Consider the following 56,569-nt stretch of genomic DNA (forward strand, 5'->3'; position numbering starts at 1 on the left):
GGTCCCTCGATGCCACCAAACCCGGTGACACCACCCCCCGGATCATGGGTTCGACTGGGGGACTAAGTCATGCCGGGCCTGGCGACCGCAGCTCCTTGATCAAGAGCCACGAAGAAGGTAACGGGGGGGGTCGGTCAGGAACGAAGGCTCGCCCAGAAGCCGCACCGATGATCGGCGTTGTGGTCGACGGGCCGGATCGCGTCCGACGCCTGGCTCAGCCGAGCGAATCCGTCGGCCGGACACCGCTCACCGACCGCTCGCCGACCGGCCTCGCCCGTTCGAACAAAAGTTCTAAAAATTGTCGGTACCAGGGTGTTCAATGGTCAGGTGAGCACTTCAACGACCGCTGTCTTCGACGTCATCGACGAGGTCATCGCCCCGCTGGCCGCCGAGGTTCCGGAGCGTCCCTCGGTGATGGAGTTCTACGATCCGGAACTCGCCGTGCCACCCGTGCTGGCCGACGAGGAGCCGACTCCAGGGCTCACCCTTGCCGAGGAGGTGGAGCAGTACACCCGGTTCGTCAGCGGAATGGCGGCGATCGGACTCGCCCCCGGCGGTGAGGTCACGCCCGAGGCCGTCGGGCTTTATCGCGCGCTGCGCGGCGGGTTCATCCGCGGCGTGGTGACCGGGGTCTTCCCGGCGCGCCCGGAGCCGTGGGAGGTCCGGTTCTTCGGCGACGAGGACTACACCACGGTGCTGAACAAGCTCGGCAGGCGAGCGCGGCTGCGGTCCGGTTTCCTCAGCGCGCTGCCGGGCTGGGTGTTCGACGGGCTGCCCGACCACCCGACTGGCCCCGGCGAGACCGTGCGCATCCGGACGGACGCGGGCGGGCTGATCCCGCTGGGGGCCCGTGAGGCCGTCGAGGTGATCCGTGAGGGTGCTTCGCGGCCGCGTCACGGCACCGTCCTGGTCGATCTCGCGGTGCGGAACTCGATTCTCGCCGAGTACCCGCACGGCGCGTTCGGCCTGGTGGACAACGACCTCGGCCGGTACCAGTTCAGCGCGGCGATGGACGCCGACGGCAGCTGGACGCTCACCTGGGGTCCGGCCAGCCGGTCGATGGCCGAACAGTGGATCGTGAAGGCGGTGCAGAACCATGCGTGAGGCGACGACGGTGAAGGAACTGATGAAGCGCGCCGCCGAGCCGGTGCTGCGCGCGGTGCCCGAGCGCCGGAGTGTGTACCTGGGGTACGACCCGGAGATCACCGACGACGAGATCCGCCGCCTGTGCCCGTCCTACGACGGGCCGGCGGATCTCGTCACCCAGGCCGAGCGGTACGCAGCCAAGGCGGCGATGCTCGAAGAGGCCGGGCTGATGGAGAACGGCGAGATCCATCCCGCCGCGATCCAGATGCACGGCGTGATGCTGCGGGGTTCGGTGCGAGGCGTCCTCACCGGCGTCTTCGCGTCCGCGCCCCGCGCGGTACGGGTCGATTGCTACGGCGACGGGCACCAGGCGGTCGTCTGGCGGATGCGGTCGGGACGGCGGACCACGTTCAGCCTGAGCGACTTCGGCGAACTGGGCTCCCGCGTGTTCGGCGGGCTCCCGCACGTCCCGGCAGGTGAAGTGGCCCCGATGCGCATCCGGATCGACGAGCACGGTGTGCCGCTGCCCGGCCAGGACGAAGAAGTCGGCCTGGTCGGCGACACACTGATTAGGCCGCGAACCGGGACGGCGATCCTCGATCTGGTCGCCTTCGGCGGGCTGAACGCCGAGTACCCGGACTACGGATTCGTGATCGTCGACAACGATCTGGGGAGGTTCGTGTTGTACGCCGCCCCTTCCGAAGGGTGGCTGATGTTCGGTGGAATGGACCGCCCGGCACTGGCGGGCTGGCTGCACGAGGCGGTGGACTTGAGCCGGACGTAGCCGCAATTCATGCGATGACTCGGGGGAGGGCGGGCGATGGACCTGGACCGGCGCGCGGCGGACGCGTGGTTCCGGCGGCGAGGGCTGCCGATGGTCATCCACCGGCGAAGGCGCGGCGCGGGCATGTTGCGCCGGTCGACGCCGGGACTGGTCTTCCTGTGCCTGCTCGACCTGCTGCTGGCCGGGTTGCTGAAGCTCCTCGACGTGCCCCAGGACGTGCTCGAAGCCAGGATGCGTGACAGCGGCCTCGCCTACGTCCTCGGCGTACTGGCGTTGACGTTCGCCGTGGTCGTGGTGCCGGTGGTCGGCGGGCGCCTGATGGCGAAGCTGCTCCGGGCGCTGCACCGCACCCGGGTTCGGCTGGCCGTCATGGTCGCGACGATCGGGTTCTGGGTGTCAATGCTGCCGCTCGGCGAGCGGCTCACCGGACTGGTGCCGTGGAGCGACCCGCTGTGGCGCGCCGTGCTCACCAACCTGGCCGCGCTGGCCGTGCTGATGCTGCTGGTGCGGATCGGGGTCGGCTCGATCCTGACCTGGGCGGCGCGGAGCGCGGTCGCGCAGGTCAGGGCCATCGGCACGCTCGCGTCGCGGGCGTTGCCGCTGCTCCTGCTGGTGGTGATGTTCAGCTTCTTCACCGCCGAGCTGTGGCAGGCCGTGGAACGCCTGAGCCCGGGACGGTTGTGGCTGGTGGTCGGCTTCCTCGTCGTGATCGGAGCGGTGTTCCTGGCGTCGATGCTGTCCGACGAGATGAAGGAGCTGATGTCCTGGACCCTGGAACCCGGGGCGGCCGTCCTGCGCGGCACGCCGTTCGACGACGACTCTCCGCCGCCCGGCCGTCGTGTGCCGGCGAAAGCCACTCTTACGAAGACAGAGCGGCTGAACATCGGCCTGGTGCTGTTCTTCGCCCAGGCGGTGCAGATCGTGGCGTTCGGGGTACTGGTGTTCGCCTTCTTCATCGTGTTCGGGGTGCTGATCCTCCGGCCGGAGGTCGTGACGGAGTTCGCAGGCCGTGAATCGGCGCCCGGAACACTGCTGGGTGTCCCCCTCCCGGTGAGTTCCGCCCTCATCAATGTCTCCCTTTTCCTTGCGGTTTTCTCCGGTTTGTACTTTGCCGCTTCAACCGCGACAGATGCCCGGTACCGGCGTTCTTTCTTCGAACCTTTGCTGGAGGATGTGAAGATCAGCCTTGCCGCGCGTGACATTTATCTGGCCCATTGGGCGGATGTGCGCCGAACCGAGGTGGTTACCCTGGAAGCAGAGGACATTCCCTAGTGAGGTGGTCACCATGAGCGGGAAGGGCGAAGCCCCCTTCTTCGATGCCCCCGAGTTCGTGAAAGGCGACGGCACTCAGGCAGATCCTCCAGGCGACACCTTCACCGACCCGATGTCCGGGCTGGTCACGACCAATACAGTGCCGCCATCGGACCCCTCGGCCGAGGCCGGGGACGATCGCCTGCCCATCCCCGGACCGGTCCAGCACGACCCCGAAGTCGTGAGCCGGATGGTCAACGCGGCGATGCTGGCGGACGAACAACCCGCCAGGACACCCGGCGGTGAGCAGTCCGCCCTCCTTCCGCCCGTGGGGATCGTCAGCACGGTCGGTGAGCAAGGCGTTACGCCGATCGGGATCCTGCCCCAGCAGCGCACGTGGCCGTCGAGGCCGCCGCAGCTGCTTCGTCAGCCTCGCCGGATAAGGCAGGAAGAGCCGGTCGAGGTCGATGAAGAGGCCGAGGTCGAAATCCGGCGAGCCAAGCGTTCGATGCAGCTTCCGAGGCTCGGCAAGCCGTCGTCGAACACCACCGGTGTGATGATCGCGATCGCGCTCATGATTGTCTTCGCGGTCCTCGCTATTCAGCTGCTGGCCAGCCTGTTCAACAGCATCGCGGGGATCTTCGGGTAACCCGTCCGGCGGTAGCGCCGGACGGGGCCGTCCATCTCGACGTCACCCATCGGGATACCCTGGCCATACGGTCGGGGGACTCGGCGTACACCCGGGTTGTTCGGCGCCGCGTGACTAGTGGGGTGGGCGTATCAGCGAGGGCGTGCAGTCAGTGCCCGAAGCGGGCACGGGTGGATCTTCGAGCCGTGACGCCTCCACCATCCACCGCGCGCGGCGGGTGCTGGCGATCAAGCCGTTCCGCCGGCTTTGGGGTGTCAGCTATCTGTGCAGTGTCGCGGACTGGCTGAACCTGCTCACGCTGACCGGTCTGGTCACCAAGCTGACCGACAGCTATGCCGCGCAGAACTTCGCGTTCGTCGGTGTCGTGCTGACGTCGCTGCTGCCGGGCCTGCTGTTCGCCCCGCTGGGGGGGCTGCTCGCCGACCGGTTCGACCGGCGCAAGGTGATGGTGCTCTGCGACCTCGGCCGGTGCGGATTCCTGCTGTCGATCGCGTTCGTCGGCACGCCGTGGTGGGTGTTCGCCGGGAACTTCCTGGTCGGCTGCTGCGCGATGATGTGGATCCCGTCGAAGGACGCGGCGGTGCCGAACCTGCTGCGCCGCCCGGACCAGGTCGAGACGGCCAACCAGCTCGGCATGGTGATGACCTACGGCCTCGCGGTGATCACCGCGGCCGGGGCGAACGCCCTGCTCACCGGTAGCAACACCACGTTCCACTTCTTCCAGGGCGATGCCCAGCTCGGCATCGCGAAGGTCGCCGTCGTCATCACCGGCCTGCTGTACCTGACCAGCGCGATCGTGATCGCCACCCGGATTCCCGAGCTCTCGCTGCGCAACGTCCACACGGTCGAGAAACCCAAGGTCAAGGCGGCGGACGAGGAGAAGTTCGGCTTCCGCCAGATGATCTCCGACGGCGCCCGCTTCGTGCGGACGACGCCGTTGGTGCGCGGGCTGATGATCGGCGCGTTCGGCGCGTTCGCCGCCGGTGGCGCGGTGATCGGTTCGGCCAAGCCGTACTCGTCCAGCCTGCTCGGCGGTGACGCGGCGTTCAACCTCCTCGTCCTCGCCGTCTTCCTCGGGCTCGCCACCGGGATGGCCGTTGCTCCGAAGCTCGCCCGGCGGCTCGCGCACGACCGGTTGTTCGGGATCTCGATCGTCGCCGCGGGCCTGTGTCTCATCGTCGTCGCGCTGTCGCCGCACCTCGCCGTTTCGCTGGTCGCGGTCGCCGCCGTCGGGGTGTGGGCTGGGACGGCGTTCCTGACCGGTGTCACGATCATCGGTTCGCGGATCGAGGACGACATCCGCGGCCGGATCAACGCGATCTACCAGTCGTTGATGAAGATCGTGCTGTTCGGCTCGACGGTGCTGGTGCCGGTGCTGATCAGCGCGGTCCAGCAGACCGAGCTCACCTTGTGGGGCGGCACGATCACGATCGACGGCACCCGGCCGGTGATGATCGGCGGTGGTGTCCTGGCGTTGATCGCGGGCCTCGTCGCCTACCGGCAGATGGACGACAGGCGTGCCGAGCCGATCCTCGCCGATCTCCGCAACGCCTTGCGGCGCAGCCCGCGCCGCGTCAACGGGCTGCTGATCGCGCTCGAGGGCACCCGGGCCATCAACACCGAGACCCAGGCCGCGCGGCTGGCCGAATGGCTGCGCACGGGGACGCGTCCCGTTGTGCTGGCCGCCGACCCGGCCCTGGACGACCAGCGGCTCGCGAAGCTGCTCTCCGGCGCTTCGCTGACCGGTGCGCGGGCGCAGGCGCTCGCCGCCGCCGCGGTGCGGGCGGACATCGTGGAACGGGACATCCAGCCCGCGCTCGACGCCGGTTCCGTCGTGGTGATGGAACGGTTCGTGGACTCGCCGCTGGCGCATCTGTCCGCGGTCGCCGGGTTGGACAGCCAGGAACTCGAAGGGCTCGCCGACTGGGCGACCAACCGGCTGCGGCCGGACATCACCGTCCTGCTCGACGCCGATCCCGGCACGGTGATGCGGAAGTCGGAGTCGCTGGACGCGCAGTGGCGGGTGCAGCATCTGCTCACGGAAATGGCCGCCGCGGACCCGGACCGGTATGTGGTGGTCGACGCGGACGGTACCGAGGACGAAGTGAGCGACCGGGTGCGGACCGCGGTTCGCGCGGTGCTCGTCGGCAGGCTCGCCGGGCTCGCTCCGGTGGAGGAAAAGGTCGAGGCGAGATGACGGAAACCCCTGTGCTGATCGGTGTCTGGAAGCAACTCGTCGGCCAGGAACCCGCCGCGCGCATCCTTTCTTCGGCGTCGACGGCGGCCGCGCGGATCATCGAGAACCAGCCTGTCGCGCCAGGGGCGATGACCCACGCGTGGCTGGTGACCGGTCCGCCGGGTTCGGGTCGCTCAACCGCCGCGAGAGTGTTCGCGGCGGCGTTGCAGTGCAGCACCGGCCTCGGTTGCGGCGAATGCCCCGGTTGTCGCACCGTGCTCGCCGGCACGCACGCCGACGTCAAGCTCGTCGCGCCGGAAGGCCTTTCGATCTCCGTCGCCGAAATGCGTTCGCTGGTGCAGTCCGCCGCTCGCCTCCCGACCACCGGGCGGTGGCAAGTGGTGGTCATCGAGGACGCCGACAGGTTGACCGAAGGCGCGTCGAACGCGTTGCTGAAGGCCGTCGAGGAGCCGCCGGAACGCACGGTGTTCCTGCTGTGCGCGCCGTCCGATCACCCGGACGACGTCTCGGTGACGATCCGCTCGCGGTGCCGCCTGGTCACCCTGCGGACTCCGCCCGCCGAGGCGATCGCGCGGGTGCTCGTGGAACGGGACGGCATCGATCCCGAACGCGCGCGGTGGGCCGCGTCCGTCTCGAGTGGACATGTCGGCCGTGCGCGGCGGCTCGCCACCGATGAGGCGGCCCGGCAGCGGCGGGCGACGGTGCTGCGGATCCCGCTCGGCCTGCGTCGTCCGTCCGATGTGTTCACTTGTGCCGATCAGCTGATCAGCGCGGCCGAGGCCGACGCGGGTGAGGAGAGCAAGGTCCGCGACGAGGCCGAACGGTCCGAACTCCGCACCGCGATGGGCGGTGACGGCATCGGAAAGGGTGTCTCGGGCGCGAAACGTGCCGCCGAAGCCGCGGTGAAGCAGCTCGAGAAGCGCCAGAAGTCACGCGCGACCCGAACCCAGCGGGACACCCTCGACCTCGCGCTGGTGGACCTCGCCGCGTTCTATCGGGACGTGCTGGTGACCGCGAGCGGCGCGGGCGCGACGCTGAACCACCCCGACCACTCGTCGGAAATCGCGCAGGCCGCCTCCGCCTGGGCGCCGGACTCGATCCTGCGCCGACTCGAAGCCGTGCTGGAATGCCGCGACGCCATCGACCTGAACGTGAAACCGCGGATCGCCGTCGAAGCCATGGTTACCACCCTGCGCCAAGGCTGATGCGCCTACCCCACCCCCCGCCCGTCCCAAGGGGGGCGACCCCGAGTCCAGTCTACCGGGGTGGAGGGCGGAAAAGTGCTGGTGGCGGGAGTTGTCCACAGGTTGGGGTGGTTGTGGACAAGCGCTGTGGGTAAGTGAAGGAGATTCGGGTGGGGCGTGATGGGAGCCTTCGCCGCATAGGACGCGGTGAAGGGAGCTTTCGCCGCGTCGCATGCGGGGAAAGTCCCCTTCAGCCAGCATCGTGACCGCGCGCGAATGCCGAGTTTGGGACGCTCAGCGTCTCCAATGAGGCATTGGGGACATGGCCGACCTGGTCGAAGCGAAGGGGACCTTCACCGCAGCAAAGCGGCGAAGGTCCCCGTCAGCTACAGGCGCGACTGAAGGCGGTACGAACGGGCCTCCCACGCGGGGGCAAGGCGCGAAAGGACCGTTCATCGCGTTTAGTCCTCCGAGCGCGGCCGCGGCGAAGGCTTGAAGCCCGGCGAGCCCTTCGGAGAGACAGGAACCACCGAAAGCCGCCGCCGTCCCGGCATGGCCGCCACGAGGACGACACCGATCAGCAGCATCGCGGTACCCGCCCAGAACATCGGCACCGTGTCGTACGCGCCGTTGGTGTAGGCCAGGTTCTTGACCGGGCCCTTCGGCGCCGCGCCACCGTTGTTGCCCGCGGGCGGCGGGGTCACGGTGCCGCATTCGACGCCGCCGGCCGGTGCGTGCGCACGGGCGATCTGCTCGCCGAGCGAGATCTGTGCCAGCGACGACGGCAGGTTCTTCGCGGCCTCCGGCGGCAGCGCCTTCTGCAGCGCGGTGGTCGGCAGGATCTGCAGATCCAGCAGCCGCGCCGAGGCGCCCAGCTGGTAACCCTTGAACGGCGAGGTCGTGTCGCTCGACTTCTGGTTCAGCCCGGCGATCGACAGCTTCAGCACCCCGAGGTCGAGGGTGAGCCCGTTCCCGGCCTCGCCGCCCGGAAGCTGCTTCGTGGCACCGTTCAGCATCTCGGCGAGACCGCCGATGACCGGCACGTTCTTCAGCTGTTCGAAGCCCGGCACCTGCTTGAGCGACGGCAGCGGGATCCCGACCGGGATGTCCTTGGTCGGGTTGTTCGCGTCGAGGGTGAACAGCACCTTGTCGCCGCGCACGATCTGCAGCACCGGCGCGGTGTACTCGACCTTCGACGTCTTCTTGTCGCCGGTCGAGGTGACCCGCAGCGTCGGCTGGCTGGCGACCTTGATCGTCAGGCCGAGCGGTGTGCCCTTCAACAGTTCGATACTGGCCGCCTGCAGGGTCGACGTCGATTCGACGGCCTTGTTCTTCGTACCGGGAATGTCGACCAGCCGCACGGTCGACCGCGACGACAGCGTGTTCGGCAGGCTCAGCACGGCGCCCTTGCCGTCGCTGCTGGCGCTGGTTCCCGAAAGGAGCCCGCCCAGATTCGCAAGCGGGCCCGGAAGCCCCTTGAGACCGGCTTGGAGCTGCTCGCTCGCCTGGGTCAGCTGCTCGGCGCCCGGGATGTTCGGGATGGTCGGCAGCAGCGCGAGGTTCGCGATCGACGTGCTCGAGTCGGCGATCGTGCCGACGCACGGCCCGAGCGTCGGGCTCCAGCGCGCGTGCGCCTCGCCGTTCAGCAGGCCGAGGTTGAACAGGGGGTTCTTCGGCGCGTTGAGGCCGCCGCTGATCGGTTTCGGGTTGTCCGGCAGCGCCGTCTGCACGAGGCTGCCCGGCGTCTGCGGCGCGTTGCCCGCGGCCGACAGGCCGAACGGCGACGACTGCGCGATCGACTTCTCGTAGCTCAGGTAGGCCTCGGAGTTGGCCTGCGCGCTGGAAAGCCCCATCCCGGCTTCGAGCGCGGACTGCTTCGGCAGCAGCTTGTCCGCTCCGGGCAGGATGGCGCTCGTCGGCACCGCGTTGGGTAGCAGCCGGAGCACACCGAGCGCCGCACCCGCGTCACCCACCGCCTTCCCGAGCGGCTGCGGGCCGATCGGCGCCGACATCGGCGGCTGCCCTGGATGGGCCGGATCGGGGATCGGCGTGGTCGGGATGTCCTGGGCGATCGCCGGAGCCGCGGTCAGCAGAAGCAGAGCCGCGGCGGCCGGGAGCGCCAGCACACGGGGCAGTCGTCGCCGCATGAACAGGTCCTCCAGTGGGGAAGGCCGATCTTGGGGACTGAGACCGGCGTCATAGGACCTAACGACGGTGGCCCCGGAAGGTGACGTTCAACCCCTCCGCTACACTGGTCATCGTCATCGGGTGCGAGCCCGATGTCTGCCGCCTTAGCTCAGTCGGCCAGAGCGATTCACTCGTAATGAATAGGTCAGGGGTTCGATTCCCCTAGGCGGCTCCGCAGGTCAGGGCCCCATTCGGACACTCCGGATGGGGCCCTGACCCGTTTCCGGGACAAGCCTCGAACCCGAAACGAAAATTCACCCGTTGGTGTCGTCCGCGAGGAACATCCGTGACAGCGAAGTGCCCACTCCGGTGAGGTGCTCGACGAGCGTGTCCGCGTCGGCGTCGAGAGCGCCGGAGCGCCACGCGAGCATGATCTCGACGAAGCCCCCGATGCCCAGCAGGACGTTGACCCGGAACTCCAGCCCGTTCACGTCGGGCTTCAGATGCGGCCGGGCGAGTTCGATCAGCAGATCGGTGGTCTCCTGGACGGTTTGCCGCCGTAGTTGCTCCAGCACCGCGCTGCCCGCGTGGTCGCCGAACAGGATCTGCGCTCGGGCCGGTTCCTCCTGCACGTGATGGACGACAACGTCCAGCGCGGCGCGAAGCTGTTCCAAGGCGGGTTGCTCGATCCGGGAGGCGACAGCGTCGAGGATCATGCGAAGGGTCTCGTCGCGGACCTGTTCCCAGGCGGTGGCGAGCAACGCGTCGCGGTTGGCGAAGCTCTCGTAGAAGTACCGATCGGTCAGGTTCGCCCGCGCGCAGACGCCTCGCATGGTGACCGCCGCCCAGCCCTGTTCCTGCCAGATGTCCAGTGCGGCGCCGAGCAGGGCGAGCCGTCGTTCGGCTCGGCGCTCGTCGGCGGTTTTGCCGCTGTAGCGGCGGGACGCGGTCACTTCTCCATCTTGACAGCAGGTGCCCTCGGATTCATTCTGAGGGCATGCGACCGCAGAATGGCCTGCGACCTGCCATGGCCGCCGCGCTGACGTCCGCTTTCGTGCGGCCGATCGCCAACGCGATCCCGGCCAACCGGGCCGGGATCAGGTTCTCCCGCGCCTTCATCGCCACGAGTTTGTGGCTGGCATCGCCGCCCTTGAAGGGGAGCCGCGTCGAGCCCGGTGTCCACGGCGAGTGGGTTCGTGGCCCCGAAGTGACCGACGCCGACAGCGTGGTCCTCTACCTCCACGGCAGTGGCTACGCGCTCTGCTCGGCCCGCACGCATCGCGGGCTGACCACGCGGGTTTCCGCGGGCACCGGGCTGCCGGTCTTCGCCTGCGAGTACCGGCTCGCGCCCCGGCATCGCTTCCCTGGCGCCGCAGACGACGTCCGTGCGGCGTACGACCGGCTCGTCGGCCAGGGGTATCGGCGGATCCTCGTCGCGGGCGACTCCGCGGGCGGGCATCTCGCGGTCGACCTCGCCGCGCAGCTGATCAGGGAGAACCGTGAACCGCCCGCCGCGCTGGCGCTCTTCTCGCCGCTGTTCGACGTGACGTTCTCCATGGCCGCCGAGCGGGAACGCATGCGGCGCGACCCGATGATCTCCGCCGCCGCGGCCGCTCGGCTGGTCGGTCTGTACACAGTGGACGCCGATCTCGCGTCCGCGCGGCTGCGGTTCGCTTTCGACGACCTCAACGGGTTCCCGCCGACGATCATCCAGGCCGGTGGCCTCGAAATGCTCGCTGCCGACGCCATCGAGCTGGCCAGAGCCCTGCGCCGCACCGGGGCGGACTGCGAACTGGACGTGGTCCCCGGCCAGATGCACGTCTTCCAGGCATTGACCCGGTTCATCCCGGAAGCGGCACCGGCGATGGAGCGGGCCTGCCGGTTCCTGACCGAAAATCTTCCAACGACCCTGAGGAAGGCATCGTGACGAAGCGGACTCACGGAGCGCACGCCGTCGTCACCGGAGCGGGCAGCGGGATCGGGAAGGCGATCGCGACGGAACTCGTCCGGCGGGGAAGCCGCGTCGTCTGTGCCGACATCGACCTCGCGTCCGCCGAGGAGACCGTGGGGGAGCTCAAAAGCAAGGGCGAGGCGGTCGCTGTCGCCTGCGATGTGTCCACTGTGGACGAGGTCGCCGAACTCGCGAGCCAGGCCCGCTCCTGGCTCGGCCGGGACCCGGACCTCGTCGTCAACAACGCCGGGATCGGCGCCGGCGGCAAACTCGTGGGGGAGAGCCCGCTGTCCGACTGGCAGCGGACCCTCGGCGTGAACCTCTGGGGCGTGATCCACGGCTGCCACACCTTCGTTCCCGCCATGCGGGCGGCGAAGGCGGGCGGTGTCATCAACGTCGCCTCAGCCGCGGGCTTCACCGCCGCGCCGAGAATGGCGGCCTACAACGTGAGCAAGGCCGGGGTCGTCAGTCTGTCGGAGACCCTGGCCGCAGAGTTGTCCGGCACCGGCGTCGCGGTCACGGTGCTGTGCCCGACTTTCGTCCGTACCAACATCTTCGGTGGCGAACTCATCGACCCCGGAGCGCGCGGCCTCGCGCAGCGGGTCTCCGATCTGGTCGGCTTCTCGCCGGAACGCGTCGCGCGGACGACACTCGACGCCCACGATCGCGGGCGGCTATACGTGGTGCCTCAGCCCGACGCTCAGCTTCTCTGGCACGCCAAGCGTTTCATGCCCGTCCCGTACACGCGGATCACCGGTCTCCTCGGCCGGTTCCTGCCAGCCGAAAAGGAGAAGTGATGGCCTACGACTTCGCCGCGATGCTCCAGACCATCAAGGACAAGCAGTGGTCGCTGGCCGACATCGACTGGGACGCGCCCGGCGCGGAGACGATGACCGACGAACTGCGCGCCAAGATGCGGCCGTTCATGGCCGACCTCGTGTGGATCGAGCACGTCGGCGCCCGCGGGTTCGCCTCGCTGGCCAAGAAGGCGCCGACGCCGGTGATCCAGGAGATCTATCGATATTTCCACGCTGAGGAACAGAAGCACGCCAACGCGGAACTGGCGTTGATGAAGCGCTGGGGCATGCTCGACGAGGACGGGTCGATGCCCGAGCCGAACATCAACGTCAAGCTGGCCATCAAGGTCCTCGACGACTACGGCGACTCGCTGCCGTTGACGGCGCTGGCCACCCTCATTCCGCTGCTGGAGTGCGCGTTGGACGGCGCGCTGGTGAAGTTCCTGCTGGACGAGGTCTCCGATCCGGTGTGCCATCAGGTGTTCCGGCACATCAACTCCGACGAGTCGCGGCATATCACCGCCGATTTCGAGGTGCTGGAACTGATCGGCGCCGGACCGACGCACAAACTGCTCACCGAATCCATCGGCTCGCTCAAACCCCAGATCGTGCTGGGCCTGATCGTGGTGTTCGTCCCGCTGATCAACAAGATGCGGGACAACATCGTCGCGATGGGGTTGCCGGAGAAGAAGCTGTACAACGCCGTGAAGCGGTTCTCCACCATCGGCGGCCGCGGCGAGTTCACCAAGCGCGTCCCGGCGTACCACGTGCTCAAGGCGCAGGCGGCGATGATCGTCGACCGCTCGCACGTCTACCACCGGCTGCTGGCCGACCCGATGGTGAAGGTGACCCGCCTGATCCCCGCCCGGCTGCTGGGAAAGCCGCAGTCGTGGACCGAGGAGATCACCCACGAACCGGTCGCGTCATGACGTTGGGCGCGTTCCGGGGCGAGGTCCTGCGCGGCACCGAATGGTTCGGGCACGACTTCGCCGGGCAGCGGGTCGCCGTCGTCGCTCCCGGCCGCGAGGCGGCGCAGATCGTGCCCGAGGTGGCGGCCACCGCGCGTTCGGTGAAGGTGTTCCAGGAGGAACCGGACTGGGTGGTGCCGATGGCAATCCCCGGGCCGGACGTCCTCGGCATCGCCGTCGCCCGCGTTTTCCTGCGCTGGCAGGTGAAAGACCCCTGGATCCGCAGACTGCTGACGCCGGACCGCCGATTCGGCTCGCGGCGTGCGGCGCCGGGCCTCGGCTACTACGGGGCGCTGCGGCGGCCTGGCTGCAAGCTCATCACCTGGCCGGTCTACGCCTTCGCGCCCCACGGAATCCGCACCGCTGAAGGCATCGAGCACCAGGCCGACGTCGTCGTGCTCGGTGCCAGTTCGTTTTTCGCTCTGGAAGGAAGTCCTGGATGACCCCCGACCACGAGATCGCGATCATCGGCGGCGGCTTCTCCGGTATCGGCGCCGCGATCCTGCTTCACAAGGCCGGCTTCGACGACTTCCTGATGCTGGAAGAGGGCGACGGCGTCGGCGGCGCGTGGCACTGGAACACCTATCCCGGTGTCGCCGTCGACATCCCGTCGTTCAGCTATCAGTTCTCGTTCGAGCAGATCTCCGGCTGGTCGCGGGTCTACGCGCCGGGCCGCGAACTGAAGGCCTACGCCGACTTCTGCGTCGACAAGTACGACATCCGCCGCCGCACCCGCCTCGGGTCGAAGGTCGTCGCCGCGACCTTCGACGACGAAACGCACTTGTGGCGCCTCGAAACCGCCGACGGCTGGTCGATGACGGCGCGGTTCGTCGTGGGTGCCACCGGCGTGCTCACCCAGCCGAAACCGCCGGACATCGACGGGCTCGCCGACTTCCGCGGCACGGTCATGCACACCGCCCGTTGGGACCACACCGTCGACCTGCGCGGGAAACGCGTCGCCGTCGTCGGGACCGGGGCTTCGGCCGTGCAGGTCATCCCGTCCATCGCGCCGGAAGCCGGGCATCTGACGGTGTTCCAGCGGACGCCGATCTGGTGCCTGCCCAAACTGGACGCCGCGCTGCCGGGGCCGGTGCGGCTCGCGATGCGACGGCTGCCCGGGGCGAAACGGCTGTCCCGGCTGGCCAGCCAGACGCTGGTCGAGCTGACCTTCCCGCTGGCCGCGCACTTCCACAAGCTCCTGCCGACGGCCGGGGCAGGCGAGCGGATCGGGCTCGCGCACCTGCGCCGTGCCGTGAAAGACCCGGTGATCCGCAAGAAGCTCACCCCGCGTTATGCCCTGGGCTGCAAGCGCCCGAGCTTCTCCAACGAGTACCTGCAGACGTTCGACCGCGACGACGTCACGCTGGAGACCACGAGCATCGACGCGATCACCGAATCCGGCGTGCGCACCGCCGACGGCACCGTGCATCCGGTCGACGTCCTGGTGCTGGCGACCGGGTTCAAGGTGTTCGAGAAGGGCAACATGCCGGCCTTCCCCGTGCGCGGGGCGGGCGGGACCGACCTGGAGAAGTTCTGGGAGGAGAACCGGTTCCAGGCCTATCAGGGCGTGAGTGTCCCTGGCTTCCCGAACTACTTCACCATTCTCGGGCCGTATGGCTACAACGGTTCCTCGTACTTCAACCTGATCGAGACCCAGACCGCGCACATCGTGCGGTGCCTGCGCAACGCGCGCAAGACCGGCGCGACGCGGGTGGAGGTCACGAACGAGGCCAACGACCGGTACTTCCAGCGCATGCTGGACCGCCGCAAGCACCAGGTGTTCTTCCAGGACAGCTGTTCGCGCGCCAACAGCTACTACTTCGACGCGAACGGGGATGTGCCCTTCCGCGCGTCGCCGACGCTGGAAACGATGGTGACGAGCCGGTTCTTCGACCTCGACGACTACGCCTTCGCGGACGGCCGGTGAACACTGGCTGAAGTCCGCCTTCCCCGGCCTGGCCGAGCCTTAAGTTCGGTTCCCCGAACCGACGGAGGCTGGTCTTGGAAGGCTTTCCCTGGGACGTCCTGCTCGCGGTGATCGGGATCGCCGTCCCTGCCGCCGCGTTCTTGTGGGAGTTCGTGCTGGTCGGCCGCAAACGGCTCGGCTATCGCGTGCAGATGGACACCCCGACGGCGTCCGAGCGTGGCTTCGCGCCGACCGCCGACGCGCTGGCGCAGTTGCAGCACGAGAACGGCGAGCGGCTCGTCGACCCGTCGTTCGTGCTGCTGCGCATCGAGAACAGCGGCACCACCGACATCGACACCGACGACTACGCGGTCAACGAGAACGACCGTGTCGGCGTCCGCGTGAAATTCCCCGGCCGCACCGTCGCCGGGATGGTGGTGACCGAACTCAGCTCGCCGCATCTGCACGAATGTTTCGGCGACGACTCCGGTTTCGGCGCACGCGACGAGAATCCCGAACGGCCGGTCGGGGTGATCGACCTGCCGAGGGTGCCGTTGAACCGCGGCGCGCACTACAAGATCCTCGCCGTGCTCGACCGGATCCCGAACGGCTCGACCGACGATTTCGACGACCCCCAGGTCGTCGGCGAGATCAAGGGCGGCACCCTCCGCGAGACCAAGAGCCGTACGGGGCCGACGGGTTCGGTGATGGCGTTGATCCTTTTCCTCGTGGTGGTCAGCATCTTCCAGCTGACCCGGTCGCTGGTCTTCGACGAGAAGCCACCGCCGCTGGACTGCGCGTCCGGGAAGCTCGTGATCACCGGATCGACGGCGTTCGCGCCGGTGCTGAAGGAAGCGACGGCGTCATACGCGAAGACGTGCCCCGGAGCGTCCTTTTCGTTCGACAGCAGGGGAAGCGCGGAAGGGCTCGGCAGCCTGAACCAGGCCGGGAACGACGGAACGCTGGCGTTCTCCGACGGCGCCAAGGGGGAGGGCTTCCCGCAACTGCTGCCGCGTCCGGTCGCGTTCTCCCTGTTCACCCTCGTGATCAACTCCGAAGCCGGCGTCCAGGACCTTTCGCTCGCACAGATCCGCGACGTCTACGACGGCAAGATCGCGAACTGGAAGGAGATCGGCGGCAAGGACCGGCCGGTCCGGCTCGTCGACCGGCATTCCGACTCCGGCACGCGGCGGACGTTCGAGGTCCGGATCCTGGACGGAAAGCGTGAGCCGGGCGACAACTCCGATGACTGCCTCAAGCAGGCGCCGGGCACCCAACCGGGTGTGGTGCGCTGCGCGAAGCCGTCCACGAACGACGTCCTCGACGCGATCGCGCGGGTGCCGGGCGCGCTCGGTTACAGCGAACTGGGCGCGGCGACGAAACGTGAGGACGTGCTGCCGGTCCGGATCGACGGCCATCAGGCGACCCTGGAGGGCGCGATCCACGCGGCGTACCCCTTCTGGGAGACGGAGTACGCGTACACGTTCGGCGAGCCGAAGGCCGACTCGCTCGTCGCGAGCTTCCTGCGGTACCTGACCAACCAGGTCGGCAAGGACGTCGTCCGGTCACACGGGCACCGGCCGTGCGCCGAACTGGCGAACCCGGTGCTCTGCCGTCCGGGCGCGTGACGAGCCCCCTGTCCTGGCGTCGCGAAAGCCACTTTCGGGACATCAGACGTCGCGAAAGTGGCTTTCGCGACACGTTCGACGGGGGCGGAGGCCGGCCGTTTACGGTGCTCGTCCGCCGAGGTAAGTGAAGGCCCCCTTCATGTACCTGGAAGGGGGCCTTCACGCGCGAGCAGGGTCAGGCGGGCGGCCTCAGGGTGACGACCGTGGCGCTGGTCTCGCCGCGCGGCGTCCGGTACTTGATCTCGTCGCCCTCCTTGGCGCCCACGAGCGCGAGGCCGAGCGGGCTGTCCGAGGTGACCGTGGCGGCGTCGGCGTCCTCGCCCGGGATCGTGACGATGTGAAGCTCGTCTTCGTCGCCGTCGGAGAACCTGAGGGTGACGGTGGTGCCGTCGGGGAGCAAGCCCTTGCTGTTGCGGCCGCCGTGCTCGAGCTTCGCGGCGACGTCGGCGATGCGCCGGTCGAGGTAGGCGGCGGCCTCCGCGCGGTCCAGCACCTCCGCCTGGTCGGCCGCGTCGCCGGTTCGTTCCTGTTCGCCGACGAGCGGCGCCATCGCGTCGCGCTGCGCACGCAGATCGGCGAGTTCCTTTTCCAGCTGCCGGCGTGCCGCCGGGCTGAACCCGTTGTCCCCTGTGGTCACCATGCCGCGCATTGTCCGCTACAGATCGGCCGCTAGCCACCTCGATTTTTCACCCGCTGTGACCGGTCAGGACGATTGCCCTAAGATTCAGGGCTCCCGTCCTGACTACTTGGTGTAAGGAACTTCGTGACCGCCGTTCCCGGCCGCAGCGCGCGGCTCTCCCCCAATCAGCTGCAAAAACAGGAGCAGATCGTCGAAGCGGCGCGTGTCGTGCTCGCCAGGGACGGGCTCGCCGGTTGCACCGTCCGCGCGATCGCGGAGGCCGGGCCGCTCACGAAGAGTGCGATTCATTACTACTTCGCGGACATCGACGTCCTGATCGACCGCGCGATGGCGGCGCACATCACAACGTTCACCGCCGATTTGCGCAAAATTTCGGAGAAACACGATCACCCGGACGAGCGGCTCTTCGCGGCGCTGGAGGCCTTCCTCGCCGAGTTCTCCGGCCGCTCGAACGCGGCCTTCCTCTGGTTCGAGTACTGGATCGCCGCGGGCCGCGCGCAGCATCCGCAGGCCATCGACGTCATGCTGACGTCGATCACCGAACTGCTCGCGGAACTGCTCACGCCGCTCGACGTCGAGGACCCCCGCGCGCGGGCTCGGGCGCTGCTGTCCTACCTGCTCGGCGCGATCGTCCAGCAGCGCGTCCGGCGGCGGCCGTTCGCCGCATTGCGCGGCGACATCGAGGCTCTCTGTTTCGCGAACTACGGTTAGAAATACGCATTAGATCCGTACCGTTACGGATTGTTCGGGCTGTCCGCTCCGGCCATGGTGAGGTTCCCTTCCCTTGCCTGAGAGCTAGGAGACGACGATGCGCATAAGACGGTGCATGGCCGTGGCGATCGCGGCCGTCGCGGCGTTCACCATCCCGGTCGCCGCGAGTCCGGCGACCGCCGACCAGCAGGCCGAAGACGCGCAGGTCCAGATCTACGAGGTCTTCGGCACCGGCACGGCACAGCAGCGCACCCAGATCTCCCGGCTGGGCGTCGACGTCCTCGGCACCTCCGGCTCCACGACCACGGTGATCGGCGAAGCGCGCGACGCGGCGAAGATCCGCTCGCTCGGCTTCCGCGTCGAGCAGCGCGGCGTCGTCGACCGCTCGGAGAAGGTCGGCACGAACGCGATCAACGACTTCCCGCCGTCCGACTCCGGCTACCACAACTACGCCGAGGTCACGACGGAACTGCGCAACGCCCAGTCGAACTTCGGGTCCATCGCGCGGCTGAGCAGCGTCGGCAACTCGTACCAGAACCGCGCGCTGAACATGCTCAAGATCAGCGACAACGTCGCGACCGACGAGAACGAGCCCGAAGTCCTCTTCACCTGCAACCAGCACGCCCGCGAGCACCTCACCACCGAGATGTGCCTGCGGATCGTGAACCGGTTCACCCAGGGCTACGCGTCCGACCCGGCGATCAAGCGGTTCGTCGACAGCACCGAGATCTACGTGATCCCGAACGTCAACCCGGACGGCTCGGAGTACGACATCTCCGGCGGCAGCTACAAGTACTGGCGCAAGAACCGGCAGGGCAACGGCACCGACCCCAACCGCAACTGGGCCTACAACTGGGGCTGCTGTGGCGGTTCGTCGGGCTCGACGACCAGCGAGACCTATCGCGGTCCCTCGGCGTTCTCCGCCCCGGAAACCAGGGCGGTGTCCAACTTCGTGAACTCGCGCAAGATCGGCGGCGTCCAGCAGATCAAGGCGAGCATCGACTTCCACACCTACTCGGAACTCGTCCTGTGGCCGTTCGGCTTCACGTACAACGACACGGCACCGGGTATGACCGCGGCCGAGGCGCAGCGTTTCCAGCAGCTGGGCAGGCAGCTGGCGGCGACCAACGGCTACACGCCGCAGCAGTCGAGCGACCTGTACATCACGGACGGGACGATCGACGACTGGATGTGGGGCACCCACAAGATCCTGAGCTTCACCTTCGAGATGTACCCGCGGGGTTCGAACCCCGGCTTCTACCCGCCCGACGAGGTGATCGTCCGGGAGACCACGCGTAACGACCGCGCCGTGGACCTCCTGCTGAACACCGCCATCGGCTGACCGACTGGAGCTGAAGGGGCCCTTCGCCGCATCTCACGCGGTGAAGGGCCCTTTCGTCGCATGAGATGCGGGCATGGTCCCCTTCGGCTCCCGCGCATAGGGTGCGGGCATGCCGCTGTTCGAATTCGAGGGGCACCGTCCCCAGGTGGATCCCGAAGCGTGGATCGCCCCCACCGCGACCCTGATCGGCGACGTCGTCGTCGAGAAGGGCGCTTCCGTCTGGTACGGCGCCGTGCTGCGCGCGGACTTCGGGAAGATCGTCATCCGTGAAGGCGCCAACATCCAGGACAACTCGGTCATCCACGTCAACGACGGGGTCACCGAGGTCGGCAAGAACGTCACCGTCGGGCACCAGTGCCTCGTGCACGACTGCACGATCGGCGAGCAGGCGCTGATCGGGAACGGCTCGACCGTGCTCGACAAGGCGCAGATCGGGGCGAAGTCCCTGGTCGCCGCCGGTGCCACGGTGACGCCGGGGATGATCGTCCCGCCCGAGACCGTCGCCATGGGCAGCCCCGCGAAGAAGCACGTCCCGCTCGACGGCAACGCGAAGCTGTGGGTCGAGCACAACGCCGCGATCTATCAGGAACTGGCGCGCCGGCACGCGGAAGGCATCAAGCCGATCGATTGACTCTCCAGTAGCTGGAGACCCTAGCTTCGGTCGTATGGCACCGAAGTCGAAGAAGAAGACGCACGAGGCGACGCTCGAGCTGACCGCCGGCAGCGCGCCGGTGGTCGTCCTCGGCAAGACGCTCGGACAGACCGGCGTGAACCTCGTCGAGGTCAAGAAGGCCTACGACGCGGCGACGGCGGCGCAGCGGGGCGAGATCATCCCGGTGGTCGTGTCGGTGTTCGAGGACCGCTCCTTCGAACTCCGGCTGAAGACCCCGCCGACGTCGTTCCTCATCAAGAAGGCCGTGGGCGGCAAGGGTTCCGGCCGTCCGGGGCATGAAGTCGCGGGAAAACTCACCCAGGACCAGCTGCGGGGGATCGCCGAGCGGAAGCTGCCGGATCTCAACACCGGGGACCTCGGCGCGGCCATGCGCACGATCGCGGGCACGGCCCGTTCCATGGGTGTCGCGATCGAAGAACCGTGACGCGCAAGCACGTGATCGTCCCGCCTTTCCGCGACCTCGACCCGGCCCTCGAGGTCGCGGAAAGGCTACTCGCGCAAGGGAATTCTCGGCTCGCCGGAGTGGCCGAGGCGTTGCCGGACGAACACGCGGCCGCCGACCGGCTCAACCGGATCCTGGCAGGCAACGGCGCCGCACCGCGTTTGGTCGAGGCCGGAAACGGTTGGCGCCTGGTAAATGTGGCGTCGTGGCCCGGTTGCGGCGACCTGGTCGCGGGCGCCTCCGGGCTGGCGGAACTGGTCGCGTTCGGCGGCTGGCGGCGGATCAAGCGGTGTGCCGTCTGCGCACGGCCGTTCTGTGATCGCACATCGGGGTGCAGCCGCCGATGGTGCGGCGAGCATCGTCCGTACGCCGAGTCCCGCTCCGGCGGAGTGCACTAGGCTCCGGGGGCACCAGCGACTGGCGCAGTTGAGGTGGAGCACCACCGGGAAGCGAAGTCAGGCCGGCACCGCGCGCCTGGGTGCAGGCCACTCCTGAGCCGGAGTACGCCATGACACACCAGCCAGAACTGTCCGCACTGGCCGCCGCCGACCCGCGGATCGCCGAGCTCGTCGAGGAAGAGGCGAAGCGCCAGCACGACAAGATCCGCCTGATCGCGTCCGAGAACTACGTCTCCCGGGCGGTGCTCGAAGCGACCGGCACCGTCCTCACCAACAAGTACTCCGAGGGCTACGCCGGCAAGCGGTACTACGAAGGCCAGCAGCTCATCGACCAGGTCGAGAACCTCGCCATCGAGCGGGCGAAGGCCGTCTTCGGCGCCGACCACGCCAACGTCCAGCCGTACTCCGGCTCCCCGGCGAACCTGGCCGTGTACCTCGCCTTCGCGCAGCCGGGTGACACCGTGCTCGGCATGGCGCTGCCCGACGGCGGTCACCTGACGCACGGCTGGAGCGTGTCCGCGACCGGCAAATGGTTCACGCCGGTCCGCTACGGCGTCCGCAAGGAGACCGGCAGGGTCGATCTCGACCAGGTGCGTGAACTCGCGCTGCAGCACCGGCCGAAGCTGATCTTCGCGGGCGGTACCGCGATCCCGCGCACCATCGACTTCCCGGCGTTCGCGGAGATCGCCCGCGAGGTCGACGCCGTCCTGGTCGCCGACATCGCGCATATCGCCGGTCTCGTCGCCGGTGGCGCGCACCCGTCGCCGGTCGGGCACGCGCAGGTCATCACCACGACCACGCACAAGACGCTCCGCGGCCCGCGCGGCGCGATGATCCTTTCCGACGCCGACCACGCGAAGGCCGTCGACAAGGCGGTGTTCCCCGGTCTGCAGGGCGGGCCGCACAACCACACGACAGCAGCGATCGCCGTCGCGCTGGGCGAGGCTCAGAAGCCGGAGTTCCGCGACTACGCGCACGCGATCGTGGCCAACGCCAAGGCGCTGGCGGAGGCTTTGGTGGAACGCGGGTACGACCTCGTGTCCGGCGGCACCGACAACCACCTGCTGCTGATCGATCTGACGAACAAGAACGTGCCGGGCAAGCCCGCCGCGCAGGCGCTGGACCGGGCAGGCATCGAACTGAACTACAACACCGTGCCGTTCGACCCGCGCAAGCCGTTCGACCCGTCCGGCATCCGGCTCGGCACCTCCGCGATCACCACCCGCGGGCTCAAGCCGGAGCACCAGGTCAAGGTGGCGGAGTGGATCGACCGCACGATCACCGCCGCGGCGGCCGAGGAACAGGCCGCTTTGGACACCATCGCCGCCGAGATCCGCGAATTCCTGGCGCCGTTCCCGATCCCGGGCTACTCGGCCTGACTTCTGGACGGTTCGCAAGTAGTCGACTACTTGCGAACCGTGACGAAGGGGCCCTTCACCGCATCGTGTGCGGGGAAGGGCCCCTTCGTCTTCGCTAAGCGACTAGTGAGCCGCGGGACCGTCGACGGCCTCTTTGGCCAGCCGGTCGGTCTCACGCTCGTACGAACGCTTGATCTCGGCCTCGGCCTCGGTCCGCCCGACCCAGCTCGAACCCTCGACGCTCTTGCCCGGCTCCAGATCCTTGTACACCTGGAAGAAGTGCTGGATCTCGAGCTTGTGGAACTCGTTCAGGTGGTGGATGTCGCGCAGGTGCTCGAGACGCGGATCGTTCGTCGGGACCGCGAGGACCTTGTCGTCCGGGCCCTTCTCATCGGTCATCCGGAACATGCCGATCGCGCGGCAGCGGATCAGGCAGCCCGGGAAGGTCGGCTCCTGGACGAGCACCAGCACGTCGAGCGGGTCGCCGTCCTGGCCGAGGGTGTCGTCGATGAAGCCGTAGTCGGCGGGGTACTGGGTGGCGGTGAACAGCGTCCGATCGAGCTTGATCCGACCGGTCTTGTGGTCCACCTCGTACTTGTTGCGCTCCCCCTTGGGGATTTCGATAGTGACGTCGAATTCCACGCCGGCCTCGCTGCTCTCGTCTTTGGTACGCCCCGCCGTCGCGGACGGCTCACCGAAATCATCGTCTTGTCTTCACTAGTGTGGACCACGGGGGCTCGGGCGGTCGCATCGATGTGGTCGTATGTGAGCTTGGCCCCTTCCCCGGACGGTGGATGAAGGAGCGTTACGTGCCGGAAAACGATGACCCGAGGTGGCCGGCGGACGACAAGGACACCTCATCCGCCGAGCCCAAGGGCACCAAGGGGGACGGCGAGGCCACCGTCTGGCTGCCCATGTCGGGTTCGGCGAACGGTAAGACCGAAGAGCTGTCAGTGCCGAAGGTCACACCTGAAAGTGGCTCCTGGTTCGAGCCGGTCGTCGAGGTCGAGGACGAACCGGACGTCCGGGAGACCCCCACTCCGCAGTGGTCCGCCTTCGCCCCGGTGACGCCGGTCGAGCCTGAGAAGGCGGAGGAGCTACCGGAGCCGAAGACGGTCTTCGTCAAACCCGTCCAGCCTCAGCACGGAGGCGGACCGGACTGGGACCAGTTCGACCGGGGCGCTCCCACCCCGTCGCGTGACGCTGGGCCGTCGAGGCCGGAGCCGCGGCAGGAACTTCTGGACCAGGAGCCGCCCCGCGAGCAGCGGCCGCGCCGTCCCGAGCAGAACCGGGTCGAGCCGCCGCGTCCCGCGCCGGTCCCTTCCGCGACCATGCACGCGCGGCCGGTCCGTATCGAGCCGACCGAAGAGCGCTTCGACACCGAGGCCACCGCCGGGGTCCAGCAGTCCGAACCGCCCTCCGAGGAGCCCCCGGCCGCGCCCGCGCCGAAGCCGAAGAGGCGCAAACGCAAGATCCTGGTGATCACGGCCGTGGTCGTCCTCCTGCTGCTCGCCGGGATGGGCGGCGCCTCCGCGATGCCGAAGGTGTCGAACCGGCTCGGCCTGCCTTGGGCGCCGAACGCACCGAAGGCCGACATCCCCAAGCCGGCTGGCATCTCCCGTGTCCTGCACGGGCCGGACATCAACGGCGCCGGGCCGACGAAGGACGGCCTCGCCGCCGCGCTGGCGGGGCCCGCCGGTTCCGCCGACCTCGGCACGCTCACCGGCACCGTCGTGGACGCGGCGACCGGGGACGTCCTCTGGGACAAGAACTCCGGCACCCCGCTGACCCCGGCGTCGACCACGAAGATCCTCGTCGTGGCGGCCGCGCTGCTGTCACTGGACCACGGGATGCAGATCCCGACGAAGATCGTCCAGGGCGCCGATCCGGGCACGGCCATCCTGGTCGCGGGCGGCGACCCGTCGCTGACCTCGCTCCCACTGGGCACCGATTCGCCGCTGTACCCGGGCGCCGCCCACGTCGACGACCTCGTCGCCCAGGTCAAGAAGGCCACCGGCGGCAAGATCACCAAGGTCCAGCTGGACGTCAGCCTGTTCAAGGGGCCGACGTCCGCGAAGGGCTGGGACCCGGAGGACACCGCCGCCGGGAACACCTACATGGCGGCTGTCCTGCCGGTGATGGCCGACGGCGGCCGCAACGACCCGAAGAGCGACCACGCGCCCCGTATCGCGAACCCGGCCGCCGCGCTGACCCAGAAGATCGCGGGGAAGCTCGAAGCCCAAGCCGGCGGTACGACGACGGCGCCGAAGGACGCGAAAGTGCTCGGCGAGGTCAAGTCGCAGCCGCTGGCCGAGTTCGCCAACTCGCTGCTGCAGCTTTCGGACAACATGCTCGCCGACGTCCTCGCCCGCCAGATCGCGATCGCCAAGGGCGGCGAAGCGTCCTTCGCCGGCGGCGCGGCCGCGACGACGGACGTGCTCAAGCAGGCCGGATTCGACCTCACCGGCGTCCAGATCAACGACGGCAGCGGACTGTCCGATCAGAACAAGATCCCGGCGAAGGTGCTCAGCGAGATCCTCGCGGTCGCGGCGGCGCCCGACGGCAAGGATTCGAGGACGGCCAAACTGCGGCCGCTGCTGGCGGGTCTCCCCGTCGCGGGTGGCAGCGGGACGCTGGAGAAGCGGTATGGCGATCCGGCTTCGGCGGCGGGCCGGGGCTGGGTGCGAGGCAAGACCGGGACGCTGTCGGGGGTGAACACCCTGGCGGGTGTGGTGCTGGACACCGACGGCCGGATGCTGGTGTTCGCGCTGATGTCGTCCGGTTCGGACCAGAACAAGGGCAGGGCCGCGCTCGACGTGGTCGCGGCGACACTGCACAAGTGCGGATGCCGCTGAGTTTTCCGTGAACGGCCGGAATCGGAGCGTGCGTAAGTCGCGCCGGAATCCGGGCTTTCAGCGGGTAGCGTCATAAGTGTGACTGAGGAAACGCCGACCAAGACACGTTCGATGGTCGACTGGTCCCTGGCCGCGTCGACGGGCGCTCTCCTGGTGCGCGGCGGCCCGGTGGTCGACCGCGACGAGGCCGAAGAAGCCGTCGCCGAGCTACGGGAACTGACCAGCGAGGCGGAGGGGCACGTCCGCGAGCTGACCGGGCTCGGGCTCGATCTGCCGCTGCTGCCGGCCGAGGTCGTCGACAGGCCAGGCTGGGTCCGCTCGGCCGCCGCCGGGCTCGACGCGCTCACCGGCCGCGCGCTGCCGCAGGCGCAGGGCGGGCCGCTCGGCCCCGTGCTTGCCGGTGGCGCCGGCGTCCAGACCGGGCTGGTGCTCGCGTTCCTGGCTTCGCGCGTGCTCGGCCAGTACGACCCGTTCGGCGGGCCGGAGCGCCGTGGCCAGCTGGTGCTCGTCGCGCCGAACGTGGTCGCCGCCCAGCGCGCGATGGACGTCCCCGGCCACGATTTCCGGCTGTGGGTCTGCCTGCACGAATGCACCCACCGGCTGCAGTTCACCGCGGTCACCTGGCTGCGCGACTACTTCGCCGACGAGGTCGAGCGCCTGATCGGCGGGCTCGCCGGCCGTGACGCGGACGGGCTGAGCGATCTGGTCGGCCGCCTGCCGGACACCATCAAGCAGATCGGCAAGGGCAGGGCGGGTGGCGCCGGTCTCGCCGAACTCCTGCAGTCGCCGGGCGAACGCGCGGTTTTCGACCGGCTCCTCGCGCTCTCCACCCTGTTGGAGGGGCACGCCGACTTCGTGATGGACGCCGTCGGGCCGCAGGTCGTGCCGAGTGTCGAGCTGATCCGGTCGCGGTTCACCGCACGGCGCAAGGGCGGCGGGCTGATCGACCGGGTGCTGCGCAGCCTGCTCGGAGTGGACGCGAAGATGCGTCAGTACGAACAAGGCGCGAAGTTCACCAAGCACGTCGTCGAGGCTGTCGGGATGGACGGCTTCAACGCGGTCTGGACGTCGCCGAACACGCTGCCGACCCGGGCCGAGATCACCGATCCGGCGGCCTGGGTGCGGCGCCTGCACGGGTGAGCGGGCCGGATCCAGCGATCGCGGCCGTACGGACGGCCGTGCGGGACTTCCTGACGTCGGTGAATCCTCGCGACGAGCTGTGTGTCGCGGTTTCCGGCGGCGCGGATTCGCTCGCGCTGGCCGAAGCGGCGGCGTTCGTCGGCTCTCGCTCGGGGCTGAAGGTGCGGGCGCTCGTCGTCGACCACGGCCTCCAGGACGGTTCCGCGGAAACCGCGGCGAAGGCGGCGGACACCGCTCGTGAACTGGGTGTCGACGCCGCGAAAGTCCTCACCGTGAAGGTCGAAGGCGCCGGCGGACCGGAAGCCGCGGCCCGCCGGGCCCGGTACCGCGCCCTGCGCTCCGCGCTCCCGGACGGCCACAGTCTCGTCCTCCTCGGCCACACCCTCGACGACCAGGCCGAAACCGTCCTGCTCGGCCTCGGCCGGGGCTCGGGACCGCGCTCGCTGGCCGGTATGCGGCCGCACGACCCGCCGTGGGGACGGCCGCTGCTCGGCGTCACCCGCGCCGCCACCCGGCAGGCGTGCCGGGCGCTCGGCGTCGAACCGTGGCAGGACCCGCACAACGAGGACCCGCGGTTCACCCGTGTCCGGTTGCGCACGGAAGTACTGCCCCTGCTGGAGGATGTGCTGTCCGGCGGTGTAGCGGCCTCGCTCGCCCGCACGGCGGCTCAACTGCGCGAGGACACCGAGGCGTTGGACACCCTCGCTGACGAGGTCCACCTGCGTGCCTTCACCGAGGAAGGGCTCGACGTCGCGGTGCTCGCCACCGAGCCGGCCGCCCTGCGGCGGCGTGTCCTTCGCAGGTGGCTACTGGACTCAGGAGTCCGTGAACTCACCGACGCCCACCTGCGTTCGGTCGACGCGCTGGTGGGGAACTGGCGGGGTCAGGGCGGGGTTTGGCTACCCGGCGACTTGGTGGCCGCGCGGGCGCATGGCAGGCTCTCGGTGTCTGCCGGGTGAACCCGCGACCGCGATCGCAGAGCGGGTTCACGCGTATGGTGACCTTCGTCGTCACACCTCGGCTCCGCCGACAGGCGCCGGCCGGAGTACCCCAGTCCACCACCTAGAGGGGATCGTCCTGTGTACGAAGGCGAGATCGCCTCCGTGCTCGTCACCGAGCAGCAGATCAACGACAAGATCGCCGAGCTGGCCGCGAAGGTAGCCGCGGACTACCCGGCCGACGGCCCCGGTTCCGGGCAGGGAGACCTCCTGCTCGTCGGGGTGCTCAAGGGCGCGGTGATGTTCATGACCGACTTCGCCAGGGCACTCCCTCTTCCTTCGCAGCTCGAGTTCATGGCGGTCTCCTCCTACGGTTCGGCGACCTCGTCGTCCGGCGTGGTGCGGATCCTCAAGGACCTCGATCGCGACATCGCCGGCCGCGACGTGCTCATCGTCGAGGACATCGTCGACTCCGGGCTCACGCTGTCCTGGCTGCTGAAGAACCTCGCCAGCCGCAACCCGGCCTCGCTCGAGGTCGTCTCGCTCCTGCGCAAACCGGAGGCGGTCAAGGTCGATGTACCGGTCAAGTACATCGGGTTCGACATTCCTAACGAATTCGTAGTCGGATACGGCCTCGACTACGCGGAGCGGTACCGGGACCTGCCCTACATCGGCACCCTGGATCCGCACGTTTACACGTCCTGAGAACCGCTTGCCCGCGGATGCGGAAATGCGGAACCCTGAGCACGGTGAACGCGTCATAGGTTGCGATCAAGTGCGTTAACCTATGCGAAGACCTTTGCCACGATGCCGTCGTGGCCTGGCCCGGGGGAAACGGAGAGAGCTCAGATGGGGAACAGCAGCTTGGCGGACGCGAACGCGTTCAAGAACGCCGCGGCCCAGGGTCAGGTCGGGATCGACCCGGACGCGGCCCAGACCGTCCTGAACAAGATCCGCACCGGCAAGGACGCCGTCGAGGCCCTGTTGCACCGCGCCGGTGACCTCGGGCAGGCCCCGAAGCTGGGCAACAACCCGGTCGGCAACGCGATCGCCGCGAAGGTGGCGAACCGTGCCGACGGCGGCGGCGACTCGTACGCGGCCGCACTCCAGAACCTTTACCAGCAGTACGAGGCCGCCGAGTCCGGCATCGTGACCGCGATGGCCAGGTACCACGAGATCGACCAGACCGCGGCCGAGCCGTTCCGGAACGTCTGAGGGGGAGTCAGAAAGCCATGCCACCGAAGCACAGCGCCGACTCTTTCGGCGAGAGCAACACCAGCAGCACCCCGGTCCAGCTCGGCGACAACTCGCACGCCGAGGGCATCGTCTCGTCCGCCCGCGGCCGTTCGGACGGGTTCGACATCGGCGCCGACCGTGCCATCACGAACCCGCCGAACTGGGAGAGCGCCCCGACCAGCCAGGACCTGTGGAATCAGGCCAACCTCGGCAACGACCCCAGCACCGCGACCTCGATCAGCCAGTCGTGGAGCTCGCACGGGACCCAGCTGAACCAGGCCTCGAACGACCTCTACACCGCGATCTCCGAACTGGGCGCCGCCTGGATCGGCCAGGGCGCGGCGAGCGCGCAGGGTTCGCTGGTCGCCATCGCGAACTCGGGCTCGCAGGCCTCCGAAGCCGCGACCACGATGTCGGACAGGCTGCAGAAGCAGGCCGATGCCGCCACCAAGGTCAAGCTGATGCCGAAGCCGACCAACTACACCCCCGAGGGTGCGATGGGCCAGGCTCTCGCGGCAGGCCCCGTCGGCATGATCACCGACCAAAAGCCCCTCGCCGACCAGGACAAGGAAGTGCGGGCGGAGCAGGCCAGGTTCCTCGAGGCCTACACCAAGGAGATGAGCGAGGTCGACAGCTCGACCCCGAGCTTCGGCCCCGAATCCCTCGGCATGAAGCCGACCGCCTCGCACAACAGCGCCTCGTTCAGCGGCGTCGGCAACGTGGGCGGCGGGGGTCTCGACTCCGGCGCCGTCTCCGGCGCCCCGGTCCTCGCGGGCACTCACGGCTACGGCGGCGCGCAGGGTGGTTCGCCCGCGCCGGTCGTCCACGCCGGTCCGGACTCCGGTGTGTTCTCGCAGGCAGGCTACAACCCCGCCACCGGGAACCTGCCGGCTTCGGGTGTCGCCCCTGGTGCCGGTGTCGCGTCCGGCGCCGGTGCGCCGATCGCCCCGCACGCCCCGGCGGCGAGCGGCGGCAACGGGCTCGGCCAGGCGCTCACCGCGGCCGCACTCGGCGGCGGTCTCGGCTACGCCGGTGCCAAGGCGCTCGGACAGGGCAACAAGTCCGGCGCCAAGGACACCGACGGCACCGGCGCCGCGGCGACCGACAACGCCCCCGCGCAGAGCGCCGCGTCCCAGGCCGTGCCGCAGCAGGGCCTCGTGTCCTCCAGCGGCACCATCGGTGGTGGCGCCACCCCGCCGATGCAGGGCATGGGCGGTGGCATGGGCATGGGCGCCCACGGCGCGCAGGCGGAGCAGGAAGAGGAGCACACGCACGCGTCGTTCCTCATCGAGCCCGACCCGGACGACGCCTTCGGCGCCAACGAGGCGACCCCGCCGCCGGTCATCGGCGCCTGGACCGAAGACGACGATCGCTAGAGCGGTTTTCACCGGGCGCGCGGCCCGATCCGGCCGCGCGCCCGCTGACTTGTGCGAGCCTGTCGGCGGAGCGCGTGAACCCGCCGATCGCGGACGCGGGTTCACCAAAGACACTAGGGGCGGACGATGGCGAACGGTGACCTGCTCACCGCGGTCGAACTGGACTTCCTGTGGGAGGTCGCGAACGCCGGAGAGCTGCCGTACCCGCTGCGACTCCGCTCACACGGGGCGACCGTCGACGAGCGCGACGCCCTGCGGAAGCGGACGCTCCAGTCGCTGAACCAGCGTCATCTCGCCGACGATCGCGGGCGTCCCGAACCCCATATCGAGGACTACTTCGGCGTCCTCGCGCGGCCGGACCTGAGCCTGGACTGCGTCCAGCTCAACAACCCCAACACCGAACCGCTGCTCGCGGTCGCGTCGCTACTCGGCGGTCAGGGCCTCCTGACGGTGCAGGACCAGCGCGGTTTCCACTTCCATCCGATCGCCCAGGACGGTCTCGCGAGCGCGATCGTCTCCCTGCTGCCGCCGGGCTCGCGCGGCACCGAGAAGTCGATCACCCTCCCGCTGGACGGGCTCGTCGGCGCTTCGGGCGCGGACTTCCTCCAGCGCCGCCAGCCGCAGGTCGACGGCACGGCGACGTCCGATGAGGACCGCAAGGCACTGGCCCGGCTCCAGGCCCAGCCGCGGCTGCGAGGCGGCCAGTTCGGTGCCAACGCGCGCAGCAGGCACGGCACGCGAAGCCGGTCTTCGGTGCTGAGCTGGTTCGACACGCAGTCGGGCCGGTACTTCACCCAGGCCACCCGCGGCTCCGATGGACGGGACTGGATCACCATCGCGCCCGCGGATCCGGCGACGCTGCGGCACCGGCTCACGGAGATGCTGGGGAAGATCGCGGCCGACGCTTCCGTCGCACGCTGAGCATCCTTCATCGCAGCTTTCCCATCGTGGCCGGCAGATCTCGGTCAAGGATCCGTGAAGGCCTCCTTGAGAGACCCAGAGTCCCTCCAGGAGGCCTTCACGGACTCCAAGCGGCCAGGTCACCAGCACTTTCGGCCATCCGGCCACCGCCTGTCGTACCCCTTCGCTATCGTGAACCCCAGGGCGTTTTGACGCAGAGCGACCAGCCACGCACAGGCCCCGCAGCACGAGCCAAGGTGCCGGGAGGGCACGGAGCAATGCACCAGGAACACTTCACGCCGATGGCGTTCGACTTCCTCTGGGAGTCCGCCGAGCTCGGCGACCTGCCGTATCCGCTGCGCCTGCGCTCGCACGGCGCGACCGAGGCCGAGCGGCGGGTGCTGCGCGACCGCACCGACGTCGAACTCAAGGCCCGCGGCCTCCGCGACGGCAGGGGGAGGCTGGACCGGAGGATCGAGGACTGGCTGTACCTCCTCGCCCGGGGCTCGTTGACCATCGACGCGCTGCACATCCCCGAGTTCCAGGCCCCGACGATCGCCGTCCTCGGCGCCACCGACGGCCGCGACGCGGTGCTCGCGATCCAGGACCAGTCCGGCATCTGGCTGCGCGAGGCGCCCGCCGACGGGCTCCCCACCGCCGTCGTCGACCTGCTCCCACCGGGACAGCGCGGCTCCGAGGCGTCCGTCACGCTGCCGATCGACGACGCCCGCCGGACCGAGCCGATCCGCGCCGCGGTCAGCCCGACGAAGCAGGGCGAAGAGCCCGAAGCGGCGAAGACCCGTCGCAAAGAGAAGCCCCGCGTCTCACTCAGTGAACGCATCACCGCGGACCCGCGTGAGGCGTTCGGCAAGCTCACCGGCCAGCCGCGGCTGCGTGGCGGTCAGCTGGCAGCGAACAGCCGGTCCCACGTCGGCGCCAAACAGCGGTCCCGTGTCCTCGGCTGGTTCGACACCGTCAGCGGGCGCTACCTCAGCACGTCACAGGCCGGTCCGGACGGACGCGAATGGGTCACCGTCTCACCCGCCGACGTCAAGACACTGCGGATGAGACTGGGCGAAATGGCCGCCGGTGTGGCGGTCGACACACGCTAGGGTCACGCTCCGGGAACCCTCGCGTGGCGTCCACCGTTGACGTGCGAGAGGCTCACCGCCCTCGTCCGTCCAGGCGGGCGGTATCCTGAGGGGCGGGTGTCGGAGCACCATGGGTCGTCAAGATCGTGATGGCGGGTATCACAGGAGCCGCCCAACCAGGAAGGGTCGAGGCCACCAGGGCCGAGTCGTATGAACCGGAAGAGCGTGCTCAAGAACCCAGTGCTCTGGATTCTCGCGGCGGTACTGGCGTTTCTCGCCTACAACACGATCTTCGACAGTGATCGTGGCTACACCCAGGTGCCGATCTCGATCGCGAACCAGCAGATCACCGCGAACAACGTCAAGGAAGCCTCGCAAGAGGACAAAGAGCAGCAGATCAAGCTGCTGCTGAACAAGAAGATCGAGGTCGAAGGCCAGCAGGTCGACCAGATCATCGCCCAGTACCCGTCGAACGTCGCGGGCGTCATCTACGGTCAGCTCATCGGCCTCAAGAGCGGTGACAACCCGGTCAAGTTCACCACCAAGGTCACCACGCAGAACGTCCTCACCCAGATCCTGATCTTCGCCATTCCGCTGGCGCTGGTGCTGGGCCTGCTGATGTGGATGATGAACAACGCGCAGGGCGGCGGGAACCGCGTCCTCAACTTCGGCAAGTCGAAGGCCAAGCAGCTCAACAAGGACATGCCCAAGACGACCTTCGGGGACGTCGCGGGCGCCGACGAGGCCGTCGAAGAGCTGTACGAGATCAAGGACTTCCTGCAGAATCCGGCGCGCTACCAGGCACTCGGCGCGAAGATCCCCAAGGGCGTCCTGCTCTACGGGCCGCCCGGTACCGGTAAGACGCTGCTCGCGCGAGCCGTCGCCGGCGAGGCGGGTGTGCCGTTCTACACGATCTCCGGTTCCGACTTCGTCGAGATGTTCGTCGGTGTCGGCGCCTCGCGTGTCCGCGACCTGTTCGAGCAGGCCAAGCAGAACGCGCCTTGCATCATCTTCGTCGACGAGATCGACGCGGTCGGCCGCCAGCGCGGCGCCGGCCTCGGCGGCGGCCACGACGAACGTGAGCAGACGCTGAACCAGCTCCTCGTCGAGATGGACGGCTTCGACGCGCGCGGCGGCATCATCCTGATCGCCGCGACCAACCGTCCCGACATCCTCGACCCGGCGCTCCTGCGTCCAGGCCGGTTCGACCGCCAGATCCCGGTGTCCGCACCGGACATGCGCGGCCGTAAGGCGATCCTCGAGGTGCACGCCAAGGGCAAGCCGATCGCGCAGGGCACCGACCTGAGCAGCCTCGCCAAGCGGACCGTCGGCATGTCCGGCGCCGACCTGGCGAACGTGCTCAACGAGGCCGCGCTGCTCACCGCCCGCCAGAACGGGCACGTGATCACCGACGAGGCGCTGGAGGAGTCCGTCGACCGCGTCGTCGGCGGCCCCGCCCGCAAGAGCCGGATCATCTCCGAGAAGGAGAAGAAGATCACTGCCTACCACGAGGGCGGGCACGCGCTCGCCGCGTGGGCGATGCCGGACATCGAACCGGTCTACAAGCTGACGATCCTGCCGCGTGGGCGCACCGGCGGTCACGCCCTGCTCGTCCCGGAGGACGACAAGGAGTTGATGACCCGGTCGGAGATGCTCGGACGCCTGGTCTTCGCGATGGGCGGCCGGACGGCGGAGGAGCTCGTCTTCCACGAGCCCACCACCGGTGCCTCCTCCGACATCGAGCAGGCGACCAAGATCGCCCGCGCCATGGTCACCGAATACGGCATGAGCGCCCGGCTCGGCGCCGTCAAGTACGGCCAGGAGCAGGGCGACCCGTTCCTCGGCCGCTCGGCGGGCCGCCAGGCGGACTACTCACTCGAGGTCGCGCACGAGATCGACGAGGAGGTGCGCAAGCTCATCGAGACCGCGCACACCGAGGCGTGGCACGTGCTGAGCACCTACCGCGACGTGCTGGACGAGCTGGTCATCGAGCTTCTCGAGAAAGAGACGCTGACCCGCAAGGACCTCGAGCGGATCTTCGCGACCGTCGAGAAGCGCCCGCACATCACCATCTTCAACGAGTTCGGCGAGCGGAAGCCGTCGGACAAGCCGCCGATCAAGACCCCCGGCGAGCTGGCGATGGAGCGCGGCGAGCCGTGGCCCCCGCCGGAGGAGAAGAAGGAGCAGCCGGTGCTGCAGCCGGCGCCGACCCCGGTCGGCACCGTGCAGGGCGGCGGCGACCTTCCCGGTGGCCCGCCGTACGCGGCCCCGGTTCCGCCTGCCGACCCGAACGCCAATCCCTACGCTCCGCCGCAGCCGGGCGCCTACCCCAACGGTGGCCGCCCGAACGGTGGGCCGAACGGCACCGGCCACTGGCCCCAGGCATATGGTGGGCAGCAGCCGGGCGGTCCGGCAGGCGGTTATCAGGGTGGACCCGTTGGCGGTCCGCCGAACTACGGGGCTCCTCCCGGATGGACCCCGGCGACCCAGCCGGGCGGCCAGCCGAACCAGCCCTGGCGTCCCGCCGAAGACCGCCCGCGTGACAACTGGTTCGGTGGCGAGCCCGGCCAGCCCGGCGGTCAGCAGGACGAAGGACAGCAGCGGCGTGACGACGGACAGGACGACAGCAAGCGATAACGGCTCGGGCCCGGTCTTCGACCAAGAGCGGGCCGAGAAAGCCGTACGCGAACTCCTGCTCGCTTGTGGTGAGGACCCGGACCGGGACGGTCTCCTTGAGACCCCCGCCCGGGTCGCTCGCGCTTACCGGGAAATGTTCGCCGGGCTTTACACCGAGCCGGACCACGTACTGGACCGCACGTTCGACGAGGCGCACGAAGAACTCGTGCTCGTGACGGACATCCCGATGTTTTCGACCTGTGAACACCATCTCCTGTCATTCCACGGTGTCGCCCACGTCGGCTACATCCCGAACGGCCACGGCAAGGTCACCGGCCTGTCCAAACTGGCCCGCCTCGTCGATCTCTACGCCAAGCGCCCGCAGGTTCAGGAGCGCATCACCTCCCAGGTCGCGGACGCGCTTGTGCGCAAACTCAATCCCCGCGGCGTGATCGTCGTGATCGAGGCCGAGCATCTCTGCATGGCCATGCGCGGCATCCGCAAACCCGGCGCCAGGACGACGACGTCGGCAGTGCGTGGCCTGCTGCAGTCTTCGGCGTCCTCGCGGGCGGAGGCGCTGGACCTGATCAAGGGCCGTCGATGACCGCCCTGCCCCAGCCCGGCCGGTGCGCGGTGCTGGGCGTCCTCAACGTCACCCCCGATTCCTTTTCGGACGGTGGCCGCTACCTCGGGGTCGAGCAGGCGCTGGAGCACGCGCACGAGATGTGGTCGTGCGGCGCGGATCTGATCGACGTCGGCGGGGAGTCGACCCGGCCGGGTGCGTCACGGGTGGACGCCGACACCGAGATTTCCCGGATCATGCCGGTGATCCGGTCGCTGGCGGCCGACGGTGTCGCGATGTCCGTTGACACCACCCGCGCCGAGGTCGCCCTCGCCGCCGTCGATGCGGGTGCGTCGGTCATCAACGATGTTTCGGGCGGGCTGGCCGATCCGAACATGGCGAAGGTCGCCGCGGAGACCGGGGTTCCGTGGGTGCTCATGCACTGGCGCGGGCACAGCAAGGACATGAACGCGCTGGCGACCTATGCGGACGTCGTCACGGAAGTCCGCTCCGAGTTGCTGTCCCGAGTGGACGAAGCGGTCACCGCGGGCGTCGAGCAGAGCGCGATCGTGCTCGACCCTGGGCTCGGTTTCGCGAAGAACGCGGAGCACGATTGGGCATTGCTGAACGGCTTGGATTCCCTCCTGTCCCTGGGTTTCCCAGTTCTCGTCGGTGCCTCGCGCAAACGGTTCCTCGGACGCCTTTTGTCCGGAAAGGACGGAACACCCGCTCCGCCGGACGGCCGGGAGAACGCGACCGCGGCCGTGTCCGCACTCGCCGCCGCGGCGGGTGCGTGGGGTGTGCGGGTGCACGAGGTCGGCGCGAGTATCGACGCCGTGACCGTCGCGGCCGCTTGGCAAAGGGGGAGTCCCGTTGTCTGACCGGATCACGTTGACCGGCTTGCGGGTCTTCGGCAGGCACGGGGTCTTCGACCACGAGAAGCGCGACGGGCAGGAATTCGTCGTCGACATCGTCGTGTGGCTGGACCTCGGTCCGGCCGCCGCGTCCGACGACCTGGCCAAGACGCTGCACTACGGCGAACTCGCCGAACTCGCCGCCGGGATCGTGGCGGGCGAACCGTACGACCTCATCGAAAGCGTCGCCGGGAAGATCGCCGGCGAGGTCCTGCGCGACGAGCGGCTGACCGCCGTCGAGGTGACGGTGCACAAGCCGTCCGCGCCGATTCCGCTGAACTTCGACGACGTCGCCGTCACGGTGCGGCGGGAGCGATGAGCCGGGCGCTGCTCTCGCTCGGTTCCAACCTGGGAGACCGGCTCGCGTTCCTCCAGTCGGCCGTCGACGCCTTCCGGCCCGCGGTGGTCGCGGTGTCGTCGGTCTACGAGACGAAGGCGTGGGGTGTCGAGGACCAGCCGGACTTCCTCAACGCCGTCGTCCTCGTCGACGACGCGGCGCGCGACCATTGGGACTGGTTGCGCGCCGGGCAGGCCGCGGAACAGGCGGCGGAGCGCGTGCGCGAGGTCCGCTGGGGACCGCGCACGCTGGATGTCGACGTCGTGACCGTGGACGGGGTGCGCTCCGAGGACCCCCAGTTGCTGCTCCCTCATCCCGGCACGCCGGAGCGCGCGAGCGTGCTGATCCCGTGGCTGGAGATCGAGCCCGCCGCGGTGCTCCCCGGCCACGGCCCCGTCGCCGACCTCCTCGCCGCCCGGCCCGCCTCCGACGTCACCTCCGTGCGCCGGACCCCCCTCACCCTTTTCCTCACCCTCGCCTGACCCCGCGTTTCGTCCTCTAGTTGCGGTAGTTGGTGCCACGAACTACCGCAACTAGAGGACGAATTGCGGGAGGGGGGTGGGCGGTAGCGAAGGTCCCTCGCTATCCCAGCGCGGCGCGCAGGGCGGCGACGGTCCACTCGGCCTGCGGCATCTGCGAGGGGAACGCTGGCCAGCCGTTCATCTTCCCGAGCAGGAGCCAGTACCGCTCCGCCCGCGGATCCAGGCTGATCGCCATCCCGTCGGCCAGCTTCTTCCGCCAAGCCGGGTCGCCGGCGTCTCGCCCGTTCCGCGAAGACTCCGAAAAGATCGTCTCGGCCAGTTCCCGGCCCGTAGGCGAGTCCGGCGCGAGGCCGGCTTCGAGCGCCTCCAAAGCCTTCTCGCTCCAAGCCATCCACAGCTGCTGCTGTTTCTCCCCGAAGTCGGCCCCGTCTTCTTTCCGGAGTTTCGAGTGCCATTCGCTCATCCGGCGGATGGACGTGCGGAACTCGTCGTCCTGCACGAGTTCGGCGAACTCGATCCAGGCTTCCAGCTGTTCCGGCGTCGGGTCGTCGGGCAGTTCCGGTTTCGCCGAGCGCATCCGCTCGTAGAACTGCGGATCCAGTTCGAGCCCTTCGACCATGTCCGCCCAGAATTCGTCGAGCAGGCGTTTGCGGTCTTCGTCCGACATCGATGCGAGTTTGTTCATCAGTTCGACCTCCTCCAGTGGTGAGTCCCGTTTGGCCACCGCGCGCAGGACCGCCCGGCGCAGCTCCAGCCGCCGGATCTGCTCGTCCAGGGCCGCGACGTGCTGGACCGCGAGGTCCCCGATGGTCGCTTCCCTGGTCAGCGCCCGCTCCACGTCCGCGAGACCCAGCCCGAGTTCCCGCAACGTCCGCACCAGCTCCAGGCGCGCCATCGCGGTGGCGTCGTAGAGGCGGTAACCGGAGCCGGTGCGGTCGGTCGGCGGCAGGAGTCCTTCGTCGGAGTAAAAGCGGATGGTCTTCACCGGAAGGCCGGTCCGTTTGGCCAGCTCCCCGATGGTGAAAACCGCTGCGGTGCCCATCTGCTTCATGCTCGACTCTCCAGTTGGTGGAGAGTCAAGCTTGCCAGGTAGCGTTGGACCATGCACTTCACCCGGCCACGTGAGCTGGCGGTGGCCGGCCTCCTGGGTTTGGTCCTGGCCTATCTGCTCTTCCAGGTCGCGTACGGATCCATGCCGGCGCTCCCGCTCTTCGCCGGGATCACCCTGCTCGTCCTCGCGCTCTGCGAGACCGTACTCGCCTTCATCATCCGTTCGCGGATCAAAGAGGGCCGGGTGCTCGCCGCGATCTCTGTCGCCCGATCGGTGGCCCTCGCCAAGGCCTCGTCACTCGCCGGAGCCGTCATGACCGGGGTCTGGCTGGCGGCTTTCGCGTATCTTTTTCCGCGACGTGACGAACTCCTCGCGGCGAGCGGCGATCTCCGTTCGGCGACGGTCGGGATCGTCAGCTCGGTGGCGCTGGTAGCTGCGGCTTTGTGGCTCGAACACTGCTGCCGGGCCCCCGAAGGCGGTGATCGGGACCGCGATCCCGAGCCGACCGGTTAACGCTCGAGAGGCACCGCTCGAAGTACCGACTAGGTCTCGTTCGGATTACTAGAAGGTACGGTGTTGGGCATGACCGGGGAGGGTGACGACTCGCGCGGCCGCCTTGCGGGTAGGCCGTGGCTTGTCGTCGGCTTGGTTCTCGCCGTCTGCGCGACTCTCGCATTGGTGCTTTCCGACGACCTCCGCTACTTACGGCTGGGGATCGTCGCGGCGCTGTGGGCCGCCTTGATCGGTGCGTTCCTGGCGGTCCGCTACCGCAAGCACGTGTCACAGAGCGAGGACGCCGTCGCCGAGGCGCAGGCCGTCTACGAGCTGGAGCTGGAACGCGAGATCGCCGCGCGCCGCGAGTTCGAGCTGGAGATGGAAGCGGAGAACCGGCAGGCCGCCGAAACCCGCTCCCAGGACGAGCTCGAAGCGCTCAGGGCCGAGGTGAGCGCTCTGCGCGAAAGCCTCCAGTCGCTCTTCGGCGGCGGCGAGGTCCTCCTCGAACGCGTCGCGCTCACCGCGCAGGCCACCCGGATGCGCTCCCTCGACAACAAGCAGCTGATGAGCGCGGGGCCCGAGAACGGCAACGGCAACGGCAAACCCCAGCTGATGGCGGCCAAGAGCACCACGATCGACGTCGACGAGCGCGCACCCGGCCGGGAACGCCCGACCGAGATGATCGACCGCGTCCTCGAACCCGCCGCCGCGCGGAACGGTGCGCCGCCCGCCGCGCGCCGGAAGCCGTCGAACGGTCAGGTCAACGGCACCAACGGTTACAGCCAGAACAATCAGGTCTCGCGGCCGAAGCCAGTCGATGAATCGACTCGCCGCAGCATGCGCAAGGCCGATGCCCGCGCGTCGAAGGCGGCGGAGGCGCTCGCCGCCGAAGCCGCCCGTCGTGAGCGGCTCGAAATGTCCAACCCCGGTATGTCGCCCGCCGAGATCTCCCGGCCGATGCCGAGGGTCGACGCCAAACGCAAGACCCCGCCGCCGGTGACCCCGGCCGAGGTGTCGCGCCCGTCCATGCCCGGCGTCTCGCGCGCCGAGGTCTCGCAGCCGTCGATGCCCGCCGTCGCCCGGCAGCCTCAGCGTCCGGAGCCCCAGCGCCAAGAACCCCAGCGCCCGGAACCCCAGCGCCCGGAACCGCCACGCCAAGAACCCCAGCAAGAACCCCAGCGCCGCCCGCAGCAGCCTTCGCTGCAGCATCGTCTCGACGCCGGCAACGTGCAGCGTCCTCCCGCGCCGCGGCCGGAGGAGCAGACCCGCAAGCAGCCGCCGCCGGTGAAGCCCGCCGCGCAAGCGAAGCCGGTCAAGAAGGTCGAACCGGACCGCCCCCGGCCGAACCGTGAGCTCGGCCTGACCCGGCCCGGAATGAAGCCGGTCGACCAGCCTCGTCCGGCCGGTGGCACGCCGCCGCCCGCGAACAAGCCCGCCGCCGCGCCGGAGCCGATGGAGGCCACCGGCGAGTGGAAGCCGTCGTGGACACAGGAGCGTCCGGTCTCCGATCTGAGCGCCGCGTTCCCCAGGAAGGACGACTTCCAGGACCGGCTGCGCCCCGCGCCGCCGTCCAAGCCCCAGTCCTCCAGTCCCCAGCCGCGTCCTCAGCCCTCCGACCCGCAGCCTCGTCGCGACCCGGAACCCCCGACCCCGCTGTCGATCCCGGTCGTGTCCGAGCCCGTGCGGCCGCCGGAGCCCGAACCGGTGCGCCGTCCGGCCGCCGAGACGCCTTCGCGGCACAGTCCGCCGGTCGAGGAGCCGCCCGCGGTCAACCCGACGCTTCCCGAAGAACTCCGTGTGACGCAGAACCGGTCCGGCGGCCGCCGTCGTCGGGCGGCGGACGACTCCTCCGCTTCGCTCACGCCCGCCCCCAACGTCCCGGAGCCCACCGGTGGCGGCCGTCGCCGCCGTCCGGACGGCGAGCCTCCGGCATGGCAGGGCACCGAGTCCTCGGGTGGCCGCCACGGCGGCAGGCGGGCGAAACCGGAGGACGAGGCGCCGTCCCGCAACGGGTCGTCGCACAGCCGTCCGGAGACCCCCGACGCGGGCTCCCACGCTTCCGGCCGTTCGGTGATGGACCTCCTCGCCGCCAACGGCGCGAACGAGTCCACTCCGCGACGGAGGCGGCGTGCGGAGGATTGAGTCCGTACCGACGGTAGGGTGACCCGCTGTGAGCGAGCCTTCCTCCCCGGAGCCCGGCCTCGACCGGGCACGCCGGTCCCGGTCGGTCACCGTGCTGCTGCCGGTACTCGGGCTGATCGCCGTCGCGCTGTGCGGGTTGTTCGTTTTCGGCACGGTGACCGAGAAGGTCGGCCTGACCGCGGTGACGATCGGTGTGCTCGCGGCGCTCGTACCGGTCGCCGTGGTGGTCACCGCGTTCCTGTGGGTCGACCGCTGGGAACCGGAACCGCCGAAGCTCCTGCTGCTGTCGTTCGTCTGGGGCGCGTGTGTCGCGACGATCATCGCGCTGCTGCTCAACAGCGGCGCCGAGGCCGTCGGTGACCTGCTGCTCGGCAGCGGGAGCGGCGGGAAGATCAGTGGCCTGATCTCCGCGCCGCTGGTCGAGGAGGCAGCGAAGGCCGCCTTCATCCTGTTGCTGTGGTGGCGCCGCCCGATCGAGTTCGACGGCGTCGTGGACGGCATCGTCTACGCCGGGTTCACCGCGGCCGGGTTCGCGTTCACCGAGAACATCTATTACTTCGGCCGCGCGTTCGCCGAGAACGGTTTCGGCGACGGCACGAGCGCCGGCGTGCTCGCCGCGTTCTTCCTGCGCGGCGTGCTCTCGCCGTTCACGCATCCGCTGTTCGCCGTGATGACGGGGATCGGGCTCGGCATCGCCGCGAGCAGTAAGGTCCGCGCGCTGAGGATCCTGGCGCCGATCGGCGGCTACGTCGTCGCCGTGCTGCTGCACGCGCTGTGGAACGGCGCCGCGCTGCTCGGTGGCGCCAAGACCTTCCTGAACGTCTACTTCCTGATCATGGTGCCGCTGTTCATCGGGGTCTTCTCGGTGGTGGTCATGCAGCGGCGCCGCGAGCAGCGGATCGTCGCGGCCGTGCTGCCGATGATGGTCGACGCGCGCTGGATCGCCCCGTCCGAAGTGCCGCTGCTGGCCAGCCTGTCCGGACGGCGATCGTGGCGGAAACAGGCGCGGAAGCAGTCGGGACGTGACGCGGCGAAGGCCGTCGGCCGCTACCAGGCCAGCGTGACCGAGCTCGCGTTCCTGCGGCGTGGCCCCAAGCTCACCGACGAGGGCAAACAACGGCAGCGTGAACTGCTGCAACTGCTCAAGACGTCGCGGGCCGATGCGGTGAGGCTGGCGGACGGTGCTCCGCGGGGGTGACCTCGGTCAGGTGAAGCTGGTCACGCGGGTCGTTTCGGACGCGGGCTGGAGGGTTACTCTCGCGCGGTCGTCTGGTACCCGCGACCGCCGAGCGGGACTGGAACGAGTTGAGGAGTTTTCGACCATGAGCGTCCACTGGCGCACGCCATGACGAGGCCCGCTCGCCTGGCCGTGGGAGTCGTCTCCGCGGGCCGGGTCGGCAGTGTCGTCGGCGCCGCATTGGCGAGGGCCGGTCACACCGTCGTAGGGGCCTCCGGCCTCTCCAACGCTTCGCTACGCCGGGCGGAGCTACTGCTCCCCGACGTGCCCCTCCTCCCGCCCGACGAGGTCGCCCGCCGCGCCGATCTCGTGCTGCTGGCGCTGCCTGACGACGCGCTCGCCGGGATGGTGCGCGGCTTCGTCGCGACGGGATCACTGAGGCCGGGGCAGATCGTCGTGCACACTTCCGGGGCGCACGGCATCGACGTCCTCGCGCCCGCCGCCGAAGCCGGGGCACTGCCGCTGGCCCTGCACCCCGTGATGACCTTCACCGGCCGCGCGGAGGACCTCGACAGGCTGGCCACCTGCAGCGTCGGCGTCACTGCCACAGAGGGTGACGAAGCGGCGTGGAACGTCGGTGAGGCGCTGACCGTGGAGATGGGCGCGGAGCCCGTCCGGGTCCCTGACGAAGCGCGAGCGCTCTATCACGCGGCGTTGGCGCATGGCGCGAACCACCTGATGACACTGGTCGCCGACTGCGCGGAACTGTTGCGGGAAGCGGGAATCGCCCAGCCCGAACGCCTGGTGGCTCCGTTGTTGTCGGCGGCGTTGGATAATGTTCTGCGACACGGGGACCGGGCGCTGACCGGGCCGGTGGCCCGTGGTGATCTCGGCACCGTGCGTAAACACCTCGCGGTGCTGGCCGAACGTGGCCCCGACATCGCCCCGAGCTATCGCGCGCTGGCCAGGCGCACGCTGGCGCGCGGTGACGCCGCCGGCCTCTTGGACGCCTCGGCCGCCGCCGAGCTCACCGAACTCCTCAGTGATCCCGCAGATCCCGCAGACCCCGCCGAAGGGCAGCAAAACCAGTGACCACACCCAAATTCGCCCGAGGCACGCTGCACACCTTCCAGCCGCCGGAGCAGGTGAGCCAGGTGACGCGTGCCCTGCACGGGGTCGGCCGCAAGGTCGCGCTGGTGCCCACCATGGGCGCCCTGCACGCGGGGCACCGTGAGCTGATCCGCCGGGCGAAGCGGCTGCCGAACACCGTCGTCGCGACGTCGATCTTCGTGAACCCCCTGCAGTTCGGGGAAGGCGAGGACTTCGAGGCGTACCCGCGTCCGCTGGACAAGGACCTCGAAGTGCTGAAGGAGGACGGCGTCGAACTGGGCTTCCTGCCCAAGGCGTCGGATCTGTACCCCGACGGGGCCACCGTCACGGTGCACCCCGGCGCGCTCGGTGACGAGCTCGAAGGGGCGGTGCGGCCGGGGCATTTCGCCGGCGTGCTGACCGTGGTGGCGAAACTGCTCAACATCGTGCGGCCGGATTACGCCTTCTTCGGGGAGAAGGACTACCAGCAGCTGGTGTTGATCAAGAAAATGGTGCGGGACCTGAACTTCGACACCCGGGTCATCGGGGTCCCGACGGTCAGGGAACGCGACGGGCTGGCGTTGTCCTCGCGCAACGTCTACCTGACTCCTGAACAGCGCGAGGACGCGGTCGTGTTGTCGGCGGCACTCACCGCGGGTGCCTTCGTCGGGCGCGACGGCGCGGACGCCGTGCTGGCGACCGCCAGGCAGACCCTCGCCGCGCGAACCGCGGTCGAGATCGACTATCTGGAATTGAGGGGAACCGACCTCGGGCCCGCGCCCGTCGACGGTGAAGCGCGGTTGCTGATCGCGGCCAGGGTGGGGAGTACCCGGCTGATCGACAACGTCGGCGTGGTGCTCGGCGTCGCCGCGGACCATCCGGAACACGCGCTGGACGCAGGGGAATAGGGAGAGTCCACGATGTACCGCACGATGCTGAAATCGAAGATCCACCGGGCGACGGTCACCCAGGCCGATCTCCACTACGTCGGATCGGTGACCGTCGACGAAGACCTGATGGACGCGGCGGATCTGCTGCCGGGCGAACAGGTGTCCATTGTGGACGTCACCAACGGTGCGCGGCTCGAGACCTACGTGATCGCGGGCGAACGCGGCAGCGGGGTGCTCGGCATCAACGGCGCCGCGGCGCATCTGGTGCACCCCGGGGACCTGGTGATCCTGATTTCGTACGCGCAGATGGAGAACGCCGAGGCGGCCGCGTTCCGGCCGCGGGTTATCTTCGTCGACGCGGACAACCGGATCGTCGAGAAGGGCGCCGACCCAGGGCACGCGCCGGAGGGATCCGGACTGCTCAGCGGCACCGTGACGCTGGCCGACGACGACACGATGACCTTCCCGGTCGCCGAAACCGCCGACGCCCGCCGTCTAGACGCGCTGCTGCACGCCGAAAGCTGAGCCCTTGCTGCTCACGGTCGACGTCGGCAACACCAACATCGTGCTCGGTCTCTATGACGGACCGGCGCTCGTAGGCGACTGGCGCATGCGCACCGACGCGCGGATCACCGCCGACGAGCTCGCGCTCACCATGCGCGGGCTCCTCGGCGCGCACGCGGACGCGGTGACCGGGATCAGCGCGCTGTCCACGGTTCCCGCCGTACTACGGGAACTGCGGGTCATGCTTGCGCGGTATTACGGCAGGTTGCCGAAGATCGTCATCGAGCCGGGGGTGCGCACGGGGGTGCCGCTCCTGGTCGACAACCCCAAGGAAGTGGGCGCGGACAGGCTGGTGAACACTCTGGCCGCGCACCACCTGCACCCCAGGACCGCCTGTGTGGTGGTGGATTTCGGGACTTCGACCAATGTGGACGCCATTTCCGCGAGGGGTGAGTTCCTCGGCGGCGCGTTCGCGCCCGGCATCGAGATCTCGGTCGACGCGCTGGCCGCCCGTGCCGCGGCGCTGCGCAAGGTGGAACTGGTGCCGCCGCGGTCGGTGATCGGGAAGAACACCGTGGAATGCCTGCAATCCGGCATCCTCTTCGGGTTCGCCGGTCAGGTCGATGGCCTGGTGAAGCGGATCAAGCGCGAGCTTTCGCCGGGCGGAATGGAGCCGGTCGCGGTGATCGCGACCGGTGGCCTGGCGCCTCTGGTGCTGGAGGAGTCGGAGACGATCACCGAGCACGTCCCGGACCTGACCCTGCTGGGTCTGCGCCTCGTCTACGAGCGCAACCACACCTCCGCGCGTTCGTGATCAGACGGGCATCACGCGTGATCAGACGGGCATCACGCGTGATCAGATGGACATCTCACGTGATGTCCGTCTGATCACGCGAGTTACGGGTTTGGTGAGCGGCGCGAGGCGATCAGCAGGACTCGCCGCGTGATCAGTTCCTGGTTCCGCAGCGCCTGTCGCCGTACACCTCGGCCCAGATCCCCGCCGACGCGGGTGCGCCGAACGTCGCGGTGAAAGCCGCCATCCAGTCCGTCATCGTTTACGCGCCCGGAACACGATGGTGGTGAGTGGAAGGTCGAATTCCCCCGAGGCGGTTTCCGGATTCCGGTCGAGGAATTCCCGCGCTGTGCGAAGTTTGGCCTCGCGTTCCTCCGCCGAGGCCACCAGCATGTGCGAATGGGTGGCGAGCGTTTCCACCAGGCTTTCCGCCGTCCTGGGCTGTTTGTGGCCGAAAGTCTCCCTCTCGAACGGCTCGAGGGCCTCGTGTTCCGGCAGCGATTCGTAATCGTTCAGCCAGCGCCTGCTCACCGAGGTCTTGATCAGCGCGTTCAACTCGGCCAGCCAGCCCGCCGACCCGTCATCGTCGTGGTTCCACAGCGCGGCAACGACTCCGCCCGGTTTGAGCACCCTGGCCATCTCCGGATAGGCCCGGTCGAGGTCGAACCAGTGGAAGGCCTGGCCAACGACCACGGCGTCCACGGATTCGTCCGGCAGCGGGATCTTCTCGGCCGTCCCGATGAGCGGCGTCACCCCCGGGAACGCCTTGGTGAGTTCTTCGAGCATCTTCGCGTCCGGTTCGACCGCGGTGACCGCGAGACCGAGGGCGAGCAGCCCTTCGGTGAGCTTGCCGGTCCCCGCGCCGAGGTCGAGGACCCGTTCCGGGGTTGTTCTCGCCCCCGCCAGCCCCCAGGCCAGTGCCTTCTCCGGATAGTCCGGCCGATGTGCGGCATAGGCGGCGGCCTTCGCGCCGAACGAGGCGGCGCGGCGTGCGTGCAGTTCGGGTTCGATGCCAGGAGTGGATGAGTTCACGCGAGCCAGGTTAATGGAGCGAAAACCGGCTGGGCCGGACCCGGAAAAGGTAATCCGGTTGGCGTAGGGAAGGAGCGGGTTCGTACGCTGTGCGCATGACTGAAATCCCCGCATCCGAGGGCGTGAGCCCCGACGAAGACCTGCCGGAACAGATGCGGGTGCGCCGGGACAAGCGCGACCGGATAATCGCGGAGGGTATCGATCCGTATCCGGTCGAGGTGCCCAGGACGCACTCACTGGCCGAAGTACGGGCGAAACATTCCGGCCTTCCGATCGACACGGCCACCGGCGAGACCGTCGGCATCACCGGCCGGGTCATGTTCCTGCGCAATACCGGCAAACTGTGTTTCGCGAGTCTTCGTGAAGGCGACGGCACCGAGTTGCAGGCGATGATCAGCCTGGCGAAGGTCGGTGAAGACGCGCTCGCGGCGTGGAAGTCCGATGTCGATCTTGGTGATCACGTATTCGTCGAGGGCGAGGTCATCACCTCCAAGCGCGGTGAGCTTTCCGTGCTGGCCGACTCATGGCGCCTCACGTCGAAAGCATTGCGCCCGTTGCCCGTGGCGCACAAAGACCTGGCAGAGGAAACGCGGATCCGGCAGCGTTATGTCGACCTGATCGTGCGTCCCAAGGCGCGGGACGTGGTCCGTACCCGCGCCGGTGTGCTGCGTTCCCTGCGTGACTCGTTTCACGGCCGGGGATTCCTCGAGGTCGAGACCCCGATGCTGCAGACGCTGCACGGGGGCGCGGCGGCACGGCCATTCGTCACGCATTCGAATGCCTTCGACCTCGACCTGTACTTGAGGATCGCGCCGGAGCTGTACCTCAAGCGTTGCGTGGTCGGCGGTATCGAGAAGGTCTTCGAGATCAACCGGAACTTCCGGAACGAGGGCAGCGACTCGTCGCACTCGCCCGAGTTCGCCATGCTCGAGTACTACGAAGCGTATGCGACCTATGACTCCAATGCGGTGATGACGCGCCAGCTCATCCAGGAGGCGGCGCAGAACGTTCTCGGCACCCAGGTGGTCACTCTCGTCGACGGTTCGGAGTACGACCTGTCCGGCGAGTGGACCACACTCGGAATGTACGAGTCGTTGTCCGAGGCGTTGTCGGAGGAGATCACTCCCGAGACATCGGTGGACAAGCTGCGTTCCTATGCCGAAGGGCGAGAGCTGGAGCTCGACCCGAAGTTAGGGCACGGCAAACTCATCGAAGAACTTTGGGAAAACCTCGTCGGAGATCATCTTCACGAACCTACTTTTGTCCGTGATTTTCCGGTCGAGACATCCCCGCTGACCAGGCAACATCGCAGCAAGCCGGGGGTGGCGGAGAAGTGGGATCTGTACGTGCGCGGATTCGAACTCGCCACCGGATACTCGGAGCTGGTCGATCCCGTGGTAGAACGCCAGCGTCTGGTGGAACAGGCCCGGCTGGGTGCGCAGGGCGATAGTGAGGCCATGAACCTGGATGAGGATTTCCTCCGTGCGCTGGAGTACGGAATGCCGCCAAGCGGTGGTGTCGGAATGGGGATCGACCGGTTGCTGATGGCGCTGACCGGCCTTGGTATCCGGGAGACCATCCTGTTCCCGCTCGTGCGGCCTGAATAACCCGTCCGCGTGACAGATACCTCGATCGTTCTCGTAAACAAGATTTGCGTTATGTCTCGGTAGCGGGTATTAATGTCGCTAGACAAAGTCTTCTGTCCGGGGCATGCCCCGTACCAGATCTTTCGTGTAAGCCCCCAGCAGGAGGAAACAGATGGCACAGAAGGTGCTCGTCTCGCTTGTCGACGACCTCGACGGCACAGAGGCGGAAGAGACCGTCGAGTTCGGTTTGGACGGTGTGAGCTACCAGATCGACCTTTCCGCGGAAAACGCGGAAGAGCTTCGTGACGCGCTGGCCCAGTATGTGGAGCACGCTCGCCGCGCGGGTGGCCGTAAGCGCACCGCCATTCGTCCGGTCGCCGGCGTGAAGGCCGCCGCCCGCCCCGCGACCGTCGACCGCGAGCAGAACCAGGCCATTCGCGCCTGGGCCCGCAAGAACGGCTTCCAGGTTTCCGACCGTGGACGTATCCCGTCCGAGGTCGTGGAGGCCTACCACAAGAAGAACTGAAGGTCTTTCAGGCTCGCTGGCCGCCGGGAACTATTCCCGGCGGCTTTCTTGTTCTTGTACACGGTTCAAGCGGGCGTACTCCGTGGGCACCCATCCGGTCACGGAGCGGAAATCCCGGATGAGGTGCGCTTGGTCGCTATAGCCCAGCACCGTCGCCAGTTCCGCGTAGTCCGGCCGTTCCTCGGCTGCGATCCGTGCCGCCGCTTCGTTCAACCGGTATACCTGAATCGCCCATTTGGGGGCGGTGCCGACATGTTCGGCGAACAGGCGTTGCAGACTTCGCTGAGACAAGCCCGTTCGGCTTGACAACTCGCCGACCCGGGTAATGGCCGGTTCGGCCGCGATTGTTTCCACCGCTTCGATGGCCGTCCGGGCCGCGGCGGTGAGTGCCGGGTGTTTCGCGAGGAGCAGTTCCTCCGCCGCGCGAACCATTTCGAAGTCGTTCGTCGCATTGCGTACCGATTCCGTCACCGGTACGGCGCCGGTGAAGAGATCGGTGAGCGGAACGGAACGACCGGAGATCATCGTGACCGGACCGGTGAGGAATGCCCGGAAAGCCCCTGGCCGGAATCGCACACCGATACCGTGGTCCCTACCCGCCACGACGTAGCGAAAAGGTCGTTTCCCCGGCCCGGACGCCCCGGACGCCCCGGACGCGTCGCCGAAGAAGGTGACGTTCACCGCGAGATTGGGCAGGACCACCTGTTCATGGGGTGGACGGTCGCCCAGATCCCAGCGCAGTACCCAGTGGTGGTCGACGAACGGCCGCAGTTCCGGCGCGGGCTGGTGCCGGACGAGGCTGAACGCCGCGCTCGCCTCCCGCGCGTTGACGACCCCCGCCGGAATCCGGTGCCCGCTCACCCGCTCAACCTAACCGTGTCGCGTTTCTTCAAGACAGCGCGGCCGATCCCGGGTACTCATGGCGGTATGTCCGAACACGCTGCTTTGATCACTCCCGCCGCCGCGGAATTCGCCGGAATCCTGCGCGGGATCGGCGAGGCCGACTTCGCCGCGCGCACCCCGTGCGCCGAGTACGACGTCCGCGCGTTGCTGAACCACCTTCTCTACTGGGGTCCCTGGCTCGAAGCCGCCGGGCGCAAGGCGTCGCCGCCCGAGGTGTCCACCGGCGAGGCGGAGGCGGGCCTCGTCGGAGACGACTGGCTCGACGCGCTGGAGAAGCAGACCGCGCGGCTCGTCGAGGTCTTCGGCACGCCCGCGGCGTGGGAGGGGCAGACCACCTTCGGCGGCAATCAGATGCCCGCGTCGATGGCGGGGTACATGGTCCTGGACGAGTTCGTCTTCCACGGCTGGGACCTCGCCATGGCGACCGGCGCGGAGTTCGCCGTCCTCCCTGAAGTCGCCGAGGCCGTCTACGCCATCGCGCTGGAGATCGGAGAGCAGGCGCGGGCGATGAAGGTGTACGGCGAAGAAGTCGTTGTCGCGGAAGGCGCGACGATCTTCGAACGCGCTTTGGGCGCCACTGGACGGAATCCCGGCTGGACTCCTTAACGGATTCGCGGACAGCCGCCGCATTCCGATTCCGCGGGTAACAGATAGGAGTAACAGCAGCTTTCGCGGTTTCTCGTCCACTCGCGGCGTCCATCGGCCCCTGTGGCCAGTCGCAGCTTCGACGCCGATGTCAGCGGAGGGAATCGCGATTCGAGGACCAGCGCGGCGTCCGCGACCCCGGCACCCTCGGCGTCGGAGTTCCCTTTCAGCTGTCCCGCCGACCACAGCGCGTTGTCGAGCGAGTCCGTGGCGGCCGCCCACAGTTGCCGTCGCCCGAGCCGCGTCAACGGCCCGTAGACGTCGATGAACCGGTCCGCGTGCGCGATGAAGCGGCCGCGGAGGATCGCCGCCAGCGTGCGCTCGTCCTGGACGACGACGGCTCCCGGATGCGCCGAACCCGGATCGGTCGGCAGGCAGTGGAACCCGTCGCCGAGGACGGCGACCGAGTCGGGGTGCGGCCGGTCGCCGCCGATCCGGAAGGCCAGCGCGGACGGCGCCAGCGACGGGACGCGGCGTTCGTGGTGCAGCAGCATCGCGCCGGCGAACGCCGGGACGTGCAGGTACCAGGACAGGATCCAGCTCGCCGGGGTCCGCTCGGGAATCGCGGGCGCCGCCGGATACCGCTCGGCCAGCCAGCCGCCGAGCCGCTCCCGCCATCGCACGAGACGGTCCGGTTCGTCGAGCAGGTCGGCACAGCGGACCCAGCCCGGCTCGGCCTCCGGCACGGCTCCGAGGATCCCGGCTTCTTCCGGCATCCTCGAGAGGGAGGTTTGGAGCCCGTCTTCGGGCGCGGCGAGTGCGTGAGAGGACCGCTGATGCCGCACACCGGTCCCCTCGCGTTAGATAGCCTAACCTTATCTGTCGTCGGGGACTACTCCGGACGGGTGTCCATCCACTGGGCAGTCCTTGTTCTCCGGTCTTGTTCGCGCTCAGCGGACAAGGGGCGTCAGGCGGAATCCAAGTACGTGTTCGCACGTTGGGCTTGAGGTAAAGGTGCAGGGCAACCGGAAGATGAAAGAGCGCACGGCCGGAGAGCGGCCGAGGCGCGAACGGGCCGCAATCAGCCGTAGTGGTACGCCAGCGCGACCGCTTGGCTACTAGAGTGGTCTTACGGTGCTGAATCCATCGCGGTGAAAGCACGATGGATACGGGCCGCCGTCGCAGCAGTCGAGGGAGTGCACATGTTTGAAAGGTTCACCGACCGCGCGAGGCGGGTGGTCGTCCTGGCCCAAGAAGAAGCCAGGATGCTCAACCACAACTACATCGGCACCGAGCACATCCTCCTGGGTCTGATCCACGAGGGTGAAGGTGTCGCCGCCAAGGCGCTGGAATCGCTGGGCATCGCGCTGGAGGGCGTCCGCCAGCAGGTCGAGGAGATCATCGGCCAGGGGCAGCAGGCCCCGAGCGGGCACATCCCCTTCACTCCGCGGGCCAAGAAGGTGCTTGAGCTGTCGCTGCGCGAAGCGCTGCAGCTCGGCCACAACTACATCGGCACCGAGCACATCCTGCTCGGGCTGATCCGCGAGGGAGAAGGCGTCGCCGCACAGGTGCTCGTCAAGCTCGGCGCGGACCTCAACCGGGTGCGTCAGCAGGTCCTGCAGCTGCTGTCGGGCTACCAGGGTGGCAAGGAGTCGACCGAGACCGGCTCCGGACGCGGTGAAGGCACCCCGTCGTCGTCGCTGGTGCTCGACCAGTTCGGCCGCAACCTGACCGTGCAGGCCCGCGAAGGCAAGCTCGACCCGGTCATCGGCCGAGGTAAAGAGATCGAGCGGGTCATGCAGGTGCTGTCGCGGCGCACCAAGAACAACCCGGTCCTGATCGGTGAGCCCGGCGTCGGCAAGACCGCCGTCGTCGAAGGGCTCGCGCAGAACATCGTCAAGGGCGAGGTCCCGGAGACGCTGAAGGACAAGCAGCTCTACACCCTCGACCTCGGCTCCCTGGTCGCCGGTTCCCGGTACCGCGGTGACTTCGAAGAGCGCCTCAAGAAGGTGCTCAAGGAGATCAAGACCCGCGGCGACATCATCCTGTTCATCGACGAGCTGCACACGCTCGTCGGCGCGGGTGCCGCCGAGGGCGCGATCGACGCCGCGTCGATCCTGAAGCCGATGCTGGCCCGTGGCGAGCTGCAGACGATCGGCGCGACCACGCTCGAGGAGTACCGCAAGTACATCGAGAAGGACGCCGCGCTGGAACGCCGTTTCCAGCCGATCCAGGTCGGCGAGCCGTCGCTCGAGCACACGATCGAGATCCTCAAGGGTCTCCGCGACCGGTACGAGGCGCACCACCGCGTCTCGATCACCGACGGCGCGCTGGTGCAGGCGGCCACCCTGGCGGACCGCTACATCAACGACCGGTTCCTGCCGGACAAGGCCATCGACCTGATCGACGAGGCGGGCGCGCGGATGCGCATCCGCCGGATGACCGCGCCGCCGGACCTGCGCGAGTTCGACGAGAAGATCGCCGACGTGCGCCGGGACAAGGAGTCCGCGATAGACGCGCAGGACTTCGAGCGCGCCGCCCGCCTCCGTGACGAGGAGAAGACCCTCCTCGGCCAGAAGGGCGAGCGGGAGAAGCAGTGGAAGGACGGCGACCTCGACGTCGTCGCCGAGGTCGACGAGGAGCAGATCGCCGAGGTCCTCGCCAACTGGACCGGCATCCCGGTGTTCAAGCTCACCGAGGAGGAGACCACGCGTCTGCTCCGCATGGAGGACGAGCTGCACAAGCGGATCATCGGCCAGGAGGACGCGGTCAAGGCCGTCTCCCAGGCGATCCGCCGTACTCGCGCCGGTCTGAAGGACCCGAAGCGCCCCTCCGGCTCGTTCATCTTCGCCGGCCCGTCCGGTGTCGGTAAGACCGAGCTGTCCAAGGCGCTCGCGGCGTTCCTGTTCGGCGAGGACGACGCGCTCATCCAGATCGACATGGGCGAGTTCCACGACCGCTACACCGCTTCGCGGCTCTTCGGTGCCCCTCCGGGCTACGTCGGCTACGAAGAAGGCGGCCAGCTGACCGAGAAGGTGCGGCGCAAGCCGTTCTCGGTGGTGCTGTTCGACGAGATCGAGAAGGCCCACCAGGAGATCTACAACACGCTCCTGCAGGTCCTCGAAGACGGCCGTCTCACCGACGGCCAGGGTCGTACGGTCGACTTCAAGAACACCGTGCTCATCTTCACCTCGAACCTCGGTACCTCGGACATCTCCAAGTCCGTTTCGCTCGGTTTCTCCCAGAGCGGGGACACCGCGAACCGGTACGAGAAGATGAAGCAAAAGGTCAACGAGGAGATGAAGAAGCATTTCCGGCCGGAGTTCCTGAACCGGATCGACGACATCATCGTCTTCCACCAGCTGACCAAGGACCAGATCATCCAGATGGTCGATCTGATGGCCGCCCGGGTCGAGAAGCAGCTCAAGGCCAAGGACATGGAGCTCGAGCTCACGCCCAAGGCCAAGGCGCTGCTGGCGAAGCGCGGCTTCGACCCGGTGCTGGGCGCGCGGCCGCTGCGCCGCACGATCCAGCGCGAGATCGAGGACCAGCTGTCGGAGAAGATCCTGTTCGGCGAGATCCAGGCGGGCCAGATCATCCTGGTCGACGTCGAAGGCTGGAACGACGAAGAGGGCGAGAAGGACGACAAGGCGCACTTCGTCTTCCGTGGCGAAGCCCGTCCCTCGTCGGTCCCGGACGCCCCGCCGGTCAGCATCGGCGCCGGCTCGAGCGAAGAGAACGGTGAAGCCGAGGCGGAGTAGGTCTCGGTGGGCGGAGCGTTCTGCCCTAGTAGTACATGAAGGCCCCCTTCCTTGCGCCTGGCGCCAGGAAGGGGGCCTTCATGTACTTGTGTGGGGGAGTGGGATCGGGTTCGGGCGCGGTGCCGGGACCGGTCCCGCTGCCGGACCGCGTCCCCCACTGTGTGGATTTTGGGACGTTAGACGACCCAAAGTCCACACAGTCCCGCGCGAGGAGTCCCTGTGACCACCGGACCCGAAGGGGGTGTGTGGAAATAGGGAAACTCAACGTCCCTATTTCCACACACCCCTCATCCGATGACCTCACATATCGGTGTTGTGGTGCCGATAGAGCAGGGAAGGGTGGCGGTGACGCGCCCGACCGCCGCTTTCGATCGCGCGGCTGCGGTTCGTGAGAGCACCGGCCTACATCCACGTGTGGAAGTGCTGCGCCCCCTGGAGAACGCGAAGCCGGGCAAGGCGTCGCCGTAAGGTGCCGATCTTCGCGTGAGACGATGCCATCGGGTCCGGGAGGGGGTCAGGTGGACGTTCTGGCGATCGATTTCGGTACCTCCAGCACGGTCGGGGTGCTCTCGATCCACGGCAGGGGGACGCAGGTCGTCGAGATCGACGGGTCGGTGACGATGTCGTCCGCGATCTACGTCGACAAGGACGGCACCGTCTTCGTCGGCCGCGACGCCGAACGCCGCGCCCGCTTGGATCCGAGCCGGTTCGAAGCGAACCCGAAGCGGCGTATCGACCAGGGCGCCCTTCAGCTCGGTGACGTCACGCTCCCCATCGCCGACGCCTTCGCCGCCGTCCTTCACCGCGTCGGCGAGGAGGCCGAGCTTCTCCTCCAGCGCCCGCCCGCGCAGGTACGCGTCTCCCATCCCGCGGGCTGGGGCCCGGAGCGCAAGCAGATCCTCCGCGACGCCGCGCTCAAGGCCGGATTCGGCACCACACTGCTCATTCCCGAGCCGGTCGCCGCCGCCGCGCATTACGCCTCCCTCGACCACGGCCACCGGCCGCCCGGTCCGATCGCGGTGTACGACCTCGGAGCGGGCACTTTCGACTGCGCGGTCGTCGGCGTCAGCGCCCAAGGGTTCGCCGTGCTCGCCGAGGACGGCTTGCCCGACCTCGGCAGTCTCGACATCGACCAGGCGCTGCTGGTGCACATCGGCCGCGAGGTGTCGCATTCGGAACCGGCTCAGTGGCAACGGATCCTGCGGCCGCAGTCGGTCAGTGACCGCCGGACGCGCCGATCGTTGCTGCAGGACGTCCGTGACGCCAAGGAAAGCCTGTCCCGGCACCAGCAGACCGAGATCCCGATGCCGGAGCCGTTCAGGGACGTGCGGGTCAGCCGGATGGAGCTCGAGGCGCTCGTCCGGCCGAGTTTCCTGCGCAGCGCCGAACTCCTGGCCACCACCATCCGCCGCGCCGGGCTCGCCCCGGCCCACCTCGGCGGCGTCTACCTCGTCGGCGGGCCGAGCCGGATGCCGTTGCTGGCGAGTCTGCTGGCGAATCAGCTCAGGATCACGCCGACGACGCAGGACCAGCCGGAGACGGCGGTCGCGTTCGGGTTGCACCACGTGCCGGCGGGTGGCGAGGACTCCCAGCTGACCGTACCCGCCTTCGCTCCTGTCGCGCCGCCGGTGCGAAGGCAGCAGCCGTCGGTCCAGCAGCAGCCGCCTCGGCGCCCGCAACCTCCGCGCTGGACGCCGCCGCAGCCCCCGCCGGGCCGGGATTGGCGGAAGCCCACGACGTACGGTGTCATCGTGCTCGCTCTCGCGGCGATCGTGACGACGATCGTCCTGCTCAGCGCCGGTAAGGAAGAACCGGTCGCCGTGGCACCGGAAAAGCGACCGGCCTGCGACCAGGCGGGCCGGAAGGACACGCAGGGGTTCACGGACTGCCTCCGCCGGATCGCCGCCGTCATCCCGAGGCGGGACGACTGCCGGGACGCGCCGGACGCGGCCGCCGCGATGGGCGCGACGTCGGCGGTCACCTGCGTGTTCAAGAACGAGGGGGCGTCGAACGCGATCAACTACTACCAGGGCGTCGCGATGACCGCCTTGGAGGACGACGCCCGGCGCCAGATGACCAAGGGCAAACCCGTGGAGGGCACCTGGGCGGCCGACGGCCTGCGCGGGCGTTACCTGGCGGGCGTTGGCAAGCGAAGCGGCGTCGTGCTCTTCGGGACCGAAGACGCGCCAGTGAGCGCGATGCTCGTCTCGACCCGTCGCGACGGGACGGCGCGGACGACCCAGGAGATGGTCGACTTCTTCACGGCCCAGCTGAAGCCCTGATCGGGGTAGCCATGACTCCATGGAAGCCATCTGTGACCTGGCCGAACTGGAGCGGGTCGTGGGGAGCAGACAGCTGCCGGTGATGATGAAGTCCATCGACAGGCTGGCGGTGATCACCTCACGGGACGGTGACGGTCAGGCCGACGCCAGTCCCAAGGGCGACCCGCCCGGTGTCATCCGGCCGATCGGGCCGACGACCGTCGCGGTCGCCGACCGGCCCGGCAACCGCCGCACCGACACGTTCCACAATGTCCTCGAACAGCCGGACGTGGCGATCGTGGCCCTCGCGCCCGGCGACGACCGCGTCCTCGAACTCACCGGCACCGCGAGCGTCAGCGCGGATCCCGCGCTGCGCGAGCCGATGGCCGAGCGTGGCCGCACGCCCAAGGCGGTGCTGCTGGTCGAGGTGGCGCGCGCGGCTCAAGCACAGCGCGACGGTCCGCGATGCCCGTCTCTGGGACGCCGGGCAGCATGTCGACCCGGAAGGACTACCCAAACCCGCCGCGATCTGGACCGACCACGTCAAGCTCAACGAGACCACCGGCGTCGCCGCGAAGCTCCTGCGGAAGGCGGCGGGCGAGCGGATGATGCGTGCCGCGATCTCCGTGGACTACCGGCAGAACCTGTACTGAGTCAGTGCAGGGTGCCCGCGGGCGTCGAAAGATCCTCGGTGACCGAAAGCGCCGTGTCGACGATGATCCCCAGCGCCTCCGCCGCCCGATGCACGGCGAGGCTCGGCGCCGTCGTCCGCGCGGCCTGTTCCGGCGTGTAGGGAACGTGCACGAAACCGCCCCGGACGCCGGGAAAGTCGTTGTCCAGCAAGTGCATCAGCCCGTAGAAGACCTGGTTGCACACATACGTCCCGGCCGTGTGCGAGACCGACGCCGGAAGTCCCGCGGCCTCGATCCCCGCGACGCACGCCTTCACCGGCAAGGTCGTGAAGTACGCGTTCGGCCCGCCGGGGATCACCGGGACGTCGACGGGCTGCGAGCCCGCGTTGTCCGGGACACGCGCGTCGATCAGGTTGATCGCGACCCGTTCCGGGGTGACGCCTGCCCGGCCACCCGCCTGTCCTACGCAGATCACCAGTTCAGGCCGGTACTCGTCGATCGCGTCGCGCAAGGTGACCAGCGAACGCGAGAACACACACGGCAGTTCGACGGCCACCGTGTCGTGCCGACGGCCGGTGAGCAGGGAAACCGCCTGCCACGACG

Annotated in this window: 53 protein-coding genes, 1 tRNA gene and 1 pseudogene (1 of these 55 cut by a window edge); 46 read left to right on the forward strand and 9 right to left on the reverse strand. The window is 68.7% G+C overall.

Going from position 1 to position 56,569, the window contains the following annotated elements; genetic code table 11:
- Positions 1–312: 312 nt before the first annotated feature.
- The 6 genes from ACM6LU_RS33825 to ACM6LU_RS33850 all read left to right on the forward strand — a co-directional run bounded on the left by ACM6LU_RS33825 (position 313) and on the right by ACM6LU_RS33850 (position 7,172).
- The gene (locus ACM6LU_RS33825) at positions 313–1,104 is read left to right on the forward strand and encodes an ESX secretion-associated protein EspG (RefSeq protein ID WP_414941905.1); all 792 of its coding nucleotides are present in this window, start codon (positions 313–315) and stop codon (positions 1,102–1,104) included.
- Positions 1,097–1,870, forward strand: coding sequence for an ESX secretion-associated protein EspG (locus ACM6LU_RS33830; RefSeq protein ID WP_414941906.1), 774 nt, complete (start codon positions 1,097–1,099; stop codon positions 1,868–1,870). Before ACM6LU_RS33825 ends, ACM6LU_RS33830 begins: the two co-directional genes overlap by 8 nt.
- 36 nt (positions 1,871–1,906) lie before the next feature.
- Positions 1,907–3,142: a hypothetical protein gene (locus ACM6LU_RS33835; RefSeq protein ID WP_414941908.1), complete on the forward strand. Its 1,236-nt coding sequence runs from the start codon at positions 1,907–1,909 to the stop codon at positions 3,140–3,142.
- Between the two features lie 13 nt (positions 3,143–3,155).
- The gene (locus ACM6LU_RS33840; protein ID WP_414941909.1) at positions 3,156–3,770 is read left to right on the forward strand and encodes a hypothetical protein; all 615 of its coding nucleotides are present in this window, start codon (positions 3,156–3,158) and stop codon (positions 3,768–3,770) included.
- Between the two features lie 142 nt (positions 3,771–3,912).
- Complete coding sequence (locus tag ACM6LU_RS33845) at positions 3,913–5,967, forward strand: bifunctional MFS transporter/dTMP kinase (RefSeq protein ID WP_414941910.1); 2,055 nt, start codon at positions 3,913–3,915, stop codon at positions 5,965–5,967.
- On the forward strand, positions 5,964–7,172 hold the full coding sequence (locus ACM6LU_RS33850) for a DNA polymerase III subunit delta' (protein WP_414941912.1): 1,209 nt from the start codon (positions 5,964–5,966) through the stop codon (positions 7,170–7,172). The genes ACM6LU_RS33845 and ACM6LU_RS33850 overlap by 4 nt, the downstream gene beginning before the upstream one ends.
- 440 nt (positions 7,173–7,612) lie before the next feature.
- Here ACM6LU_RS33850 and ACM6LU_RS33855 read toward each other — a convergent pair whose 3' ends face one another.
- On the reverse strand, positions 7,613–9,298 hold the full coding sequence (locus tag ACM6LU_RS33855; protein ID WP_414941913.1) for a hypothetical protein: 1,686 nt from the start codon (positions 9,296–9,298) through the stop codon (positions 7,613–7,615).
- 138 nt (positions 9,299–9,436) lie between these two features.
- Between ACM6LU_RS33855 and ACM6LU_RS33860 the strand changes: the two genes are divergently transcribed.
- A tRNA-Thr gene (locus tag ACM6LU_RS33860) sits at positions 9,437–9,510 on the forward strand.
- Between the two features lie 82 nt (positions 9,511–9,592).
- Here the strand turns inward: ACM6LU_RS33860 and ACM6LU_RS33865 are convergent.
- Complete coding sequence (locus ACM6LU_RS33865) at positions 9,593–10,231, reverse strand: TetR/AcrR family transcriptional regulator (protein ID WP_414941914.1); 639 nt, start codon at positions 10,229–10,231, stop codon at positions 9,593–9,595.
- 44 nt (positions 10,232–10,275) lie between these two features.
- Between ACM6LU_RS33865 and ACM6LU_RS33870 the strand changes: the two genes are divergently transcribed.
- The 6 genes from ACM6LU_RS33870 (at position 10,276) to ACM6LU_RS33895 (ending at position 16,528) form a co-directional block, all read left to right on the forward strand.
- Positions 10,276–11,205, forward strand: a complete 930-nt coding sequence (locus ACM6LU_RS33870; protein WP_414941915.1) for an alpha/beta hydrolase — start codon at positions 10,276–10,278, stop codon at positions 11,203–11,205.
- Positions 11,202–12,026 carry an SDR family NAD(P)-dependent oxidoreductase gene (locus tag ACM6LU_RS33875; protein WP_414941916.1) on the forward strand — a complete coding sequence of 275 codons (825 nt, stop codon included), beginning with the start codon at positions 11,202–11,204 and terminating at the stop codon, positions 12,024–12,026. Before ACM6LU_RS33870 ends, ACM6LU_RS33875 begins: the two co-directional genes overlap by 4 nt.
- Positions 12,026–12,955 carry a ferritin-like domain-containing protein gene (locus ACM6LU_RS33880; RefSeq protein ID WP_414941917.1) on the forward strand — a complete coding sequence of 310 codons (930 nt, stop codon included), beginning with the start codon at positions 12,026–12,028 and terminating at the stop codon, positions 12,953–12,955. The genes ACM6LU_RS33875 and ACM6LU_RS33880 overlap by 1 nt, the downstream gene beginning before the upstream one ends.
- On the forward strand, positions 12,952–13,437 hold the full coding sequence (locus ACM6LU_RS33885) for an FAD-dependent oxidoreductase (RefSeq protein WP_414941918.1): 486 nt from the start codon (positions 12,952–12,954) through the stop codon (positions 13,435–13,437). The genes ACM6LU_RS33880 and ACM6LU_RS33885 overlap by 4 nt, the downstream gene beginning before the upstream one ends.
- Positions 13,434–14,921 carry a flavin-containing monooxygenase gene (locus tag ACM6LU_RS33890; protein ID WP_414941919.1) on the forward strand — a complete coding sequence of 496 codons (1,488 nt, stop codon included), beginning with the start codon at positions 13,434–13,436 and terminating at the stop codon, positions 14,919–14,921. The genes ACM6LU_RS33885 and ACM6LU_RS33890 overlap by 4 nt, the downstream gene beginning before the upstream one ends.
- 74 nt (positions 14,922–14,995) lie before the next feature.
- Entirely contained in the window at positions 14,996–16,528 is a 1,533-nt protein-coding gene (locus tag ACM6LU_RS33895; protein WP_414941920.1) for a PstS family phosphate ABC transporter substrate-binding protein, read from the forward strand.
- A gap of 175 nt (positions 16,529–16,703) precedes the next feature.
- On the opposite strand, the gene ACM6LU_RS33900 is transcribed toward ACM6LU_RS33895, so the two are convergent.
- A complete protein-coding gene (locus ACM6LU_RS33900) occupies positions 16,704–17,168 on the reverse strand; it encodes a GreA/GreB family elongation factor (protein ID WP_414941921.1) in 465 nt (154 codons plus the stop codon).
- 123 nt (positions 17,169–17,291) lie between these two features.
- On the opposite strand from ACM6LU_RS33900, the gene ACM6LU_RS33905 reads away from it, so the two are divergent.
- The 6 genes from ACM6LU_RS33905 to glyA all read left to right on the forward strand — a co-directional run bounded on the left by ACM6LU_RS33905 (position 17,292) and on the right by glyA (position 22,113).
- Positions 17,292–17,879 (forward strand): TetR/AcrR family transcriptional regulator, encoded by a 588-nt coding sequence (locus tag ACM6LU_RS33905; protein WP_414941922.1) that lies wholly within the window; start codon positions 17,292–17,294, stop codon positions 17,877–17,879.
- A 115-nt stretch (positions 17,880–17,994) separates the two neighbouring features.
- Positions 17,995–19,221, forward strand: coding sequence for a M14 family metallopeptidase (locus tag ACM6LU_RS33910; RefSeq protein ID WP_414942031.1), 1,227 nt, complete (start codon positions 17,995–17,997; stop codon positions 19,219–19,221).
- 109 nt (positions 19,222–19,330) lie between these two features.
- Positions 19,331–19,852 carry a gamma carbonic anhydrase family protein gene (locus tag ACM6LU_RS33915; protein ID WP_414941923.1) on the forward strand — a complete coding sequence of 174 codons (522 nt, stop codon included), beginning with the start codon at positions 19,331–19,333 and terminating at the stop codon, positions 19,850–19,852.
- Between the two features lie 34 nt (positions 19,853–19,886).
- Positions 19,887–20,318 carry an uL11 family ribosomal protein gene (locus tag ACM6LU_RS33920; RefSeq protein WP_414941924.1) on the forward strand — a complete coding sequence of 144 codons (432 nt, stop codon included), beginning with the start codon at positions 19,887–19,889 and terminating at the stop codon, positions 20,316–20,318.
- On the forward strand, positions 20,315–20,734 hold the full coding sequence (locus tag ACM6LU_RS33925) for a hypothetical protein (protein WP_414941925.1): 420 nt from the start codon (positions 20,315–20,317) through the stop codon (positions 20,732–20,734). The genes ACM6LU_RS33920 and ACM6LU_RS33925 overlap by 4 nt, the downstream gene beginning before the upstream one ends.
- Positions 20,735–20,844: 110 nt before the next feature.
- On the forward strand, positions 20,845–22,113 hold the full coding sequence (glyA, locus tag ACM6LU_RS33930; RefSeq protein ID WP_414941926.1) for a serine hydroxymethyltransferase: 1,269 nt from the start codon (positions 20,845–20,847) through the stop codon (positions 22,111–22,113).
- 102 nt (positions 22,114–22,215) lie between these two features.
- On the opposite strand, the gene ACM6LU_RS33935 is transcribed toward glyA, so the two are convergent.
- A complete protein-coding gene (locus tag ACM6LU_RS33935; protein ID WP_414941927.1) occupies positions 22,216–22,734 on the reverse strand; it encodes an inorganic diphosphatase in 519 nt (172 codons plus the stop codon).
- Positions 22,735–22,886: 152 nt separating this feature from the next.
- Between ACM6LU_RS33935 and dacB the strand changes: the two genes are divergently transcribed.
- The 13 genes from dacB to folK all read left to right on the forward strand — a co-directional run bounded on the left by dacB (position 22,887) and on the right by folK (position 36,539).
- Entirely contained in the window at positions 22,887–24,947 is a 2,061-nt protein-coding gene (dacB, locus tag ACM6LU_RS33940; protein WP_414941928.1) for a D-alanyl-D-alanine carboxypeptidase/D-alanyl-D-alanine-endopeptidase, read from the forward strand.
- A gap of 111 nt (positions 24,948–25,058) precedes the next feature.
- On the forward strand, positions 25,059–26,087 hold the full coding sequence (locus ACM6LU_RS33945; protein ID WP_414942033.1) for a zinc-dependent metalloprotease: 1,029 nt from the start codon (positions 25,059–25,061) through the stop codon (positions 26,085–26,087).
- Positions 26,084–27,046, forward strand: coding sequence for a tRNA lysidine(34) synthetase TilS (tilS, locus tag ACM6LU_RS33950; RefSeq protein ID WP_414941929.1), 963 nt, complete (start codon positions 26,084–26,086; stop codon positions 27,044–27,046). The genes ACM6LU_RS33945 and tilS overlap by 4 nt, the downstream gene beginning before the upstream one ends.
- Positions 27,047–27,166: 120 nt before the next feature.
- Positions 27,167–27,730: a hypoxanthine phosphoribosyltransferase gene (gene hpt / locus ACM6LU_RS33955; protein ID WP_093933323.1), complete on the forward strand. Its 564-nt coding sequence runs from the start codon at positions 27,167–27,169 to the stop codon at positions 27,728–27,730.
- Positions 27,731–27,874: 144 nt separating this feature from the next.
- Entirely contained in the window at positions 27,875–28,240 is a 366-nt protein-coding gene (locus ACM6LU_RS33960; protein WP_414941930.1) for a hypothetical protein, read from the forward strand.
- Positions 28,241–28,257: 17 nt separating this feature from the next.
- On the forward strand, positions 28,258–29,637 hold the full coding sequence (locus ACM6LU_RS33965; RefSeq protein WP_414941931.1) for a WXG100 family type VII secretion target: 1,380 nt from the start codon (positions 28,258–28,260) through the stop codon (positions 29,635–29,637).
- Positions 29,638–29,763: 126 nt separating this feature from the next.
- Positions 29,764–30,558 carry an ESX secretion-associated protein EspG gene (locus tag ACM6LU_RS33970; RefSeq protein WP_414941932.1) on the forward strand — a complete coding sequence of 265 codons (795 nt, stop codon included), beginning with the start codon at positions 29,764–29,766 and terminating at the stop codon, positions 30,556–30,558.
- Between the two features lie 257 nt (positions 30,559–30,815).
- A complete protein-coding gene (locus ACM6LU_RS33975; protein WP_414941933.1) occupies positions 30,816–31,649 on the forward strand; it encodes an ESX secretion-associated protein EspG in 834 nt (277 codons plus the stop codon).
- A 189-nt stretch (positions 31,650–31,838) separates the two neighbouring features.
- Positions 31,839–34,265 (forward strand): ATP-dependent zinc metalloprotease FtsH, encoded by a 2,427-nt coding sequence (ftsH, locus tag ACM6LU_RS33980; protein WP_414941934.1) that lies wholly within the window; start codon positions 31,839–31,841, stop codon positions 34,263–34,265.
- A complete protein-coding gene (folE, locus tag ACM6LU_RS33985; protein ID WP_414941935.1) occupies positions 34,234–34,848 on the forward strand; it encodes a GTP cyclohydrolase I FolE in 615 nt (204 codons plus the stop codon). Before ftsH ends, folE begins: the two co-directional genes overlap by 32 nt.
- Positions 34,845–35,687: a dihydropteroate synthase gene (gene folP, locus ACM6LU_RS33990; RefSeq protein ID WP_414941936.1), complete on the forward strand. Its 843-nt coding sequence runs from the start codon at positions 34,845–34,847 to the stop codon at positions 35,685–35,687. Before folE ends, folP begins: the two co-directional genes overlap by 4 nt.
- Positions 35,680–36,039 carry a dihydroneopterin aldolase gene (gene folB, locus ACM6LU_RS33995; RefSeq protein ID WP_414941937.1) on the forward strand — a complete coding sequence of 120 codons (360 nt, stop codon included), beginning with the start codon at positions 35,680–35,682 and terminating at the stop codon, positions 36,037–36,039. Before folP ends, folB begins: the two co-directional genes overlap by 8 nt.
- Positions 36,036–36,539, forward strand: a complete 504-nt coding sequence (gene folK, locus ACM6LU_RS34000; protein ID WP_414941938.1) for a 2-amino-4-hydroxy-6-hydroxymethyldihydropteridine diphosphokinase — start codon at positions 36,036–36,038, stop codon at positions 36,537–36,539. The genes folB and folK overlap by 4 nt, the downstream gene beginning before the upstream one ends.
- Positions 36,540–36,639: 100 nt before the next feature.
- On the opposite strand, the gene ACM6LU_RS34005 is transcribed toward folK, so the two are convergent.
- The gene (locus ACM6LU_RS34005; RefSeq protein WP_414941939.1) at positions 36,640–37,581 is read right to left on the reverse strand and encodes a MerR family transcriptional regulator; all 942 of its coding nucleotides are present in this window, start codon (positions 37,579–37,581) and stop codon (positions 36,640–36,642) included.
- Positions 37,582–37,641: 60 nt separating this feature from the next.
- On the opposite strand from ACM6LU_RS34005, the gene ACM6LU_RS34010 reads away from it, so the two are divergent.
- The 7 genes from ACM6LU_RS34010 (at position 37,642) to ACM6LU_RS34040 (ending at position 44,701) form a co-directional block, all read left to right on the forward strand.
- Entirely contained in the window at positions 37,642–38,103 is a 462-nt protein-coding gene (locus tag ACM6LU_RS34010) for a DUF3180 domain-containing protein (RefSeq protein WP_414941940.1), read from the forward strand.
- Positions 38,104–38,172: 69 nt separating this feature from the next.
- Positions 38,173–40,227: a DUF6779 domain-containing protein gene (locus ACM6LU_RS34015; protein WP_414941941.1), complete on the forward strand. Its 2,055-nt coding sequence runs from the start codon at positions 38,173–38,175 to the stop codon at positions 40,225–40,227.
- Positions 40,228–40,255: 28 nt separating this feature from the next.
- Positions 40,256–41,425, forward strand: a complete 1,170-nt coding sequence (locus ACM6LU_RS34020) for a PrsW family intramembrane metalloprotease (protein WP_414941942.1) — start codon at positions 40,256–40,258, stop codon at positions 41,423–41,425.
- 147 nt (positions 41,426–41,572) lie between these two features.
- Complete coding sequence (locus tag ACM6LU_RS34025; protein ID WP_414941943.1) at positions 41,573–42,496, forward strand: Rossmann-like and DUF2520 domain-containing protein; 924 nt, start codon at positions 41,573–41,575, stop codon at positions 42,494–42,496.
- On the forward strand, positions 42,493–43,401 hold the full coding sequence (gene panC / locus ACM6LU_RS34030; RefSeq protein ID WP_414941944.1) for a pantoate--beta-alanine ligase: 909 nt from the start codon (positions 42,493–42,495) through the stop codon (positions 43,399–43,401). Before ACM6LU_RS34025 ends, panC begins: the two co-directional genes overlap by 4 nt.
- A gap of 12 nt (positions 43,402–43,413) precedes the next feature.
- Positions 43,414–43,908, forward strand: coding sequence for an aspartate 1-decarboxylase (gene panD, locus ACM6LU_RS34035; RefSeq protein ID WP_414941945.1), 495 nt, complete (start codon positions 43,414–43,416; stop codon positions 43,906–43,908).
- A 4-nt stretch (positions 43,909–43,912) separates the two neighbouring features.
- Positions 43,913–44,701, forward strand: coding sequence for a type III pantothenate kinase (locus tag ACM6LU_RS34040; protein WP_414941946.1), 789 nt, complete (start codon positions 43,913–43,915; stop codon positions 44,699–44,701).
- Positions 44,702–44,935: 234 nt separating this feature from the next.
- Here the strand turns inward: ACM6LU_RS34040 and ACM6LU_RS34045 are convergent, their stop codons facing one another.
- Complete coding sequence (locus tag ACM6LU_RS34045; protein ID WP_414941947.1) at positions 44,936–45,712, reverse strand: class I SAM-dependent methyltransferase; 777 nt, start codon at positions 45,710–45,712, stop codon at positions 44,936–44,938.
- Between the two features lie 95 nt (positions 45,713–45,807).
- On the opposite strand from ACM6LU_RS34045, the gene lysS reads away from it, so the two are divergent.
- Both lysS and ACM6LU_RS34055 read left to right on the forward strand, forming a co-directional pair.
- The gene (lysS, locus tag ACM6LU_RS34050) at positions 45,808–47,319 is read left to right on the forward strand and encodes a lysine--tRNA ligase (RefSeq protein WP_414941948.1); all 1,512 of its coding nucleotides are present in this window, start codon (positions 45,808–45,810) and stop codon (positions 47,317–47,319) included.
- 151 nt (positions 47,320–47,470) lie between these two features.
- On the forward strand, positions 47,471–47,824 hold the full coding sequence (locus ACM6LU_RS34055) for a histone-like nucleoid-structuring protein Lsr2 (RefSeq protein WP_005165380.1): 354 nt from the start codon (positions 47,471–47,473) through the stop codon (positions 47,822–47,824).
- 30 nt (positions 47,825–47,854) lie between these two features.
- On the opposite strand, the gene ACM6LU_RS34060 is transcribed toward ACM6LU_RS34055, so the two are convergent.
- Positions 47,855–48,685: an AraC family transcriptional regulator gene (locus ACM6LU_RS34060; RefSeq protein ID WP_414941949.1), complete on the reverse strand. Its 831-nt coding sequence runs from the start codon at positions 48,683–48,685 to the stop codon at positions 47,855–47,857.
- Between the two features lie 66 nt (positions 48,686–48,751).
- Between ACM6LU_RS34060 and ACM6LU_RS34065 the strand changes: the two genes are divergently transcribed.
- Positions 48,752–49,333 carry a TIGR03086 family metal-binding protein gene (locus tag ACM6LU_RS34065; RefSeq protein WP_414941950.1) on the forward strand — a complete coding sequence of 194 codons (582 nt, stop codon included), beginning with the start codon at positions 48,752–48,754 and terminating at the stop codon, positions 49,331–49,333.
- On the opposite strand, the gene ACM6LU_RS34070 is transcribed toward ACM6LU_RS34065, so the two are convergent.
- Complete coding sequence (locus tag ACM6LU_RS34070; RefSeq protein WP_414941951.1) at positions 49,330–50,088, reverse strand: (2Fe-2S)-binding protein; 759 nt, start codon at positions 50,086–50,088, stop codon at positions 49,330–49,332. The genes ACM6LU_RS34065 and ACM6LU_RS34070 overlap by 4 nt on opposite strands.
- A gap of 426 nt (positions 50,089–50,514) precedes the next feature.
- Between ACM6LU_RS34070 and ACM6LU_RS34075 the strand changes: the two genes are divergently transcribed.
- The 4 genes and pseudogenes from ACM6LU_RS34075 (at position 50,515) to ACM6LU_RS34090 (ending at position 55,987) form a co-directional block, all read left to right on the forward strand.
- Complete coding sequence (locus tag ACM6LU_RS34075) at positions 50,515–53,073, forward strand: ATP-dependent Clp protease ATP-binding subunit (RefSeq protein ID WP_414941952.1); 2,559 nt, start codon at positions 50,515–50,517, stop codon at positions 53,071–53,073.
- 518 nt (positions 53,074–53,591) lie between these two features.
- Positions 53,592–55,355 carry an Hsp70 family protein gene (locus ACM6LU_RS34080; protein WP_414941953.1) on the forward strand — a complete coding sequence of 588 codons (1,764 nt, stop codon included), beginning with the start codon at positions 53,592–53,594 and terminating at the stop codon, positions 55,353–55,355.
- A gap of 85 nt (positions 55,356–55,440) precedes the next feature.
- Positions 55,441–55,641 (forward strand): annotated as a pseudogene (locus ACM6LU_RS34085) (pyridoxamine 5'-phosphate oxidase family protein); the annotation flags it as partial.
- 85 nt (positions 55,642–55,726) lie between these two features.
- A complete protein-coding gene (locus ACM6LU_RS34090) occupies positions 55,727–55,987 on the forward strand; it encodes a hypothetical protein (RefSeq protein ID WP_414942040.1) in 261 nt (86 codons plus the stop codon).
- 1 nt (position 55,988) lies between these two features.
- Here ACM6LU_RS34090 and pcp read toward each other — a convergent pair whose 3' ends face one another.
- On the reverse strand, positions 55,989–56,569 hold the 3' portion of the coding sequence (gene pcp, locus ACM6LU_RS34095; protein ID WP_414941954.1) for a pyroglutamyl-peptidase I. It continues 55 nt past the right edge of the window; the window shows 581 of its 636 coding nt (coding positions 56–636); its start codon lies beyond the right edge, outside the window; its stop codon occupies positions 55,989–55,991.

Origin of the sequence: Amycolatopsis sp. cmx-11-51, assembly GCF_047608665.1 — a bacterium.
Lineage (GTDB): Bacteria > Actinomycetota > Actinomycetes > Mycobacteriales > Pseudonocardiaceae > Amycolatopsis.

Excerpts from the sequence above, each read along its gene's own strand:
- ACM6LU_RS33900 (WP_414941921.1), bottom strand. The coding sequence starts at position 17,168 with ATGGTGACCACAGGGGACAACGGGTTCAGCCCGGCGGCACGCCGGCAG.
- ACM6LU_RS34065 (WP_414941950.1), top strand. The coding sequence starts at position 48,752 with ATGTCCGAACACGCTGCTTTGATCACTCCCGCCGCCGCGGAATTCGCC.
- glyA (WP_414941926.1), top strand. The coding sequence starts at position 20,845 with ATGACACACCAGCCAGAACTGTCCGCACTGGCCGCCGCCGACCCGCGG.
- folK (WP_414941938.1), top strand. The coding sequence starts at position 36,036 with ATGAGCCGGGCGCTGCTCTCGCTCGGTTCCAACCTGGGAGACCGGCTC.
- dacB (WP_414941928.1), top strand. The coding sequence starts at position 22,887 with ATGAAGGAGCGTTACGTGCCGGAAAACGATGACCCGAGGTGGCCGGCG.
- panD (WP_414941945.1), top strand. The coding sequence starts at position 43,414 with ATGTACCGCACGATGCTGAAATCGAAGATCCACCGGGCGACGGTCACC.
- lysS (WP_414941948.1), top strand. The coding sequence starts at position 45,808 with ATGACTGAAATCCCCGCATCCGAGGGCGTGAGCCCCGACGAAGACCTG.
- ACM6LU_RS33920 (WP_414941924.1), top strand. The coding sequence starts at position 19,887 with ATGGCACCGAAGTCGAAGAAGAAGACGCACGAGGCGACGCTCGAGCTG.
- folP (WP_414941936.1), top strand. The coding sequence starts at position 34,845 with ATGACCGCCCTGCCCCAGCCCGGCCGGTGCGCGGTGCTGGGCGTCCTC.
- ACM6LU_RS33840 (WP_414941909.1), top strand. The coding sequence starts at position 3,156 with ATGAGCGGGAAGGGCGAAGCCCCCTTCTTCGATGCCCCCGAGTTCGTG.
- ACM6LU_RS33870 (WP_414941915.1), top strand. The coding sequence starts at position 10,276 with ATGCGACCGCAGAATGGCCTGCGACCTGCCATGGCCGCCGCGCTGACG.
- ACM6LU_RS33945 (WP_414942033.1), top strand. The coding sequence starts at position 25,059 with ATGGTCGACTGGTCCCTGGCCGCGTCGACGGGCGCTCTCCTGGTGCGC.
- ACM6LU_RS33975 (WP_414941933.1), top strand. The coding sequence starts at position 30,816 with ATGCACCAGGAACACTTCACGCCGATGGCGTTCGACTTCCTCTGGGAG.
- ACM6LU_RS33880 (WP_414941917.1), top strand. The coding sequence starts at position 12,026 with ATGGCCTACGACTTCGCCGCGATGCTCCAGACCATCAAGGACAAGCAG.
- ACM6LU_RS33970 (WP_414941932.1), top strand. The coding sequence starts at position 29,764 with ATGGCGAACGGTGACCTGCTCACCGCGGTCGAACTGGACTTCCTGTGG.
- ACM6LU_RS34075 (WP_414941952.1), top strand. The coding sequence starts at position 50,515 with ATGTTTGAAAGGTTCACCGACCGCGCGAGGCGGGTGGTCGTCCTGGCC.
- ACM6LU_RS33885 (WP_414941918.1), top strand. The coding sequence starts at position 12,952 with ATGACGTTGGGCGCGTTCCGGGGCGAGGTCCTGCGCGGCACCGAATGG.
- ACM6LU_RS33855 (WP_414941913.1), bottom strand. The coding sequence starts at position 9,298 with ATGCGGCGACGACTGCCCCGTGTGCTGGCGCTCCCGGCCGCCGCGGCT.
- ACM6LU_RS33965 (WP_414941931.1), top strand. The coding sequence starts at position 28,258 with ATGCCACCGAAGCACAGCGCCGACTCTTTCGGCGAGAGCAACACCAGC.
- ACM6LU_RS34055 (WP_005165380.1), top strand. The coding sequence starts at position 47,471 with ATGGCACAGAAGGTGCTCGTCTCGCTTGTCGACGACCTCGACGGCACA.
- ACM6LU_RS33835 (WP_414941908.1), top strand. The coding sequence starts at position 1,907 with ATGGACCTGGACCGGCGCGCGGCGGACGCGTGGTTCCGGCGGCGAGGG.
- ACM6LU_RS34010 (WP_414941940.1), top strand. The coding sequence starts at position 37,642 with ATGCACTTCACCCGGCCACGTGAGCTGGCGGTGGCCGGCCTCCTGGGT.
- ACM6LU_RS33960 (WP_414941930.1), top strand. The coding sequence starts at position 27,875 with ATGGGGAACAGCAGCTTGGCGGACGCGAACGCGTTCAAGAACGCCGCG.
- ACM6LU_RS33915 (WP_414941923.1), top strand. The coding sequence starts at position 19,331 with ATGCCGCTGTTCGAATTCGAGGGGCACCGTCCCCAGGTGGATCCCGAA.
- ACM6LU_RS34005 (WP_414941939.1), bottom strand. The coding sequence starts at position 37,581 with ATGGGCACCGCAGCGGTTTTCACCATCGGGGAGCTGGCCAAACGGACC.
- ACM6LU_RS34025 (WP_414941943.1), top strand. The coding sequence starts at position 41,573 with ATGACGAGGCCCGCTCGCCTGGCCGTGGGAGTCGTCTCCGCGGGCCGG.
- ACM6LU_RS34070 (WP_414941951.1), bottom strand. The coding sequence starts at position 50,088 with ATGCCGGAAGAAGCCGGGATCCTCGGAGCCGTGCCGGAGGCCGAGCCG.
- ACM6LU_RS34015 (WP_414941941.1), top strand. The coding sequence starts at position 38,173 with ATGACCGGGGAGGGTGACGACTCGCGCGGCCGCCTTGCGGGTAGGCCG.
- ftsH (WP_414941934.1), top strand. The coding sequence starts at position 31,839 with ATGAACCGGAAGAGCGTGCTCAAGAACCCAGTGCTCTGGATTCTCGCG.
- ACM6LU_RS33890 (WP_414941919.1), top strand. The coding sequence starts at position 13,434 with ATGACCCCCGACCACGAGATCGCGATCATCGGCGGCGGCTTCTCCGGT.
- ACM6LU_RS33830 (WP_414941906.1), top strand. The coding sequence starts at position 1,097 with ATGCGTGAGGCGACGACGGTGAAGGAACTGATGAAGCGCGCCGCCGAG.
- ACM6LU_RS33850 (WP_414941912.1), top strand. The coding sequence starts at position 5,964 with ATGACGGAAACCCCTGTGCTGATCGGTGTCTGGAAGCAACTCGTCGGC.
- ACM6LU_RS33910 (WP_414942031.1), top strand. The coding sequence starts at position 17,995 with ATGGCCGTGGCGATCGCGGCCGTCGCGGCGTTCACCATCCCGGTCGCC.